Source organism: Azospirillum oryzae, from assembly GCF_008364795.1.
GTDB lineage: Bacteria > Pseudomonadota > Alphaproteobacteria > Azospirillales > Azospirillaceae > Azospirillum > Azospirillum oryzae.
Map to the genome: position 1 here is coordinate 501,841 of NZ_VTTM01000002.1, position 53,627 is coordinate 555,467.

Below are 53,627 nucleotides of genomic sequence, written 5' to 3' on the forward strand. Positions count from 1 at the left end.
GTTGTAGAGCAGGATCTGGTGGCGGGTGTTGCAGACCAGAACGCCTTCATGCAGGTCGCGCAGCACGGCGGCGAGCTGGGTCTTCTGCTCCTCCACCTTGGCGGTATGGTCGGCGACGGTGCGGGCGATGTCGCGGCGGACCTGGGCCAGCTTGTCCGACAGCTCGTTCACCGCGCGTGCGATGGGCAGGAGATCGCCATAGCGGGAGAGCGGCACCCGGCCGCCGACGGCCCCCTCCGCATTGCCATGGGCGATCAGTCCCGCCTCGCGGCTCAAGGTCTCGGCGGCACGCAGCAGGTAACGGTCGACCGCCAGCCAAAGCCCCCACACCGCCGCGGCGCAGGCCGCCGTCATCACCACGGCATAGGTCAGCAGCGGATCCGATGCGTCCGACCCGCGCACCGCCGCCGCCAGCCCGACCGCCAGCGCCACCAGACCGAGGCCGGCGGCGCGGAAGGCCAGCGGGATCATGCGGCGGGGCAGGGGAGGAGCCGCGGAGGCGGCGGTTGTCGGCGCGGCCGGTGAAGCCGGGGCGGTCATGGCGCCGGCTCCCCGCCGCCGGCCGCGGCGGTCAGGCCCAGATGGCGGCGGACGGTGGTCAGCAGATCGCGGGTGGAGAAGGGCTTGGTGATGTAGTCGGTGGCGCCCAGCGCGAGACCCTTCTGCCGTTCGACGTCGCGGCTGCGCGCCGTCAGCATGATGATGGGCAGCGATTTCCAGGCCGGATTGGTCCGCAGGGTCTGGCAGACATCGAAGCCGTCGCGCTTCGGCATCATCGCGTCGAGCAGGATCAGGTCGGGGGTGAAATTCTCCACCGAGCGCAGCGCCTCGTCCCCGTCGCGGGCGATGCGCACGTCGAACCCGGCGCGCTGCATGAGAACCTGGAGCGACAGGACGATGCTGGGCTCGTCGTCGACAACCAGGATGGTCGGCTTCATGGCGGGGCGTCCTCCGGTACGCCGGTCTTTTGCCGGCTTCCCAATTTGTGGCCTGGGCAATGCATTCGTGCCCTGGAATGTCCATGGTACGAGCAAAGAGAAGCGGGGATCAAGCGGCACTCCCGGCTCCCCCGACCAAAGAACGGGGGTGCTAAGCCCAAGAAAAAGCCCGGCCGCGACCAAATGTCGCCGCCGGGCTTTCGTTTGGATGACACAGTGTCGCAGGGGCAAGAACCGGCTGCGAATCGCCTCCGGTCCGGACCGGGATCAGCGCGTGGTCACGACGACCGGGTTGAGCCCCATCTTCGATTTCAACTGCTCCGCTTCGCGCTTGGCCGCGGCCGGATCGGGGAAGCCGCCGACGCGCACGGCGCGCCAGGACCGGTTGGAGCCGTCGGTCCAGTCCACCGTATAGGCTTGGAAGCCGCCGCCCTGCAGCCGTTGCGCCAGCGAATCGGCGTTGGCCGTTACCGAGAAGGTGCCGACCTGCACGGTATAACGCCCGGCCGGCGGCGCGGCGGAGGGGGCTGCCGAGGGGGCTGCCGACGGGGCGGTTGACGGGGCTGGGGCCTTGGCGGTCGGCTTCGACTCGCCATTGCCGGCCGATGCGGCGGGCGGACGCTTCGCGGCATCCTTGGGCGGTGCCAGCATCGCCTGCAGCGAACCGGAATCGTTCGGCGCGGCGGCAGGCTGTTCCGGCTTGGCCGCGTCGGGCTTCGGCGGCTCCGGCTTTTGTGCGGCGGGCGCGGTCTCGGTCGGCGCGGCGGCCCGCGGTTTCGGCGAGGTGGCAGGAGCGGTGGCCGGCACGGCCGGCGGCTCCGGCACCTTCAGGACCGGCGGCGGGCTGGCGGGCAGGGCGGCAACCGGAGGCGGCGGCGCGGCGGACGGCGCGGTTTGGGCCGGTGCCGACTGGACCGGTGCCGCCTGGGTGGGAGCCGGCAGGCTTTCGGTCGCCGGGGTCGCAGCGGTCGGTGCGGGGGCCGGGGCGGAGGGCGCGCGGGTGATGGCGGGCGCCGGCACCATCGGAGCCGAGCTGTTGGTGGCCGTCGTCACCGGTGCCGGATCGCCCGAGCCGAAATAGACCACGCCGACGGCGATTCCGCCGGCCGCCAGCAGGGCGAGGGCGATCTTGCCCAACGGCAGGCTGCGGCCCGCGGGCTCCTCCTCCTCATACTCCACATCCTCGTCCTGCGGGTCGGCCCGCAGATCCTCGTTCAAGGCGCGAAGCAGCTTGGCGATGTCCTCGTTCTCCGGCGGCGGAGTCTCGGAAGGTTTGCCGTTGGCCTTCATCTCGTCCTTGGAAGTCGGTGTCGTCAGGGTGGGAGCCCGCCGGGGCGGTGGCTGGAGCATCACGATCGACCTGCGCTTGCCCGTCATGCGGGCCGGCTGAATGCACGAAAAGGGGCCTTCCGGTTGCCGGGGCCGCGGTGACACGGCCCGGCTGCGGAAAGCCCCTTCTCTTTATCGTATTTTGCCGCTCCATCAAACCGCCATGCGGTCGCGCCCGGCGGATGGGCGGCACGAAAGAAGGGACGTCAGCCCTGGTGCGGCCTGTTCGGGTCGGCGGGCTGAGTGGAGGCCGGTTGGGTGGGGGCCGGCTGGGGTGCGGCAGGCTGAGCGGCCGCGGACTGGGCCGGCTGGGCGGGGGCTGGGTTGATCGCGGCGGGAGGAGCCTGGGTGGTGGTCGCCGCGGGCGGATTGGCCTCGTCCTCGTCCTTCAGGCCGGCCTTGAAGGCCTTCACGCCCTTGGCGATGTCGCCCATCACGTTGGGCAGCTTGCCGGCGCCGAACAGGAGAAGCACGATGACCAGAACGATCAACCAGTGCCAGATGCTGAAACTGCCCATCGATCAATACCTCTGAAATTCGGTCGGAGCGGACGTCGTCGCGGTCGTCACCAATGTGAGTGCCCCTTCCGCGCCGCACAAGAGGCGGCCGTGGGGAGCGCCGTGATAAAGGACGCCCCTCAGGCCGCCGGGCCGCTTTCCGCCGGCTCCTCCGGCAGTTGGTGGCGCATGATCAGCGGCGCCTGGAAGGCGCTGAACAGCAAGGTCAGCGGCATGATGCCGAACACCTTGAAGTTGACCCACATGTCGGTGGTGAAGTTCCGCCACACCACCTCGTTCAGCACCGCCAGCAGCAGGAAGAACCAGGCCCAGCGGATGCCCAGCGTGCGCCAGCCGTCGTCCGACAGGCTCAGCACCGTGCCCAGCAGGCGCTTCATCACGTTGCGTCGCATCGCATGGGCGACGAACAGGACGATGGCGAACAGCAGATTGACCAGGGTCGGCTTGATCTTGATGAACAGATCGTCCTGCAGCCACAGCGTCAGGCCGCCGAACAGCAGCACGAATCCGGCGCCGACCACCGGCATGATCGGGATGCGGCGTTCCAGCCGCCAGGACACCGCCACCGCGATGGTGATGGCGACCATGAAGACTGCGGTGCCGGTCATGATGCCGGCCTGCGAATTGGCAACGAAGAAGGCGGCGAGCGGGCCGGCCTCGATCGCCAGGCGTGCGAACTGGTTCATGCCCCCTGACATAGCCCGAACCGGCCGCCCATGAAAGGGGCGAATGTTGGCGTGCGGGACATTCGGGTGCGCTACCACGGCAGGCCGACGGCGTGTGTGCGACGGTGACATCGCGCGGATCGGCCCACAAGGACGCAAGCGGGGCTTTTCTCGCGACACGTGCTTCGCTACCTCTTTCGTCATCCGCCGATCGGCGGGCCTCCGACGAAGGGCAGCGGGACGATGGAAGCAGCCGAAGTGAAGGACCTGATCGACGAAGCGCATGAGCGGGAGCAGGCCCAGCGCCGTTCCGCCGGACGGCACCATTCGGAAGACGGGGAAGAGGGCGGGCATGGGGTGAAGACCTCCACCGCCATCTACATCTCGGTCCTGGCCGCGGTGCTCGCCATCGTCAGCGTCGCTGGTTCCAACGCGGGCAAGGAGCTGATGGCCAGCGCCATCGAGGCGTCCGACAGCTTCGCCTATTATCAGGCCAAGACCCAGCGCCAGATCAGTCTGCGGCTTGCCGCCGACGAGATCGAGCTGCTGTCCGCCGGCATGCCGGCCGATGCGCAGGCCAAGGCGCTGCAGCGTTCCGCCGAATACCGCCAGTCGGCCGAACGGATGGAGGCGGACGAGGGCAAGAACAGCCGCAAGGACCTGCTGGGCAAGGCGAAGGCGGCGGAATTTCGCCGCGACCATGCCGCGGCCCAGGACCCCTATTTCGACTTCGCCGAAGGCATGCTGCAGCTCGCCATCGTGCTGGCGTCGGTCTTCGCCATCACCAACAAGGGCTTTATCCTGTGGACCAGCCGCGCGCTGGCTGTGACCGGGGTGCTGATGGCCGCCGACGGCTTCACCCTGATCCTGCCGCTGCCTTTCCTCTGACCGCTCAGAACTGGACCGACAGACGCAGGGAGCCGTAGTTGGTCAGCGATTTCTGGCCTCGGAATTCCGGCGTCTGCAGGGTCTGGGCATAGGTCACGCCATAGCGGCCGTAACGCAGGGTCAGGCCGGCCTGCATGCTGCCGACGAAGGGATGCTTGGCGACCGACCGGCTTTCGCGGAACGTGTTGCCGTCCAGAAAGATGTTGCGCGCCACCGCTCGCCCTTCGGCGCTGGCATAGACATACCAGGAAAAGCGCCCCGGCCGCTCCCAATAGGGATTGTCCTGATAGGGAATGCTGGAGGTCGGGCGTGTCACCAGTGCACCCACCGGCGGCGGCATGTTGCCGCCCAGCCGGACGGTGGCCCCGGCCGCGGCGAAGGTCAGGACATTGCCCAGGCTGCCGGCGACATGGGGGCTGAGGTCCCACTCCACCGGGCCGAGGCTGTTGGGCTTCTCGTCGCGCCAGACATGCTCATAGCTCAGCACCACGCCCGGCTCGTCATGCAGCTGATAGTTCCAGCCCTCCGGGTAGGTGGCGCCGTCGACGATCTTGTGGACCGTCTTCTGCGTCTGTTCCGCCAACGAGGCCGGACCGACCATGCCGAGGTCGAGATCGATGCGGTCCACCGCCGTCGGCGTCTCGTTCAGCACCGACAGCCGGCCATAGAGCCAGCCGGCATAGGGCCGGTCCCGCGGGTCGGGATCGCGGGCGGTCAGGTTGCCGGGGGTGTAGATGTTCTGGCCGAAGGCGAAGCCATAGCGCCGCACCCCTCCCGGCTCGATCCAGGGCACCAGATTGGCCAGCCAATCGATGCTGCCGTAGATCGGCCGCGCGCCGGAGAAGTAATAGAACTGGAATCCATTCGTGTAATAGCGATCGGTCCCGCCGCCGAACAGGTCGTTGTCGATCCAGAATCCGATGGCCGGGCCGGAGGTCGCCGGTTCATCGCCGGGGGGAGGGGTGGTTTCCTGCGCGGTGGCCGCCGATGCGGTCAGCAGCAGGGTCGCAAATGCTGCGGCCAAAGCGTGGCCGCTGTTCGTCGCCATTCCGGCACGCTCCATCCGTTTCGCACTGTAACGGACGGAGGGGGCGTGTGTTGCGCTGCGGCGCGGCTTCTTTGGGGGTAGGGGCAGCCGAAGCCGCCCCCCAACAATCCCCTCACATCTTTGCCCGCAGCCTCTCCACCGCCTCGTCCAACGTCATGTCGATCCGCTTGATCCCGTGCAGCGCCAGGAACCGCGCCTCGTTCTTCGACAGTTCGCCGGGGATCACCGCCCAATGGCTGTCGGAGGAACGCTTGGCGATCTGGCGGGCGAAGGTGCGCTGGATCTCGTGGTCGAAGCGGCAGCCCAGGAACAGGAAATGGCGGCCGGCGCGGCGGTCCTTCACCACGGCGGGGATCGGGGTCTGGATGTCGATCTCCGTCAGGATCTCGACATAGTCGCTGTCGGAGATCAGGTAGTTGCCGGCCGGCGTTACCGCGCCCGACGGCTTGTAGAGCACGGTGTCCCAGCCGGATGCCGCCTCCGCCGTCGCTTCGGCACCGTCGGGGGCGTAATAGCGCACCCATTCGCCGGTGGATTGCGGGTGCGACACCCCCTGAATCTGCCCCCAGGTCCGGTCGGCCGCCGCACTCAGCAGGCTGTCCAGCACATTGTCGTACCAGACGTCGACCAGCAGCGGCGGAGCCGGGATCGCCGCCAGCAGGCCGTGGACCGGGGTCGACGGCACGGTCTGGCGGAAGATTTCGTTGAGGATGGTCTCCAGCGTCTTGCGGTGCTTGCGCGTCTCGATGAACTGGGCGACCGCGGTCAGGTTGGAGCGGATGCGGCCGGGGGCGGCGACCTTGGCGTTCAGGCGTTGCACCAGCTCCGCCGAATTGCGCGGAATCGGGCATTGGTCGGGCGGCAGCAGGGCGAAGGCGCCGGGGCCGAGATAGGGCACCACCTGCCTCGCCGCCAGCGCCGCGGCGATGTCGGCCAGCGCCGCCGCGGCGTCCGGGACCGTGACGGTGTCGGAATCGGTTGCAAGGGTGGTGACGGTCATGGGTGCCTCTTCCCTTCGGGTCTTCACAGATAGATCGCGGCGCCGGCGCCGGTGTTGACGCTGGCGTCCTTCAGCGTTTCCACGATGAAGGCGACCTGATCGCGGGTGATCTTGCGGTGCAGCGGCAGGGCCAGCACGCGGTCGGCGGTCTTGGTGCAGACCGGGCAGGCCCCGCGGCCGGCCCGCTGCTCGCCGAGCGCTTCGATGTAGTATTGCTGGGTATGCAGCGGCTGGCCGAAGTCGCTGGCGTCGATGTCGTGGGTGTCCAAATCCTCGATGATCGACCGGCGGCCCGACGCGGTGAATCGGGTTCCGAGATGGACGCAATAGACCATCGGGTTGACCACCTCCGCCCCCGGCCCGCGATAGGGCGGCTTGATCCCCTCGAAGCTCGCCATCGCCGCGTCGTAATAGGCGATGACCAGATTGCGGCGGGTCAGGATCTCCGGCAGGCGCTTCAACTGCACCAGGGCGAGCGCCGCGTTCAGGTCGCTCATCTTCGCCTGCCAGGGCAGGGTGCGGGTGATGACCACCGTGTTGCGGTGCTCCGTCTCGCGCCGGCGCATGTAGCGCAGCCGGTGGGCAAGGTCGCGGTCGTCGGTGACGATCATGCCGCCCTCGCCGGCCAGCAGGATGCCGGGTTCGGAAAAGTCGAAGACCGCCGCGTCGCCGAAGGTGCCGACCATCTGCCCCTTGTAGGTCGAACCGATGGCCTCGGTCGAATCCTCCAGCAGGATCAGGCTCCTGGCATCGGCCAGCGCGCGCAGCTCGTCCCAATGGGCGGGGTGGCCGTTGACGTTGGCGGCCAGGATCGCCCTGGTCTTCGGCGTTATCAGAGCCGCCGCCTTTTCCGGGTTGATGGTGTGCTGCCAATAGTCGATGTCGACCAGCACCGGCGTGGCGCCGGACAGCGCCACCGCATGCTGGACCTGATGCCAGCCGAAGGGGCTGCACAGCACCTCGTCCCCCTCGCCGATGCCATAGCCCTTCAGCATCAGCAGCGTGGCCATGGTGCCGCTGGACACCGCCACCGCATGGTCGCGGCCGACATAGGCGGCGAAGGCATCCTCGAACGCCCGCACCATTCGCCCGTCGCTCAAGGCCCCGGAGGACAGCAGGCGGCCGAGCATCTCGACCTCCGCACCGGAGATGTCCGGGTCGGTCAGCGGGATATAGTCGTCCACCCCGTCATCGTCGGAGGCTTCGGGGTCCCATGCTGCGGCGGCATCGCTCATTCACTCGTCCTCGTCCCGTTGGGCGATCACGACGCCGGTGGCAAACTCCGGCTTGTCGGTGATGAGCCAGCAGTGGTTGTTGCCGTCCACCAGATGCAGGTCGAATCCCGCCTCTTCCCGAAAGGGATCCTCGGCCATCACCGCGGCCATGGCGCCGGTGACCGTCTTCAGGTCCGGGTTGGCCTCGCGCACGCCGCGGACCACGGCGTCGAGCTTGCCGCCCCCGGCGAACAGCCGGCCGGCCAGCGTTGCGATGCTGTCGATGCGCTCGGGAGACAGGGCCATCGGCGTCACTCCGTTCCGCGTTTCTTGGCTTCGACGGTGATCGGCAGGCGGGTGTCGTCCGGCATCTCCGGCAGGTCGAGCGTCCAGCCGTTGGCGACCTTGATCCAGCCGCCCCACAGGCCCGGCTTTTCCATCTCGACGATGGGTTCCTCCAGGTCCTTCTTGGCGACGTAGATCGTGTATTGCTCGGATGCCTTGCGGATCATCACCTTCATCGCGGACACTCCATCCTTTTGTTCTGATTGTCTTTTGTCTCAGGCGGCGATCAGCCGGGCGTGCAGCGCCGGCAGTTCCGACAGGACGGCGTCCACCTCCGCCGCAGTGGTGTAGCGGCTGAGCGAAAAGCGCAGGCTGGCGGCGGCCTGGGCGCCGTTCAGCCCCATTGCGGTCAGCACATGGCTCGGCTCGTTGCCGCCGGAGGAGCAGGCGGCGCCCATCGACACCGCGATGCCGGCGCGGTCGAGCCGCATCAGCAGTTCCTCCGCATCCACGGGATGGCCGCGGCCGTCGGCGAAGCGGATGTTGCTGGTGTTGGGCAGCCGGGCGGCGCCGGCCCCGTTCACGACGGCACCGGGCCAGCGCGCGAGGATGCCCTGTTCCAACCGGTCGCGCAGGAAGGCGATCAGGTCCGCTTCATCCAACCAAAGCGACGCCAGCGAGGCGGCGGCGCCGAAGCCGACGATGCCCGGCACGTTCTCCGTCCCGCCGCGGCGGCGGCGTTCCTGATGGCCGTGGATCAGCGCATGGAAGGGCGCGCCCTTGCGGACATAGAGAGCGCCGACGCCCTTCGGTCCGTGCATCTTGTGGGCGGACAGCGTCAGGTAATCGGCGATGCCGCAATCGACCGGCACCCGGCCGGCCGCCTGCACCGCGTCGCTGTGGAACAGCGCGCCATGGGCGTGGGCGATGGCCGACGCCCCCTCCACCGGCATCAGCACGCCGGTCTCGTTGTTGGCCCACATCATGGAGACCAGCGCCGTCGCCTCCGTCACCACGGCGGCGAGATCGACCAGCGAGGGAAGGCCATCGCGGTTCACCGGCAGGATGGTGACGCGCCAGCCGCGCTGGCGCAGATCGTCGAACAGGGCCAGCGTCGCCGGATGCTCCACCGCGGTGGTGACGATGTGGTCGCGGCGGTGGTCGGTCTCCTCGATGACGCGGAGCGCGCCCAGGATGGCGGCATGCGTCGCCTCGGTGGCGCTGCCGGTCATCACCAGATCGGCCGGCTTCGCGCCGATCAGTGCCGCGACCTGCGCCTTGGCCTCGCTGACCGCGCGGCGGGCGGCCATGCCGGCGGAGTGGGGACTGGACGGGTTGGCGAATTCGCCGAACAGGTGCGGCATCATGGCGTCGCGCACTTCCGCAGCCAGGGCGGTGGTGGCGTTGTTGTCGAGGTAGATCGTCATCACATCACCCCCCATCACATCACTCCCATCACATCACTCCGGGCACGCCGCGCCGCGACCCGTCGGCCGGGACGATCTCCTCCTCCAGGCAGCCGACGACGGTGCCGCCGGGGAACTCCACCAGATAGACCGGCAGGCTGCCTTCCTCGGTGCGGCCGACGCGGACGATCACGCCCGGCGTGCCCTTCGGCGCCAGCAGCGCACCGTCCGGCACCTGCGGATGGCTGCCGTCGTTGAACAGGTCCTCCTGCACCGTGACCCGCAGGCCCCAGTCGTACAGCGGTTCGCGCGGCGGGATGAAACCGGGCTTGGCGGCGGCTTCGACGTCGGACATCGCGAGGCTCCTTATCAGGTGGGGACCGGGGTCTTGGACCGGGTTATTGGGGGTCGTTGCAATGGGCGTCGATCACTTCCAGCTCGCGCGCACGCATGCCGACGACGACTCGTTTTTCATAAAAATCAACGGCATAGATGTAATACATCTGCAGATAGGTCCCGATGGAGATGACGTAGCCGACATCGCCCTCGCGGATCAGGAAGTCGCCGACCGGACGGCCGGGATAGGTGCCGTCATTGCGCACGTCGCGCAGGGCCTTGACCTTGAAGCCCTGTTCCAGCACCGGCGGGCCGACCAATTCGTTGGCGTCGTCGGCATTGCGGGCGCGTTCGCGGCGGTATGGGGCGGTGGCGGTATCGGCTTCGGTCATGGCGCTGGCGCTCCGTCGGTCGAGGGGCCGCTACAGCGGCGGAAGGTCGTTGGCGATGGTGAGCCCGGCGGCGAGGCCGGCGGCGCGCTGGCGGGCGATGGCACGCACCTCCTCCTCCGGGTCGTCGAGCAGGGGGCCGAGCTGTCCGGCGTCGATCCGCCCGGCCACGGCAAGGCGGACCATCCAGTCGGCGTCAGGCAGCAGCACATGCAGCTTCGACGCCGGCAGCCGCTGGGCCACCACCAGCCGCACCCGGGGGCTGTCGTCCCAGGCGAGGCTGGGCAGCCAGTCCATGGAAAGGCGGCGGGCGACCTCCACCCGCACCTCCGGATCCTCGTCATGCATCATCGCCGGCAGCATGCCGTCGGGGATCCGCCGCACCACGCGCAGCCGCACCGAACAGTCGGGGTCGCGCATCAGCGGCGCGAGGTCGGCATCCTCCAGCCGGCTGGCGACGGCGATACGCACCTCGCGGTCGGGGTCGTCGCGCAGTTTCAGCAGCAGCCGGCGCGGCAGCCGGCGGGCCAGGACGGAGCGCACCGTCTCGTCCGGATCGTTCATCAGGCGGGGAAGCTGGAAGATCGGGGCGAAACGCGCCGCGTTCGCCCGCACTTCGAAGTAGGAATGGTCGAGATGGCCGGCGGCGAGGTCCGGGTTCCATTCGAAGAAGCGCTGGATGCGCTTGGCGTAGCGGTCCTGCACGCAGGCCTTCAGCGGCAGGCAATGGCCGGTCAGCTTGCCGCCTGCGGGGAGCGCGGTGGTCTCGGGGTCGAGGCGGCGGTCGCGGTGGGTGCAGGCGGTGCAGTCCACCGGTTCGCCGCGCCAATCCAGGGATTCGAGGATGTCGTCGCTCATGCGCCGGCCTCCTCAAGTTCATGCCGGTCGGCAACCGCGATCAGGCGGGCGGCGCCGAAGCGGTCGTCGGGGTCGAGGTCGCAGACTTTGGTCAGCGCCTCCCGTCCGGCGTCGAGCCGGCCGGTGCGCAGCAGCAGGTAACCGATGGCGACCAGGGCGAACAGGAACAGGCGGGGCGCCGGCTCCAGCCCGCGGAAATCGGCGGTGGCCGGGGTGACGGCGCGCCAGTCGGTGTGGTTGACGCCGAGCGCGGCCATGGCGTGGCCGATCATGCGCTCGCCATAGACCAATGCCTGATCGAGATTGGCCTTGTAGAAGTGGAACTTGTAATGGCCGAGATCGACGAGGCGGTGGCCGGGAGCGACCTCCGCCGCGCGGGCGAGATGGGCGAGCGCCGCCCCGCTGTCGGCATAGCTGGCGGCGGCCAGATGCAGGCAGCGTTCCGCCTCGGGCGGGAGATCCCCACCATAGTAGCGGCGGGCGAGCCAGTCCTCATCCACCTCGTCCAGCATGGCGCGGTGCTCCTGGGGTTCTCCCTCTCCCCTCGGGGGAGAGGGGACTTCACATCACGCCGGAACGCAGCAGTCGGCCGGGCAGACGGCGGCGCATTGCGGGCTGTCGAACTGGCCCTGGCACTCGGTGCACTTGGCCGGGTCGATGACGTAGGTGCCTTTCTTCAGGCTGATCGCGACGTTCGGGCACTCGGCCTCGCAGGCGCCGCAGACGGTGCATTCGGCGGACTTGATCTTGTAGGCCATGGCTCTCTCCTTCGGTGATGGGATGGCTGTGGAAGGGGGAAAAGGGAGGTGAGGTGTCAGGCGCGGCGCGCGGTCAGCGCCCCGGTGCGGATCACCGCGTCCTGGCCGGCGCGGGACTGGACGGCGCCCTGGCCGAGCCGCTCGGCGTAGTCTTTGAAGTAGGCCAGCGCCGATTCCTCGATGTAGTCGAAGGCGAAGCGGTCGACCGGCTCGATCCCGGCATCGGCCAGCGACTTGGACGGGCAGCCGCCGATCTTTGCGACGAACACCGCGGTGCAGTCGTTGATGGCCGCCAGCACGCCGTCCAGCGTGTCCACGTCGCCGGAACCGCCCTCGCAATACTGGTCGACGCGGCGGTGGCCGACGAACTTGGCGCCGCCCGGACCCACCTCGTAGATTTGGAATTCCTTGGCGTGGCCGAAATGCTCGTTGATGCGCTCGCCGCCCTTGGTGGCGACGGCGATCAGGATGGGGTCGACCGTGAAGCCGATGCTCTCGCGGACATCGGCCTGGGCGGCCGCCTTGGAGGCATGACGGCCGGCGCGTTCGGCCTCGACATGGTCGCGGTAGCTGCGGCGGGCCTCATCGTCATAGTCGATGGCGCCCATCGCCTCGATCTTGTCGGCGGTGAACTCCTCGCCACGGTCCTCGCCCAGCAGCCCGACCGCATCGGCGCGGCACTGGCGGCAATGGCGCATCAGCTTGGCGCCGCCCTCGCAGGCGTCCTGCACCACCTTCAGCTCCTGCGCGGTGGGTCCGCGCTGGCCGTTCAGGCCGAACCAGGTGCCGTGGGCGGCGTCGGAGATCAGCGGCATGATGTTGTGCAGGAAGGCGCCGCGGCTCTTCACCGCCTTGTTCACCTCCAGCAGGTGTTCGTCGTTGATCCCCGGGATCATGACGGAATTCACCTTCACCAGGATGCCGCGCGAGGTCAGCATCTCCAGCCCCAGCATCTGCTGTTCGTGCAGGATCTTGGCGGCGTCCAGCCCCGTCCAGCGCTTGTGCTTGTGGAAGATCCACGGGTAGATCCGCGCGCCGACCTCCGGATCGACCATGTTGATGGTGATGGTGACGTGGTCGATGTTGTACTGCGCGATGGTGTCCACATGGTCGGGCAGGGCCAGACCGTTGGTGGACAGGCACAGCTTCAGGTCCGGCGCCTTCTTCTGCAGCATTTCGAAGGTGGCGAAGGTGTTCCTGCCGTTCGCCGCCAGACTGTCGCCGGGGCCGGCGATGCCGATCACCGACAGTTGCGGGATTTCCTGGGCAACGGCGAGGATCTTCTTGATCGCCTGATCGGGGGTCAGCTTTTCGGAGACCACGCCTGGCCGGCTCTCGTTCGAGCAATCGTATTTGCGGTTGCAGTAGTTGCACTGGATGTTGCAGGCCGGGGCGACCGCGACATGCATGCGGGCGAAATAGTGATGCGCCTCTTCCGAATAGCAGGGGTGGTTCTTCACCTTCTCCCACACCGCCGGGTCCATGTCGGCCGGACCATCGGACGATCCGCAGGACGACGACGAACAGCCGGACGCCGCCTCGGGCGCTGCCGGCATCGTCGCGGGCGGGGCCAGTTCCCCGAGCCCGAAGATGCTGTCGAGCGAAACCACGTTGCTCATCATCCACTCCTTCCCTGCCGTGCCGGACGACACCGTTGGACGAATGGAGGAAAAGCAAGTTCGGGGCCAGAGCGGAGAATTAAGTAGTTACAATGGCTTGCCGGGATTTGTCGGCGTCGCGGACGCTGTCGTCATTGCGACAATGGCGGGTGTGGCAGGGAGCTTTGTCGGGGTGCCGACAAACCGGTCAGGCCAATTCGCCGCGGAAGGCGACGACATGGTCCTGGCTCTCGTCCAGTGCCTCCGCGCCGAAGCCGATCAGGCCGCTGCCGACCAGCTTGGTCGAATCGCGGCGCAGCACCACCGGCGGCGACCCGCCGCTGCGGATGTAGGTGCCGTTGGTGGAATGGTCGGTCAGCAGGAAGCTTTCGCGGGTGAAATCGATCACCGCATGCTGGCGCGAGGTCTGGCGGGAGGCGATGCGCAGTCCGCTGCTGTCCTCCCGGCCGATGGTGACGCGCGGCAGCCCCCGGCTCATCGTGATGTCCTGCCCACGGTAGGAGAGGTGCAGGGTCACCATGCTGCGGCCGGCCTCCGGCACCAGGGAGAAGCCCAGCGTCGTGCTTTCGATGGCGTCGTCGGCCTCGTCGGCGGAGCGGATCTGGTGGACGCGGATCGGTGCGGCCTTGCCCTTCATCGCGACGTTGCTCAGCGGCTTGGTCCGGCTCCGCTGGTCCGGCGACAGGCCGTCGACCAGCGCCTGGGTCGCCAGGATTTCGCCCGGCCGGGCGATCTGCTGCACCCTTGCGGCCACGTTGCAGGCGTCGCCGTACAGGTCGCCCACCCCTTCGATCACCGCGCCGAAATGGATGCCGATGCGCAGCCGCATCCCGTGCAGGTCCTGGATGCCGATCATCGCGCAGGCGGCGCGGGCGCTGTCGTCGCATACCGGAAAGGCGGCGAGCAGCCCGTCGCCCAGGCTCTTGATGACGCCGCCGCGTTGCTCCTCCACCAGCCGGCGCAGATGGGCCAGCACCCGCTGCGTCAGCGCCGCGGCGGTGGCGTTGCCGATTCGCTCGTACAACATCGTGCTGTCGGCGATGTCGACGAACAGCAGGGCAAGGGGCTTCTCAAGCGAAGGCAAGACGGAAATCCGTTGGGACGGGGAATGCGCCATCGAACCGAAGGCCCGTCAGGGTAGCACGAAATCGCAGCGAAGTGTGACGGAGAGGGAGCTTCGCCCGATTCCTAGAACCGCTTGATCTCGATGTTGTACTTGCGCAGCGCGTAGCTCACCTGCCGCGTCGTCATGCCCAGCAGGCGGGCGGCCTTGGCCTGGACCCAACCCGTCCGTTCCATCGCCCAGACCAGGCGGTCGCGCAGCGGACCCGACTCGGGCTCGTCCAACGGCAGGTCGGGGCCGGCTGCCGCCGGCTGCGGAGCCGGCGCGGAGGGGATGGCGGGGGTGGATGCCGCCGGTTGCGGAGCGGGCAGGGGCACGATGGCCGAGGGCGGCAGCGGCTTGGAGGCGCCGCAGACCGGCATCGGCCCGGCCCCGCAGCCGGACGCGCAGGCCGGCCACTGTGCGCCGCCGGGGGCGCCGTTCAGCGCTCCGTTGGCGGGGGCCGGCACGGCCGGCGGCATGGCGGCGCCGTTCATGGGGGCCGGCTGAGCCCGCCCTTGCGCCGGATTGCCCACCCCCGGATTGCCGGCCGCCGGGTTGGTGGGGGTCCCGCTCATCGACGGCGCCAGCCCACCGACGGCGGCGCCCATGGTGCGGTACTGGAACAGCACCGACGAGTTGCAGAGATTCATGCTGCAGGACAGGTCGGGCACGCGGATGGTGCCGTTGCGGCACTGGGTCGCCGCGCGCTCGATGCAGTTCTCCAGCTCGCGCACGTTGCCGGGCCAGGTGCAGCGGTTCAGCACCTCCAGCGCCTCGGCGGCGATGTCGAGGTTCAGGCCGTTGTCGCGGCCGAACTTGGCGACGAAGTGCTTGGCCAGCGTGGCGATGTCGCCGCGCCGTTCGCGCAGCGGCGGCAGGTGGATCGTCACCACGTTGATGCGGAAATAGAGATCGGCGCGGAACTTGCCGTGGCCGACCGCCTCCTCCAGGTTCAGGTTGGTGGCGCAGATCAGCCGCACGTCGGTCTTGATCGTCTTCGACCCGCCGACCCGCTCGAACTCCTGCTCCTGCAGAACGCGCAGCAGCTTGGCCTGGAAGTTGGAGGAGATGTCGCCGATCTCGTCCAGGAACAGGGTGCCGCCCGACGCCAGTTCGAACCGGCCCTTGTGGTCCTTCTGCGCGCCGGTGAAGGACCCCTTCTCGTGGCCGAACAGCTCCGACTCCAGAAGCGATTCGGGCAATGCTGCGCAGTTGACGCGGATGAAGGGGGCGTCCTTGCGCGGCGACAGGTTGTGGATGGCCCGCGCGATCAGCTCCTTGCCGGTGCCGCTCTCGCCGCGGATCAGCACGGTCGACTTGAAGGGCGCAACCCGGTGCACCTGGGCCAGCACGTCGACCATGTTGGGGCTGGTGCAGACCACGTCGTTGACGGGGGCCACCACCGGCCGCAGTTCCTTCTGCACGCGGAAGGTCTCGCGCATCATGAAGCGCCGCTCCTCCGCCACCGTCCGGTGCAGGCGCACGGTCTGGCCGATCAGGTTGGCGACCATGGTCAGGAAGCGGACATCGGAGCCGAAATGGCCGCTGGGGCCGTCGTCGGAAATGCGGTCGATGGTCAGCACCCCGATGACGGTGCCGGCGGCCTTGATCGGCACGCCGACCAGCGACGCCACCTGTTCGTCCAGATCGTCCCGCCCGCCGGAGCGGTTGTTGAACAGCGGCTCTTCCGCCAGGTTGGGAACGACGGCCGGCATGCCGGTCTTCAGGATGCGGCCGCTGATGCCTTCGCCCTGGTTGTAGTCGATTTCCTGTGCCGGCGAGTCCTTCGGCAGCCCTTGCGCGGCGACGAGCCGCAGAGCCCCGTCCTCGCCCTGGAGATAGACCCGGCCGCGGTGCATCTGCAACTGATAGGACAGCGCGCGCAGCACCTCGCGCAGGGTTTGTTCCAGATCGAGCGACGACCCGAGGATCTTGCTGACCTCGTAGATCGTCAGCAGCTCCAGGCTGGAGGATGACGCGGACTGGGCAGCACTCGGCATGATCGATCCCCTTGCTCGGCAGGAGGCCCGGGCATATGCCGGACAAGGTCGTCCAGGCATCGCAATGCATCGGGTCCCGGCGTCGGCGCCTTGATCCGTACCTCCCGATAACCGCGGCGACCGTTGGTCCGGCCACGCCGTTCATGCCCTGTTTTGGAGCCCGCCGTCCGGGCCGGGGACGGCCGCGACTCTGTTCGTACGCGGCCAGCCGGTGGAAAGTGTCCGTGACTACTCGCCGAAAGGCAAGACTTTTTGCATAGATTCCGCTGCGTCGCACAATGACCTTAGCCATTGGTGGAAGGGCCGAATCGTGTTAATTACTGACTGGTCAGTTATGAAAAGGGGCGAGCCATGCCCTCCCGCCAGTCCGGTCCCGTCTCCGATCCCGATTCCGGTCCGGTTTCTCCCGGCGACCCGCCGCGCTGGCGCCGCCGCAAGGAGGCCCGCCCGCAGGAGATCGTCGCCGCCGCGATGGATGTCTTCGCCGAACGCGGTTTCGCCGCCGCAAGGCTGGAGGAGGTGGCGGCCCGCGCCGGCGTCAGCAAGGGCACGCTCTATCTCTACTTTCCCAGCAAGGACGAGCTGTTCAAGGCGGTGATCCGCGCCGCCATCCTGCCCAACCTTCAGCAGGCCGAAGCGCTGGTCGCTGCGGCCGGCGGACCCTGCTTCCCGGTGCTGGAGCGGCTGCTGCGCATGGTGGCGCGGCTGATCGCGACGACCCGCATGGCGGTCATCCCGCGGCTGGTGATCGCCGAGGCCGGCAATTTCCCGGAGCTTGCCGCCTTCTACCACCGCGAGGTGATCCGGCGCGGCTTCGGCTTGCTGGCCGCCCTGTTGCGGCGGGGAATCGACAGCGGCGAGTTCCGCCCCGTGGCCGTCGATCCCACTGTGCGTCTGATCGTGGCGCCGCTGCTGATGAGCGCCGTGTGGCGGACTTCCTTCGACGGTGTCGACGGCGAGCCGCCGCTGGACGTGACGGCGTTGGTGGAAACCCACATCGACAATCTGCGCCGGGCGCTGCTGCGCAAGACAGAAGACCTGGCGGAGGAGGGCGCGCCATGAGCGGCTTTCTCGGGACCATACTGGACGGTCTGACCGCGCTGGCGCTGGCGGTCGGTCTGCCCATCGCGGCCGGCGGCCCGCCGCCGCTCGCCCATGGCTATGTGGAGGGCGAGTATCTGCGCATTGCCGCCCCCAGCGCCGGCATGCTGGAGAGCCTGTCGGTCACCCGCGGCACCCAGGTGGCGGCTGGAGCGCCGCTGTTCGCCATCGACCGCGCCACCGCAACGGCGGAACGCGACCGGCTGACCGCGGCGCTGGCCCAGGCGCGGGCGCAGCGCGCCGACCTCGCCACCGGCAAACGAGCGCAGGAGGTGGCGGTGCTGGCCGCGCAAAAGGCGCGGGCGGAGGCGGCTCTGCGCTATTCCACCGCCGAACTGGCTCGCCAGCGGGAACTGGTCGCCCACAAGGTCTCCTCTCCCGACAAGCTGGATCAGGCCCGTGCCGCCTATGACCGCGACCGCGGCCAACTGGCGGAGGCGGAGGCGCAACTGGCGGTCGCGGCGCTGCCCGCCCGTCCGGAACAGCTGCGGGCGGCCGACGAGGCGGTGACCCAGGCGGAGGCGGCGTTGGTCCAGGCGGAGCGCCGGCTCGCCGATCTGGCTCCCGTCGCCCCGGCGGCGGCGCTGGTGGACGATACGCTCTACAATCCCGGCGAATGGGTGCCGGCGGGCTCCCCGGTGGTCTCGCTCCTGCCGCCGGAGCGGGTGAAGCTGGTGCTGTTCATGCCGGAAACCGCCATGGCGGGAGTGGCGCCGGGAGGAACCCTGTCGGTGCGCTGCGACGGCTGCCCGCCCGGCCTGTCGGCGCGGGTGACGCGGATCGCCTCCCAGGCCGAATACACGCCGCCGGTGATCTACAGCGTCGGCAGCCGCGAGAAGCTGGTCTTCCGGGTGGAGGCGGTGCCGGATCGGCCGCTGAATCCGGGGCTCCCGGTCGATGTCTGGCCAGTCAATGCCCAGGCGGCGGGGACGACGCCATGAGAGAGGACGGCGCACCCGCCGCCGGCACCCCCGCCATCGACGTGCGCGGGCTGGTCAAGCGCTTCGGCAGCAAGACCGTGGTCGACGATGTGTCGATCCGGGTCGAGACCGGGGAGATCTATGGCTTCCTCGGTCCCAACGGGTCGGGCAAGACCACGACGATCCGCCTGCTGTGCGGCCTGCTGACCCCCGACGCGGGGGAGGGCACCTGCCTTGGCCTCGACATCCGGCGGCAGAGTGCGGCGATCAAGCGGCAGGTCGGGTACATGACCCAGAAGTTCAGTTTCTGGGAGGATCTGAGCATCGCCGAGAACCTGGACTTCGTCGCCCGCATGTACGGTCTGCCCGACCGCCGCCGCCGGGTGGCCGAGGCGCTGGACCGGCTGGGGCTGTCCAACCGCCGCACCCAATTGGCCGGGGAATTGTCGGGGGGCTGGAAACAGCGTCTGGCGCTGGCCGCCTGCATCCTGCACGAGCCGAAGCTACTGCTGCTGGACGAGCCGACGGCGGGTGTCGATCCCAAGGCGCGGCGGGAATTCTGGGACGAGATCCACCGGTTGGCCGGGGAAGGGCTGACCGTGCTGGTCAGCACCCATTACATGGACGAGGCGGAACGCTGCCACCGCATCGCCTACATCGCCTATGGGACGCTGATGACTCATGGAACGGTCGATCAGGTCGTCGCCGATTCGGGCCTGCACACCCGTCTGGTCGCCGGCAACGGCCTGCACCGCATCGCCGCGGCGCTGGAAGGACAGCCGGGGGTGGAGATGGTCGCGGTGTTCGGCAGCCGTCTGCATGTCAGCGGCAGCGACGCCGCGGCGCTGGACCGGGCGCTCGCTCCCTGGACTGAACAGCGGGGGACTGCACAGCCGGGTACCGGACAGCCGGCGCTGCGGATCACCGCGACGGAACCGACGCTGGAAGACGTCTTCATCCACCTGATGAACCGCAGCACCGACAATTTCCGCTGAGACGCTTACTCGGTCTGGGCAGAGGTGACGCCGGTGTTCTTGTTCCACTTGAGCGTCAGCTTGGCGATCTGGCAAAGGTTCAGGCCCTGCCACACCGCCGATTCACCATCGTCATAGACGACCTTCATGTCCCACTTGCAGGTCTTCTCGGCCTTCGCGAAGGAGACCTCGAAATATTCGCCGTCGTCCAGGACGTCGCGGCCGAGGATATCCTCGTCCCAGCTGTTGTTGTTGTTTTCGGAAACGTAGATGTGCTTCAGCGGATAGCCGGTCTTGTTGACGATCGTGAAGTCCTGTTGTCCGGCGAACGCCGCACCATTCAGCAGGAACAGAGAGGACGCGACCAGCAGGGCCTTGGCGGCGACGTTCTTCAAGATAAGCTCCGTGTGGGGAAATTACGTTTGTGTCTAAATTTGGGCACTGAAATCGAGATACGTCAACAGTCGAGTTAATCCGAATTTTTGTCATGACCCTGAAGCATTATTTCTTTCGTTGGAAAGAAAAAGCTGATGGCGGCCGCTCGACGGCACGACGCAGGGGAAGCGGCGATGTGAAGCCGTTCGCCGGTTGCAAGAGGCCAATGGTCGCAAGCGCTTGGCGCGTCGGGAACTTTGTCGCGGCGCACACAATGTGGTACATGATGGAAACCGGCATCCGAAGCCGGGCAAGATCATGACCAAGTTCTGGACCGCAGCCGGTCCCGCCGGGGCGGTCCCAATCCAGGGGAAGGAACAACGCATGTCGGGATTCAAGGACGCGCCGCCGGACGACCGTTCGGAGCTGACTCCGGAGCAGGAAAGCGCCATCCGCATCGTCGCCAACAACCTGCATCGCCTGAACGACGCCGTCGTCAAGGCGGTCGAGGCCGGCGTGACGGTGGAACTGATGCGCACCGCCCGCTATCACAACGAGGCCGGCAACTGGGGCGACCAGCTCACCCCGGTGATCCGCCCCGGCAAGTGATCGCTTCCGGCCGAACAGGCCGGTAGCTTGGCGAAAAGGCCCCATCCGTCCAGCGGATGGCGGCCTTTTTTCGTATGTCGACAAAATTCGATGGCTGACGGAAGAAAGGGTGGCCGGCAGCGGCAATGGCCACAAACTTGTTGGGCATTCCGCTGTCCATGCGAGGCCCAGCCATGCTGTCACGCGACCCTGAACGGCGCGCAGCCGCAAGCCGTGAACCGACCGATCGCCGCGCCGCCGGTCCAGATGCCGATGCCGATTCTTCCGGTCAGGCGCCGACGCCGGGGGAACTGAATGCGATGTGGAAGCTGAACCGTCTGGAGCAGCCGACCTTCGACGATCTGACCCGCGGCCTGTGCCTTGGTCTCGTCTGGTGCATGGCGATGTGGACGCCGATGTTCGTCAGCGCCCTTACGTGATCCCCTGTGGCGTGATCCCATCTGGCGTGATTCCCTCGGGCCGCGCCGATCCCGCCTGCACCAGCGATCGGATGCGGGCCGCAAGCTGGTCGGGGCTGAAGGGTTTCGCCAGGACGGACGCGGTGTCGGCGCCCATGGTGGCCAGCGACTCCGGGCTGTAGCCGGACGCCAGCAGCACGCGCAACTGTGGCCAGCGCTCGCGGATTTGGCGGGCGAGGTCGATGCCGGAAACACCGCCCGGCATGACGACGTCCGACACCACAAGATCGAAATTCCGGTCGGTCTCCAGCAGGGTCAAGGCCGACACCCCGTCTTCCGCGGTCTCTACCGTGAAGCCCTCCTGGGTCAGCCCCTCGACCGTCGCCATCAGCACCAGCGGATTGTCCTCCACCACCAGGATGCGCAGCTGGCGCAGGTCCGCCGCCGCAGCGGCCGGGGCTGGGGGCGGTTCGGGTGGCCGCAGGTCGGTCAGCGGCAAGTCGATGCGAACGCAGGTACCGTCGCCGGGCCGGCTGTCGATGGCGGCGATGCCGCCCGACTGTCGGGCGAAGCCGTAGACCATCGACAGCCCGAGCCCCGTCCCCTTGCCGACGCCCTTGGTGGTGAAGAAGGGATCGAAGGCGCGGGCCATCACCTCCGGCGGCATGCCGGCCCCGGTGTCGGAAACCGCGATGCGGGCGGTGCGCGGCTCCGGTCCGGGGGATGCTGCGATGCGGATGCGGCCGCCGCCGGGCATGGCGTCGCGGGCGTTCAGCACGAGGTTCAGGACCGCCATTTCCAACTGCACCGGATCGACGGCGACCGGCATCGGCACCGCGGCGATGTCCCAGCTTAGGGCGATGTCGGCACGGACCGACCGCTCCAGCAGGTCGGCCATCCGGCGCAGGCTGTCGCCCAGATCGACCACCGTCAGGTTGACGGCGTCCTGGCGCGAGAAGGACAGCAGTTGCCGGGTCAGCTTCTCCGCCCGATCCAGCGCGGTCCGCGTCCCGGCCAGGAAACGCTGGCCCTCGGCCGGCAGATGGCGGGCCATCAGATGCAGGTTGGCGAGCGCGGCGGTCAGCAGGTTGTTGAAATCGTGCGCCACGCCGCCGGTCAACTGGCCCAGCGCCTCCATCTTCTGGCTCTGGCGCAGCGCCTCCTCCAGCCGTTCGCGGTTGCGCACCTCGTCCGCCCAGCGCCGGACGGCGGCGCTTTCGGAGGCGGCGCGGCTGTAGGCCAGCCAGGCGATCAGCGCCAGCGCCAGTGTCGCCGGGGCGACGAAGGCGGCGTCCAGCGCCATGTTCCGCCACCAGGAGCGGGCGATCTGCGCCTGGTCCAGCCCATAGACGACATAGACCGGGAAATCGCCGACGCGCTTGTAGGCGAACACGCGCGACAGTCCTTGCACATGGCTGCGCCCGGTGCGGAAGATCCCCTCGCCCGGATGCCTGCCGATCTCGGCGCGCAGCCCGTGGTCGGCCGGCAGGGTTGGCAGTGCCGCCGTCGGCCGCGACGGGTCCAGGGTGGGGTAGCGCATCAGGATCGCGCCGTCCTCGCGGATCAGCGCGATGGATTCCCCCTCGTCGCCGATGACCTGCCGGTAGAAGCTGGCGAAGTAATCGGGATCGACGATGGCGGCGATCATCCCGTCGAAACTGCCGTCCGGGCCGCCGGGACCGCTGCGGCGCCGGCTGATGCCGAAGCTGGGTTTGCCGGTGGCGGGATCGGCGACCGGACCGGCGATGAGCAGACCGGAATCCTGTTCCCGCTGTTCCCGGAAATCCGCCCGATTGCCGACATAGGTCTTGTGCGACGGAAAGACGAGGCTGGAATTGCGCACGATCCCATCCGGATCGGTCAGCCCGATGGCGCCGATCTGGTCCAGTTCGCCTTTCAGCGTCCGCAGATATTGGTGCAGCGATTCCGACTCGGCGATCTCGCGCCAACTGCGTCCGTGGATGCGCTCGTCCACCCGGTCCAGCACCTGGGCCATGGTGTCGAACACCTTCAGCACATGCTCGTGCAGGATCAGTGCGTTCTTGCGGCTGTTCCGCTCGGCTTCTTCCTGGGCCTCCCACCGCTCGCGCCAGCCGATGCCGACGAACAGCACCAGCGGCAGGGCGACCGACACCGCCAGGAGGAGGCGCAGGAGGCGCAAGGACCCCCTGCGGTCGGTCCGACTGTCGAAGCTGCGAAAGGGCATCACCAACCATTGCCAAGGAAATGGACCGTGCCGACCCACGCCGGCAGAGCGAAGCCCGCCCCGGTCACCATGGCCCAAGCATTTAAGGCGGGGCAACTCCGACTTTACGGCAGGGCGCCGCCGGATGCGTCATGGGTCGCAGGTGCAGGCGCGGGGAAAGCGGCCTTCGGTCCAGCGGCGGCGGCGGCGGACATCGGTTCCATCCTCGGCCGGCCGCGGCAGTCCGCAGGCCTCGCCGAGCCGGTCGCGCAGATCGTCGAGCAGCGCATTGGTCAGAATGGCGATGCCGGCGAAGAAAGGCTCCCGGCAGCGGGTGGCGACCCGGCTGCAGAAGTCGGGAACCCAGCGCAGCGGATGACGGTCGAGAAAGCGCACGGCATCGATCATGCGGCCGCGATCGAGCAGCGCCGCCAGCAACGCCAGTTCCGCGGCGACATGGTCGTCCGGCAGCCGGTCGAGCGGCGACCGCCGCAACTCCGCCTCCAGGCCGCTTCGCCAGCAGGCCAGGGAAGCGGCGGCATCGGCCCGCAACTCCTCGTCCAGCCAAGAGCCTTCGGTCGGGCATGCGCGCAACTCGCCGCTCCGGTGGATGGCGGCGAAATCGGCAGCCAGCGGGGCGAGGCTGCGGCGGGTGATCCGGTCCGGCAGGTCGCTCACCACTTCGTCGACCAGGGCGGCGGCCTGCAGGGCGTCGTCGCGGTCGAGCGCCAGGGGGCCGCGGGCGACCGGGGCGTTGCGTAGCGCCTCCAGCAGGGCGGGAGTCGGCTCTTCGGCATGCAGATGGGCGAGAAGGCGCAGCCCCTCGGCGGTGGCGCCCGGATCCAGGCCGCCGGTCCCGGTGCGGTTCGTGACGGGGACCCCGCCCTGGCGGGGCGGTGACAGGGCTTCTAGAACCGTGCTCTCCACGCTGTTCCTCCCGGCAGTCGGGCCGGATCGGGCGAGAGTGCCGGGACCGGGCCGCATGGGAACGCTGCACGAATGGCTTTCGTGTCTTATGGAAGTCTTGCGGTGCCGCCGCTTGCGGCCGGATCATCGTCCGAACGTTTGCGCGATCTGTTGCAAGTCTCTACTACCAGGGGGGCAAGCATTGGTCAATGTGGCCGATGGATCGGGGAAAGCCCTAGGCCGGCGGTTGCCTTGCGACACGATGTCCGGCCTTATCGCAGGTCCCCCGTCCCACACAGGAGTTTCCGCCGCCATGCCGCTCCCCCTTATCGAACAGGCCGATGCCGCGCCGGAGGTCCGCGCCGTCTACGACGACATCAAGGCGACGCGCAACGTTCCCGACGTGAACAATTTCTGGAAGATGATCGCCCACCACCCGCCGACCTTGGCGCGGACCTGGGACAGCCTGAAGGAAGTGATGGCCCCCGGTGCGCTGGACCCGCTGGTGAAGGAGATGATCTTCGTCGCGGTCAGCGTCACCAACAACTGCCAGTACTGCATCCGCTCGCACGAGGCGGCGGCGCGCCGGCTGGGCATGACCGACGCGCAGTTCGGCGAGCTGATGGCGGTGGTGGGCATGGCGAACGAGACCAACCGCCTTGCCGTCGGCTATCAGGTGGAGTTGGACGAGCGGCTGAAGTGATCCGGGTCAGGCGGCGCGCGGCAGCGGCCGTGCCGCCGCCGCTTCCAAACGGCGTTGCGGCATGCCGTTGATCAGGTCGCTGCGGACGATGAAATGGGCGATGCTGCGGCCGTCGCCCACATCCTCGCTGGCGAGGCGTTCCACCCGCACCTCCACGTCCCAGCCGATGTTGGCCCAGGCGGTGCGGATGCGGCGGGCAAGTTCGCGGGCGCCGCGCTCGCTGAAGCTGTCGAGCAGGCCGGCCGACGGGCCAGGGTGGAAGCGGGGATAGGGCTGGGGCATGGCCAGGTCTCCTTGATCGGCTGCGGCACGCCGGACCGCCCGGCGATGCGATGACCAAGGAATAATCCAAAATGGATTTATTTGGCGACTGAAAGCCGATACCGAAGCGGTATAGACGTCAGGGCTCCTGCAGGCCGACCACGGTGTGCAGGGTTTCGAGGTCCTCCAGCGCCACGGCGAACTCGCGGTCGGCCGGGCGGTATTCACGCAGGATCACCGCATCGGTGACGCGGCGCACGAACTCCTTCACCAGCACCGCCTTGTTGCGTTTGACCACCACGACGCCGGCACCCGGCGCCGGCGGCTTGTGCGGATTGACATGCAGAAGCTGGGCCGGGCGGAAGCGCGGCATCATCGAGTCGCCGACCACATACATGGCATAGGGATCGCGGGCGTTCTTCAGGTAGTCGGGCCGGGCGATCCAGTCGATGGGGCCGTCATCCAGGAACATCTCCTGGTCCACCCCGCCACGCGCCGCCGCCCGCACCGGCATCGAAGCGGCAGCCTGCGCCGGCGGAACCGATGCCGTGCGGAGCAGCGGCGCGAGCGCCGGGCGGGCGGGGCGGGACGCCGCCGGGGGAACCGCCGGCACATCGAGGCCGAGCAGGAGCGCCGGCTCCACGCCCAACGGGTGGGCGAGCTTGACCGCCCAATCGACGGTCATCTTGCGCTGGCCGGTCTCCAGCTTGTTGATCTGGGGCTGGGAGGTGCCCGCCAGTTCGGCCAGCTTCTCCTGGCTCAGCCCGGCGGCCTGCCGCAGTTCACGCATTGTGGTCATGGGTCGTTCATACCAAATTGGCTTTGAAAAGTCCATAACTCCGGCATAAAGCCAGTTGCGCGTAGAACTCGGCTTGGTTTAAACCATAGCGGTATGACGCTCGACGACTGGCTCACCCGGACCGCAACCAAGGAAGAGGCCTTTGCCGCCCTGATCGGGACGAGCCAGGCCACGGTCAACCGCTACCGTCACGGCCGCCGCGTTCCCCGCCCCGCCGTGATGGCCCGCATCGCCGCGGCCACCGGCGGGCAGGTGACGGCGAACGATTTCCATGGGCTGGGGGAGGGGTGAGGGCCGATTGCGGCCAATAAAAAAGGCCCTTTCCCGATGGGAAAGGGCCTTTCCTGGTAACGCTGTCGCTCTTACGAGAACAGGCTCGACACCGACCGCTCCTCGCTGATGCGCATGATCGCTTCGGCGAGCAGGGGGGCGATGGTCAGCTGGCGGATGTTGCGCGACACGCGCACCGCTTCGGTCGCCTGGATGCTGTCGGTGGTGACCAACTGCTCCAGAGGCGACACGGCGACACGGGCAACCGCACCGCCGGACAGGACGCCATGGGTGCAGAAGGCGTGGACCGACTTGGCGCCGGCTTCCATCAGCGCGACCGCGGCGTTGCACAGCGTGCCGCCCGAGTCGACGATGTCGTCGATCAGGATGCAGCGGCGGCCATTGGCGTCGCCGATGATGTTCATCACCTCCGACACGCCGGCGCGCTCGCGCCGCTTGTCGATGATGGCGAGATCGGCGTCCAGGCGCTTGGCCAGCGCGCGGGCGCGCACCACGCCGCCGACGTCCGGCGACACGATGGTGACCTCGCCGATATTCTCGAAGGACTGGCGGATGTCCTTCTCGAAGACCGGGGCGGCCATCAGGTTGTCGGTGGGGATGTCGAAGAAGCCCTGGATCTGACCCGCATGCAGGTCCATCGTCAGAACGCGGTTGGCGCCGGCCTGGGTGATCAGGTTGGCGACCAGCTTGGCCGAGATCGGCGTGCGCGGGCCGGTCTTGCGATCCTGCCGGGCATAGCCGTAGTAGGGGATGACCGCCGTGATGCGCCGGGCCGACCCGCGCCGAAGCGCATCGATCGTCACCAGCAGTTCCATCAGGTTGTCGTTGGCCGGAGCCGAGGTCGACTGGACGACGAACACGTCCTCGCCGCGCACGTTCTCCAGGATCTCGACGAACACCTCCATGTCGGAGAAACGGCGTACGCTCGCTTTCGTCAGCGGCACGCCGAGACAGGTGGAGATCGCCTCGGCCAGCGGACGGTTGCTGTTGCCGGCAAGCACCTTCATCGGGGTCGGCTCTCTTTGCAGGGATACGGCTCAAGGCACGTTGGACGCTTGCGCGCCGCCGCCCCTTGAAAACGGGGCGGACCATAACAAAGGGCCGGGCCCATGTAAACGTTCCATGACGGTCGGGTCTTTCCCCATTGGGGAATGCCGCCCTGCGCGGGCGGCATGACCGTGGCCCTCGCCATTGCCCGTTCGGGCTGGTTCAGGTCTGCAGGACGATGGCCGAAAGGCCGCGGCCGTAATCCGATTCGCCCCGAAGGCAGGAGCGGCGATAGCTGAAGAAGCGGTCCTCCTCCGCCACCGTGTCGTTGGGGCAGCGCTGGATCACCGTGACGCCGGAGTCGCCCAGCCGGCGCGTGACGTAGGCGGCCAGGTCGAACAGGAAATGGCCGGGCTTGCGGGCAGGGGCGAAATAGTCGCGGTTGCGCGCGTCCTCCTCCTCGAACGGGGCGGGGAACTCCGGCCCCACCTCGTAGGAGCGCTGGGCGATGCAGGGACCGATGCAGGCGACGATCCGGTTCGGCTTGGCGCCCAGCTCCACCATGCGGGCGACGGTCGCCTCGATGACGCCGGCCCTGGCGCCCTTCCAGCCGGCATGGGCGGCCCCGATCACCCGCGCCTTGCTGTCGGCGAACAGCACGGGGGCGCAGTCGGCGGTCAGGATGCCAAGCGCGATCCCCGACTGGCGGGTGGCCATGGCGTCGGCCTTCGGCGCCGTCTCGGGTGTCCACGGCTCCTCCACCACCACGCAGGTCGGGCTGTGGACCTGATGGCAGGTGATCAGGTTTCCGGGCTCCACCTCCATACGCGCCGCGGCGCGGGCACGGTTCTCATGCACGGCCGCCGCGGAGTCGTTGGACCCCAGCCCGCAGTTCAGCGAGGCGTAGAGCCCGGTGGACACCCCGCCGGTGCGGGTGAAAAAGGCGTGGCGGATATGGGTAATGTCGTTCAGCGCGCCGAGTGTGATCACGAACGCCGTCCTTCCCTGTTCTGTGGCCTCCCGCATGCCCGGCAGGGCAGGGGGGGGCCGCTATGCACGGTCCGCCCGGATTGTCTTGGTGGCGGTTATGGTGCGGTGTCTCCAACCGGGGTCGGCACCCGCCGGGTCAGAAGCCGGCCGGCGGGTTGGCGTCGGCAAAGGCTCCGGGCGTGGCGAGCGCGACCAGCTTGAACAGCCTGCCCATTTGCGCCGGATCGATCAAGCGGTCCAGCGCGCCGCGGATATCCTGCGCCTGGGCCGGGCTGGCCTTGGCCGACAGGGCCGACGCCCGTTGGCGGATGCCCAGCCGGGTCAGCCATTCCCCCTGCTCCACCGGGCCGAAGGATTGGGCGCCACCCTCCCGCGCCGCGGCGGTGATCCCGGCGAAATCGACATGGGCCGTCAGGTCGGCCTCGCCCGGCGCTTCCAGCACGGGGGCGTAGGCATGGCGGCGCATCGCCTGCAGCGTGTCGCCGACCGCCGGACCCTGGGCATGGCCATAGTCGATCACCAGCGCGGCACCGGGGGCCGCGGCCAGCCGGGCGCCGATCAGCCGCGCCACCGCCTGCGACGCGGGGGAGACCTCGACCACGCTGCCGTCGGGCGCATCGCGGAGCGCGTCCGGCACCAGCCGGCCGCCGGAGCTGCCGAAGGCTTCCAGCACGAAGCGGAATCGCGGCTCGCCTTCCGTGCTGTCGGGGTCGATGTCGACCAGCCGCTCGAACCAGCCATGGTTGGTCTTCTGCACCTGACGGATCGGCAGGGCATCGAAGAACTCGTTGGCGATCAGGATGGTCGGGCCGTCCGGAACATCCTCCAGCCGGTCGTGCCACCGGACGGAGTCGCCCAGGAGCGGCTGCAGCGTCTGGCGCTGGCGGTCGCGCAGGTGCGGGCTGGTCTCCACCAGATGGACGATGGCGTTGTCGCGGAACAGCGGCAGCACCGCCGCCGCCCGCAGCACGTCGGCCATCAGCGTTCCGCGGCCGGGCCCCAGCTCCACCAGATGGAAGGGTCCGGGACCGCCCAGCCGCGCCCATGTGTCGACGCACCAGAGCCCGACCAACTCGCCGAACATCTGGCTGATTTCCGGCGCGGTGGTGAAATCGCCGCCGCTGCCGAACGGGTCGCGCCGCATGTAATAGCCGAAGCGCGGATGGCCCAGCGCCTCCGCCATGAAGGCGCCGACGCTGATCGGCCCGTCCATCAGGATCCGGCGGGCCAGCAGGCGCGCCAGAGTGTCCGGAGCGGCGCGCTCGTCCTCCAGCATGACGTCGGACCCGGCCATGGCGTCAGGCCGTGATGGCGTGGCGCCGGCCGCGGACGACCAGCCACAGTCCGATGGCCACCATCGGCAGCGACAGCAGCTGTCCCATCGTCGCGCCGGCGAACAGGAAGCCCAACTGCGGGTCGGGCTCGCGGAAGAATTCCACGATGATGCGCGACAGGCCGTAGCCGATCAGGAACAGCCCGCCGACCGTGCCCGGCCGATGGCGCAAAGCCGGCGTGCGGATGGCGATCGCCAGCAGGATAAACAGCACCACGCCCTCCAGCGCCGCCTCGTAAAGCTGGCTGGGATGGCGCGGCACCTGCAGCGGATCGCGCGGGAACACCATGGCATAGGCGAAATCGGGTGCCGGCCGGCCATACAGCTCGCCATTGATGAAGTTGGCGATGCGGCCGAAGAACAGCCCGATGGGCGCGCAGGCGGCGATGATGTCGCCGAAGACGAAGGGCGAGATGCCGCGGCGCCAGCAGAACAGCCCGATGGCCGTCAGCACGCCGACCATGCCGCCGTGGAACGACATGCCGCCATGCCAGACCTGAAGCGCGTCCAGCGGGTTTTCCATGTAGTAGGGCAGGTTGTAGAACAGCACATAGCCGATCCGCCCGCCCAGGATGGTGCCGATCACCGCCCAGGTCAGGAAGTCGTCGAACTCCTCGGGCTTGGGCCGCAGCTCCGGGTCGAGCCGCGCCAATCCCATGCAGTAGCGCCAGCCCAGCACGAACCCGGCCAGATAGGCCAGCGCGTACCAGCGGACGACGATCGGGCCGACGGCGACGGCGACCGGATCGATGGTGGGAAAGGCCACCATTGGCAAAGTGGCGGGCAGGATGGCGAACATAGGAACTCCGGTCAGCGGTACGGGTCGGGCTGCGACAGGAAATCCTGCACATAGCGCCGGACACCCTCTTCCAGCTCGGTGAAGGGCTGGTCGAACCCGGCGGCGCGCAGGCGATCCGTCGTCGCCTGCGTGAAATATTGGTATTTGCCGCGCAGATGCTCGGGCATGTCGAAGTACTCAATCCGGGGAGGCAGCCCCAGGGCGGCGAAGGTCGCCAGCGCGAGGTCCTTGAAGCTGCGCGCCTTGCCGGTGCCGACATTGAACAGTCCGCTGACCTCCGGATGGTCGTACAGCCACAGCATCACCGCGACGCAGTCGTCGACGTAAATGAAGTCGCGCAGCTGGCCGCCATCCTCGAAGCCGTCCTTGTGCGACTTGAACAAGCGTGCCGGATTGCCCGCCGTCAGCTGCGGATGCAGCTTGGCGACCACGCTCATCATGTCGCCCTTGTGGGCTTCGTTGGGGCCGTAGACATTGAAGAATTTCAGCCCGGCCCATTGCGGCGGCACGAGATCGCCACCGGCGACGGCGCGGGCGATGCGGCGGTCGACCAGATGCTTGGACCAGCCATAGGCGTTCAGCGGCCGCAGCCGCGCCAGTCCCTCGCAGGAGCCGTCATCGTCGAAACCGGCGGAGCCGTCGCCATAGGTGGCGGCGGAGGAGGCGTAGATCAGCCGGCAGCCGCGCCAGGAACACCAGCGCCACAGGTCCAGCGTCAGCGCCACATTGTTGGCGACGATCTTGTCGACGTCCCGCTCGGTGGTGGCGGAGATGGCGCCGAGATGGAAGACCGTGTCGATCTCCGCCGCATGCTGGTCGAGGAAGGCGAGCGTCTGCTCCGGCGGCACCAGCGCCGCGACCTCGCGCTTGGCAAGGTTCTGCCACTTCTCGCCGTCACGGAAGCGGTCGACGACCGCCACGTCGGTGATGCCGCGCGCAGCCAATGCCGCGACAAGGTTGGACCCGATGAAGCCGGCCCCGCCGGTGACCACGATCATAGCGCTGTCCGCTGTTGCTCGACGCGTTTCGTGGGGACTTATAGGCGGGTGGGGCGGGCGGGGCAAGGTTGGGGGCGTGCGGGCTGGCGATGCCCCCACCTAACCTCCCCCGCTGGGCGAGGGAGGTCAGGGTGGGGGTAACGAAGCCAGAACCTTACCGCGTCGCCCGGTTGGCCGCGCTCACCAGCGCCCGCAGCGAGGCGGTCACGATGTCGGCGTCGATGCCGACACCGAACAGCGTCCTGTCGCCGGTCTTCACCTCGACATAAGCGCAGGCCTGGGCATCCTCGCCGGAGCCGATGGCGTGCTCGCGGTAGTCGACGACGTGCAGGTCGGTGCCGCAGCCTTGGCGCAGGGCGTCCAGGAAGGCGTCGATGGGGCCGTTGCCCTTGCCCTTGGTGGTGATGATCTCGCCGTTGCGGCGCATCACCACGCTCATGGCGCGGGCACCGGAGTTCGGGCCGCGCGGCTCGGTTGAATGCTCGACCAGTTCCAGCGGGGTGTCGGCATCCAGATACTCCGCCTTGAAGGCGGCGTGGATGTCGGCGGGCGACAGTTCCTTGCCGGTCTCGTCGGCGACGCGCTGCACGACCTTGGAGAACTCGATCTGCAGGCGGCGCGGGATCTGCAGGCCGTAGTCCTTTTCCAGCACGTAGGCGATGCCGCCCTTGCCGGACTGGCTGTTGATGCGGATCACCGCCTCGTAGCTGCGGCCCAGGTCCTGCGGATCGATGGGCAGGTACGGGACCTCCCACTTGCCGGTGTTGGACTTGGTCAGCGCCTTCAGCCCCTTGTTGATCGCATCCTGGTGCGAGCCCGAGAAGGCGGTGAACACCAGCTCGCCGGCGTAGGGATGGCGCGGATGAACCGGCAGCTGCGTGCAGTATTCCGACACGCGGACGATCTCGTTGATGTCGTCGATGTTCAGTTCCGGATCGACGCCCTGCGTGAACATGTTCAGCGCCAGGGTGACGACGTCGACGTTGCCGGTGCGCTCGCCGTTGCCGAACAGGGTGCCTTCGACGCGGTCGGCACCGGCCAGCAGGCCCATCTCCGCCGCGGCGACGCCGGTGCCGCGGTCGTTGTGCGGGTGCAGCGAGATGATCGCCGATTCGCGGTTCTTCAGGGTGCGGCAGAACCATTCGATCTGGTCGGCATGCACGTTCGGCATCGACATCTCGACCGTGGCCGGCAGGTTCAGGATGACCTTGTTGGTGGGCGAAGCGCCCCAGGTCTCCATCACCGCCTCGCAGATCTCGACCGCGAAGTCCAGCTCGGTGCCGGTGAAGCTTTCCGGCGAGTACTGCAGGACGATCTCGGTCTCCGGCGTCTCGGCGGCCAGCTGCTTGATCAGCTTGGTGCCGGCGACGGCGATGTCGACGATGCCCTGGCGGTCCAGCCCGAACACCACGCGGCGCTGCAGTTCGGAGGTGGAGTTGTACAGGTGGACGATGGCGCGCTTGGCACCCTTGATGCCGTCGAAGGTGCGGCGGATCAGCTCCTCACGCGACTGGGTCAGCACCTGGATGGTGACGCCATCGGGGATCTTGCCCTGCTCGATGATCTCGCGGCAGAAGTCGAAATCGGTCTGCGAGGCGGCGGGGAAGCCGACCTCGATCTCCTTGAAGCCCATGCGCAGCAGCAGGTCGAACATCGCGCGCTTGCGGTCCGGGCCCATCGGCTCGATCAGCGCCTGGTTGCCGTCGCGCAGATCGACCGAGCACCACATCGGTGCCTTGTCCAGGGTGCGCGACGGCCACTGGCGGTCGGTCAGCTTCACCTGGGGGAAGGGGGCGTATTTGGACGGCGACTTCGGCAGGGTCGGGATGTTGGTGGCGGTGCTCATGACGTCGTTCGGCTCCACTGGCGGCCTCGGGCCCCGGTTTTCAGTGCGGGCAGGAGGCGGCGGATCGGAATTTGAAAGGCGGAGGGACCGGCGAGGGGTACGGCCGCAGAGCCGCCGGAAGTGGCTCAGCGACCGTCGGTAAGTCGCAGTCCCGGCCCCTGCCGGGCGACGCCGATGCCGGCGCCTTTGCAAACATCGCTCATGGAACAGACACTTCGACCGATGGAAACGGGATGAGAACGCGACAAACCCGGACGCTTAAAGCGCCGGGCCGAGAAGTCGAAGAAGGGCGTTCTTGCGGTCGATGGTGTTCATGGGGCGCACTGTGCGCAGGTGCGGCATGGCTGTCAAGCCCGGATTGGCGAAAATCGGACTGCGGGATGCACCAACCATTGCCGCCGTCAGCTCCAGATCAGCCCCAGATCAAATGGTACAGCGTCGGCAGCAGCAGCGCCGTCGCCAGCCCGTTCAGCCCCATGCCCAGCCCGGCGAAGGCACCGGCCACCTCGTTGACCTGCAGGGCGCGCGCGGTGCCGATGCCGTGCGCCGCCACCCCCATCCCGAATCCGCGGGCGCGCCAGTCCTTCACCCGGACAAGGTTCAGCACCCAGGTGCCGAGGCTGGCGGCGACGATGCCGGTGATGATGACGAACACCGCGGTCAGCGACGGCAGGCCGCCGATCTGCTCCGACACGCCCATGGCGATGGGGGAGGTGACGGATTTCGGCGCCATCGACAGGATGGTCACCTTTGTGCCGCCGCAGATCCAGACCAGCGCCACCGCGCTGAGCGCCGACGCCGTGGACCCCACCAGCAGCGCCACCACCAGCGCCAGGGCGGAGCGCCGCACCTCCTGGAACTGGTTGTAGAGCGGGATGGCCAGCGCCACCGTGGCCGGGCCGAGCAGGAAGTGGACGAACTGCGCGCCGTCGAAATAGGTGCGGTAATCGATGCCCGACAGACTCAGCGTGCCGGCGATCAGGATAACGGCGATCAGCACCGGGTTCAGCACCGGCCGCCGGCCCAGCTTCTCGAACACCCACAGGCCGATCTGGTAGGCGACCAGGGTGAGCGTCAGCCCGGCCAGCGGGCTGGCCGACAGATAGACCCAGATCTGGTGGAGATCGGCGCTCATGTCCGGTCTCCCTTCGCCGAACTCCCGGCCGGCTGCTCTTCCTCCAGCCGCGGATCGCCGCGGCTCAACAGGAAGGCCATCAGCTTGGCGGTCACCGCGATGCCGAACAGGGTGCTGCCGAACAGCGCGACGACGATCGGCAGCGCCTCCGTCTCCAGGCGGCTGACATGCACCATCACACCGACGCCGGCCGGCACGAACAGCAGGGACAGGTGACGCAGAAGCCCGCCTGCGGTGTCCTGGATGGCGGCCGGCACGCCGCCGCGCAGCAGCAGGCCGGCGAACAGCAGCAGCATGCCCAGCACCGGGCCGGGGACCGGCAGGTGCAGCAGGCGGGCGGCCAATTCGCCGGCCAGTTGGCAGAGCAGCAGGAGCGTCAGGGTTCCGAGCATCGCGGACTCCGATGGAAGGGGCGCTGTGCGTCCCTTCTACCGCAGTTGCGAAGGCGCCGGGCTGCATTCCGCGAATGCGAGCCTCGCGAATCGGCGATGAAGCTGACCGGAATGCGAAAGGGGTGTTATTGCAGCTTGGTGCGGGCGTGCAGGCCGCGGCGGACGACGGATTGGGCTTCCACCATCACTTCCTTCTTGCCGAACAGGCGCAGGAAGATGGCGTTGACGGTGGCGTGGGCGCTGACCGTCAGCGTGCCGGCCGCCGCGTCCTCGGCGATCGTCAGCGGCGACAGGTTCGAACCCAGGAAGCCGTTGGGAAAGGCCTTGTCGAAGAAACTGCGGATGTGGCCGTCGCGCTGCGAATCGAACATCACGCGGCCGCCGGCCAGGGCGGCGGCATCGACGGCCTGCGACAGCCGTGCTTCCACCGCATAGCTGCGGAGGGCGTCGACGGTGCACCCGGCGCCCAAAGCGGTCGGGATGGCGAGGATCAGCGCCACCACCAGAAGCAGGTGGCGGCCCGTCCGCCGGTCTTCGTGCCCGCCATAGGGCAGGGGACGATAGACCAAAGTCATTGCCGGCCTCCTAAGCAATTGCCTATGCGGAAAGGAGTGTTTTGGTTGGATGCATTACTCTTAGCATCATCCGACAAGCAGGCAAACCAGGAAATGCAGCAAAAGCACAGCAAAAATCGCGTCGCAAATTGCTATGTATTTTACGCAAAGGCGGTAACTCGAATTTGCGTTGGTGCATGCAAAGGGTAGAGTCATCCACAGCGGGTGGAAAGCGCAGCCTCGACTTTGAAAATGGTCCCGATTCGAAATAGAGCCGAGACAAAAGTGGGGCAACCGCCCTTCGATCGAGCGCCGTTAAGGGTTCCTTCGTCCTCTCCGCCGGTAGGCTGGCATCCTGACGCCTTGATCGATGCCGGAGCTGATAGCGATGCCGTTCTTCCAGATCCCGTTTCGCCACCGTTTAGAGGTGCGGCGGCCGGCCCGGCTGCTTGTGGATCATGCCCTGGCGGTTGCGCTGGTGGCGCTGCTGCTGCTCGGGCTGTCGGGGGAGGTTCGCGGCGCGTTGGCCGGCCTCATGGCGCAGGTAGAGGGTGCGCGGGCGGCGGTCGTGGCGCGCTGAACACGCGCGCGGCTTCTCCGTTTCCGTTCTGCCGGCTAGACTCGGCATGCAATGATGGGGAGACGGCCCGATGAAGGGCGGCGTTTGGCGCGTGGTGATGCTTGGTCTGGCGGTGGCGGCGGCCGCGCTGGTCTTTCTCGGCGTGGAAATCACGCAGCTGGCGGCCGACGACCGCACCGCCTTCACCCGCGGGCTGGCGATCTGTGGACTGGGCCTGCTGGCGGTCTGGTTCGTTTTCTCCCGCCTGTCGCGCCATTTCCGCGATCTCGGCCGGCTGTCGGACCGCCTGTCCGGCGCCCGCGGCCGGGTGGATCTGGAGCCGATCTCCGGCGGACCGGGCGGCGAGCTGGCGCGCCTGGCCGAAGCGGCGAGCCTGGCCCGTGGCGGCGAGCGCGGGCTTGGCGACGGACCTCTGGGAGCAGGACCGTTCGGGGGTGGACGCGCGGACCGGGCGTTGCGGGCGGTGCTGGCTTTGGCCAACGATCCCCTGCTGGTCCTCGACGAACTCGGGCGTGTGGAGCAGTTGAACCCTGCCGCCGCCCGGCTGCTGGCGGTGGAGGAGGGGGCCGACATCGGCAAGTCCCTGTTTCGCGACGATCTCGCCCGTGCGATGGAGCGGGCGCGCGGCGGTGGCGCCCCCGTCACCGCCGTGCTGCGCCGGATCGAAGACGGCGAGCTGTCGGCGCGGATCGCCGATCTGGGGCTGAGCGCCGGTGCGATTCTGTCCTTCCCTGCCCGCGGCATGGCCCATGCCGCCGGGCTCAGCGGCAAGCGCACGCTCAGCCTGCGGGCGGCCCAGGCCGCCGGCCCGCTCGGTGATGAAGAGCCGCTGGCGGCCCTGCCCTTCGTCGCGCTCTGGGTGGCCACGGCGGGGGTGGAGCCGGACAGCGGCCCGGTGATCGCAATCGGCACCGTGCGGCTGGTGGGTTCGCGCATCTTCCCCACCGTGTCGCTCGCCCTGCTGATCGACCCCATCGATCCCGTTCCGCCCGAGGCGACCGCCCGTCATGGCATCGGCACCGCCATGGTGGCGGGCGAGCGCCCGTTCGCAGCGGTGTGGCCGGCGATCCAGGACGCGCTGCACAACTGCATCGCCGTCGGCATCGGAATCGACTCAAGCGTCGCCGCCCTCGCGCGGTCGGCCGCTCAGGCCGGTATCGCCGATCCGGCGCTGCCGCCGTCGCTTGACCTCGGGGCATTGGCGGCGGCGCTGGATCCTGATTTGGCAGATGCGCCGCCCGACCGGCTGGCCGAGGCATTCGGCGTGCCCCGCCACCCGCGCAATGCCTCGCAAGAGGAGGGCCCGCAGAGGGAGGCGCTGTTCCAGGCCGAATTGGCCGTGGCGCTGCTGTCCCGCCTGACCGAGCGCGGAATCCTCACTCAGGGGCAGGCGCGGGCGCTGACCGCCGGCGCGGGCGCACAAGTCTCCCCGCAAGCCTCTCCTTAAGCGTCTTCCGCCAGCCGGAACCCGCTCACCGACAGCCGGATCTCCGGCCGCAGATAATGCCGCGTCCAGGGGCCGGCATGGTCGAAGGGCGTCAGACAACTGCCTCCGCGCAGGACCATGCGGTTGACGGCAAGCCGGCCGTTGACCGCCTCGTCCGGGACCGCCTTTTCCGCGCCGTGGGGCCGGCGGTAGCCGGGATAAGTCAGGAAAGCGTCGCCGGTCCATTCCCACACGTCGCCGCACATCTGCCAGGGGCCGGTGCCGTGGCAGGTCCCGGCGCGGGGGTGGCGGTGGCCGGTGCCCAGCAGATTGCCCATGCTGTCGCAGCCGGCGGCGACCGTCTCCCACTCCGCCTCCCGCGGCAGGCGCTTGCCGGCCCAGCGGGCATAGGCATCGGCCTCGTACCAGCTGACATGGCAAACCGGCTCATCCGGGCCGAGCGGCTGCATGCCGTACAGGGTGAAGACCTGCCAGCGGGCGCCGGACCCGAAGCCGCCGCGCTCCCAATAGAGCGGGGCGCTCCAACCCTCGGCGTGCGCGGTCTCCCAGCCGTCCGTAAGCCAGAGCGAGCGGTCGCTGTAACCGCCGGCGTCGATGAAGGCCAGGAATTCGCCGCAGGTGACCGGGCGGGCGGCCAGCCGGTAGGGTTCCAACCAGACGCGGTGACGCGGCCCCTCATGGTCGAAACCGGGCAGCGGCGCCGGCCTGCCGACCTCGACGAGGCCGCCGGGCTGCTCCAGCCAGCCATCGGGCGGGGCGCCGAGATGCGGGTGGTCCGGCGCCTGTTCATAGGCCGGGCGCAGCGGGTTGCACCACAGGGCATGCTTGATGTGCAGCAGCATCCGCTCCTGATGGCGCCGTTCATGGGCGATGGCCATCATCAGCGCCGATTCGGCGGCCTCCCACAGCGACTCGTCCAGCGCGTCGATCAAATGCAGCACCGCGCCGTTGATCTGGTCGCGGTGGCGCATGATCTCGGCCGCCGTCGGACGCGACAGAACGCGGGGAGGCGCGGGACCTCCGTCGGTGCGGGCGGCGAACAGGTCGAGGAAGGCCGGGTCGGCCGGCCGGTAGCCGGGACTGAAGGGAATCAGCACCGCGACCTCGAATAGCCAGCTCGTGTGGGCGAGATGCCATTTCGCCGGCGCGCCATCCGCTACCGTCTGCACCATCAGGTCTTCCGGCGACAGGGTGGCGACCAGTTCGGCGGTGCGGGCGCGCGCCTTCTGGAAACGGGTGGCGATGGTCTGCCGCCGCTCGGTAACGGTTTGGGTGGCGGCCGGGTCGGCGCTCAGGATGGGATGTGTGTCGGGCACGGGCGGTCCCTCCGAAATCCGAATCTTTCGGAGAGTGTCCACCTGGAGCGCCTCTTTTGGAATGCATGCATCCGTGGTGTGGCCGTCACCGCAAATAGCGGCTGCGACAGGACGCCGCATCGGCAATGCCATGGGAGATGCAGGGTGGCGCGTGCGCCGATGACCCAAAACGAAAAGGCCGCCCAAAAAGGCGGCCTTGTTCATTCGAAGCACAGCTCAGTGTCGGACAAGCCTTACTTGATCTTGGCTTCCTTGAACTCGACGTGCTTGCGCGCCACCGGGTCGTACTTGCGGAACGACAGCTTCTCGGTGGTCTTCTTCGGGTTCTTCTTCTTGACGTAGAAGAAACCGGTGTCTGCCGTGCTCACCAGCTTGATGAGGACGGTGTTCTGCTTGGCCATGATCTCGATCCCGACAAAAAATCCGTGCCCCGCCGGCCCGGCGGGGCGGCGTCGTAGCGGCGGAAAATACCGTCTGACGCCGCAATGTCAAGCGTTATGGGCGGTGAAATCGGCGTCCGACGGCAATTGCCACAGCGCCGCCGCCCTCCGGCCCGCTCAGCGCTCCGCCACGGTGTTGACCACCGCGGAGGCGACCGCCCGCTGGTACAGCGCCGGTTCCGCCAGCAGCCGCATGGCGACCTGCAGGTCCAGTTCCGGCTCATGCTCCTTCCACGGGCAGGCTTCGCGCAGGGCGTTCAGCGCATGCTCGTCGTCGGCCGCCTTGGACCGCCAACTGGCGATCTGGGCCGGGCGCAGCCGCCCTTCGCGCAGGTCGGACAGCAGCGCCTCCGGGTCGGTCTGGCCGGCCCGGCTGGTGCAGACGGTGGGCTGCACGCCCTGGCGATGCAGGGTGTAGCCGGCCGGCGTGTAGATGCGGCTCCAGGTCAGGAACAGCTCGCCGTCGTTCGGCAGGCGGTTGACCGTCTGGACGCTGCCCTTGCCGTAGCTGGACGCCCCCACCACCACCGCGCGGCCGGAGTCCTGCAGTGCGGACGCCACCACCTCGGCCGACGAGGCGGACCGGCCGTCGACCAGAACCACCAGCGGCAGCCCGTCGAGCAGGTCGTCCGGGTTGGCGTCGAAGCGCTGGCGGCTTTCGGGATTGCGTCCCTCGGTGGAGATGATCCGGCCGCGGCGGATGAACAGGTCGGCGACCGCCACCGCCTGGTCCAGCAGCCCGCCCGGATTGCCGCGCAGGTCCAGAACCATGCCCTGCAGCGTCGGGCCGGCCGCCTGCCGGATGGAGGTCACCGCCGACCGCAGGCTGGAGGCCGTGGTGGCGTTGAAGCGGTCGAGCTTGACGATGCCGACGTCGCCGGACAGCGAATAGGTGACGGTGTTCGGCACCACCCGTTCACGGCGCAGGGGCAGGCGTCGGGGAGCACCGCCGTCTCGGGCGACGGTGAGGGTGAGCAGGGTACCGGTGGGGCCGCGCAGACGCTCGCGCATGTCCGCCGCGGTCATTCGGGTCGTCAGGTCGCCGTCGATGGCCAGCAGCAGGTCGCCGCCGACGATGCCGGCGCGCTCGGCCGGGCTGTGCGGCATGACGTCGTGTACGGTGACGCGGCCGTTGGCGGCGCTGTCCAACGAAATTCCGACGCCGCCATAACCTTCGCGCTGGGCGCGCTCGTTGCTGGCGCGCTGGACGCCGGTATAGCGGGAATAGCCGTCGAGGTCGGCGGTGACGCCGTCGAAGACGACCTGATACAGCCGTTCCGGCGTCGCCTTCGCCAGGATCGGCGAATGGCTGCGGGCGCGGTCGATGATGCGGGTGGTCAGAACCGCCCAGCCGGCGGCATCGCGGTCCGCCGCGGCACCATATTCCGCCGCCAGCGCGCCCGACACGTACAGGCGTACGGTGTTGCCGGTCTGCTCCACCGTCACCGACGGATCGATGGTGCTCAGGCCCTTCAGCCCGTCCATTCCCAGCCGGTCGAAGGAAACCGGGTCCAGATAAACCTCGGCGATCTTGCCGAAGCCGACGGTGAAGACCTGCTCCGTCACCGGGGGCGGCGGCGCGGTGATCGCGACCTGCGGTTGCCCGGCGAAGGCGGTGGTGGCGAAAAGGGCTGCGGCGGGAAGCTGGAACGCAAGATGGCGGAGCGAACGGCTCAGGCGGCGCGCCATGTTCGACATCGCGGGGAACCGAAAAGGCGGCGAGTCAAAAGGCGGCACTTGGGACGGTGCATTCGGATCGCACACGCCGTGATCGCACAGGTTGTGATCGAACTGGGCCATGGGGCGAACCGCGGCCTCCCTTTCCTGCAGCCGGACCGGACGAGGATGTTGCCGATCCCGGATGGGTGATAGATACACCTTCGTTCAGGAGGCCGGGCGGGACAAAATTACGGGCCGCACCACAATGTCGCGGATTGTCCGATTCTGTGTCGCCAAGGTCACGCTGGTATGGTGGCGATGCGGCCAAAGCTTGGCCGGGCCACGATTCGGCCACATTGCTCAAGCGTTGCCATTGTGCAACGGTGTCGGCGGTTTCCGAGTCGTCAGCCTGAGTCGGCCAGCCGGAAAAGCGTGCTGCCGCTGACCGGATCGGCCTCCACCAGCACCACCTTGACCGGGCCGCTGAGGCGGTACGTCCGCCCCGTACGCTGCCCGACCAGCGCGTGTGCGGCCTCGTCATGATCGTACCTGTCATCGGGCAGGCTGCTGGCCGGGATCAGGCCGTCGGCACCGCTTTCGTCCAGGCGGACGAACAGCCCGAAGCGACTGACGCCGGAGATGCGGCCGCTGAAGCGTTCACCCACCCGGTCGGCCAGGAAGGCGGCCGTATAGCGGTCCACCGCGTCGCGCTCCGCCACCGCGGCACGGCGTTCGGTGCCGGACAGATGCTCGCCGATCTCCGCCAGTCGGGCCAACGTCTCGTCGTCCAACCCGCCGACGCCCAGCCCCAGCGTGCGGATCAGCGCCCGATGGACGATCAGGTCGGCATAGCGGCGGATCGGCGAGGTGAAATGGGCGTAGCGGTGCAGCGCCAGCCCGAAATGGCCGATGTTGTCCGGGCTGTAGGCGGCCTGGGCCTGGGCACGCAGGATCACCTCGCTGACCAGCGGCGCGTGCGACGTGCCTTCGACCTTGCGCAGGATGCGGGTGAAGTGGCTGGGCGTCAGGTCGATGCTCTTGACCAGCGGATGGCCGATTTCCGCCAGGAAGCCGCGCAGCGCCTCCATCTTGTCCATCGAGGGACGGTCGTGGATGCGGTAGAGGCCGGGCATGCTGCGCCGCTCCAGCACCTCCGCCGCGGCGACGTTGGCGGCGATCATGAACTCCTCGATCAGCCGGTGGCTGTCGTGGCGTTCGCGTCTGGTGATCTCGGCGACCCGGCCGCGCTCGTCGATCCTCACCCGGCGTTCGGGCAGGTCCAACTCCAGCGTGCCGCGCTTGGCGCGCGCGGCGGCGAGACGGGCGTACGCGCCGAACAGCGGGGCGATCGCACCCTCGGCCAGCGGCGCCGTCACCTCGTCCGGCCGGCCGTCGTGGCACTCCTGCACCTGTTCATAGGTCAGCCGCGCCGCCGACCGCATGAGTCCGCGGACCAGCCGATGCCGGATCAGCACACCGTTGCGGTCGATCCACAGGTGGAAGGCCAGACAGGCGCGATCCTCCCCCGGTCGGAGCGAGCACAGCCCGTTCGACAGCGCCTCCGGCAGCATCGGCACGACGCGGTCGGGGAAGTACACCGAGTTGCCGCGCTCGTACGCCGTCCGGTCGAGCGCCGATCCGGGGCGTACGTAATAGGACACGTCGGCGATGGCGACGATCAGGTGCCAGCCGTCCGGATTCTCCGGATCGCTGTCCGGTTCAGCCCACACCGCGTCGTCGAAGTCGCGGGCGTCGGCGCCGTCGATGGTCACCAGCGGGATGTCGCGCAGATCCTCCCGCTGCATCAGCGCCGGCACCGCCGCCAGTTCCGCCTCGCGCAATGCCGCATGCGGGAAGCCGGTGGGGATGCCGTGGGCGTGGATGGCGATCAGGCTGAAGGCGCGCGGTTCGTCGGTGGAGCCGAGACGCTCCACCACGCGGGCCTGCGGCTGGCCGGCGCGCCCTGCCGGCAGGATGTCGGCAAAGACGAGATCGCCCGGTTCGGCCTCGCCGCGATTGAGCGGCAGCACCAGGAACTCGGTCTTGTGGCGGCGGTCGGTCGGGTGGATGCGCCCGCCATCGGCGCTCGGCCGGTAGACGCCGAGGATGCGGCCCTCGCGCTCGCCGTCTATCCGGCGGATGACGCGGGCCTCGTACAGGCGGTCGTTGATGCGGGCGAGCTTCGCCAGCAGCGTGTCGCCGACCGCCAGCGGCTTGTCCTCGCCCCGCGATCTTTTTTCCGGCAGCAGGAAGATGCGCGGCGGGTCGCCTTCGCCGGTCCAGGTCAGCGGTCGGGCCGACAACTCGCCGTCCGCGTCGGCGCCGGTGACCAGCAGAACGGCGACGGCGGGCAGCGCCTGCGGCGGGGCCATGCGCTTGTTGCGGCCACGCTCCACCGCGCCGTCGGCCTCCAGTTCGCGCAGCAGATCCTTCAGCGTCTCGCGGTCGGCCGATCCGGACAGCTTGAAGGCGCGGGCGATCTCGCGCTTGCCGACCGGGGTGGTGCTCGACCGGATAAAGGCGAGGACGGCGTCCTTGCTGGGGAAATGGCTGTCGGTCACGGGGCGGGGAGTCCGTCGGTTCTTTTCATGGAGTTCGCAATATAGGGATCAGTCCCCGTCGGGGCTCGTCGCCCACGGCCTGCCCGCCATCGCCCGGATGGCGTCGCTGCGTTCCAGCGCCTCGCGGAAGCCGGCGAGGGGGAAACGAACCTCCGTCTTCTCGCCGGCCGGCGACTGGCCGACGATGGAGACTTCCGGCGCCGGCGCCATCTTCTCCACCATGCGGCGGTTGATGTCGGGATCAGTCACGGCGCAGGTGTTGGTCTCGAACCGGTAGGGCTTGCAGGGAGAGTCGGGCTTGAACACCGCCCGGTCGGCCCAGACCCGCACCAGCTTGTCGAGGTCCAGCGATTCGGCATTCACGCGGAAGCGCAGCCCCTCGCGCCATTTGTCGGTCGAGCGCAGCCAGACCAGCCGGGCGGTGCGGTCGTTGGTGCCGCGGGCGGTCAGCTCGCACTCCACCTGCCGCGTGCCGGTCCAGAGCTGACAGTAGAGCTTCCAGGACTTGAACGTCTCGTCGAATTCCCGGAAGGGCTTGTCGTCAGCCGCGCTCGCTGCGGCGGCAGAGGCGATGACCGCCAGCATCGCCAGGGCGAGGATCAGGCGCTGTCCATGGCGACGGGCGGGCATGGGGTGGTCACTCCCGCCGTTCCGCCCGGCGCCGCAGCAAATGGTCGGCCAGCACGCAGGCCATCATCGCCTCGCCCACGGGAACGGCGCGGATGCCGACGCAGGGGTCGTGGCGGCCCTTGGTCAGGATGTCGGTGTCGTTGCCGGCGGTGTCGACCGTCTGGCGCGGCGTCAGGATCGAGCTGGTCGGCTTCACCGCGAAGCGCAAGACGATGTCCTGCCCGGTGGAGATGCCGCCCAGGATGCCGCCGGCATTGTTGGACAGGAACTGCGGCTGGCCGTCGGGACCCATGCGCATCTCGTCGGCGTTCAACTCGCCGGTCAGTTCCGCGGCGGCGAAGCCGTTGCCGATCTCAACGCCCTTCACCGCGTTGATGGTCATCATCGCGCAGGCGAGGTCGCTGTCCAGCTTGTCATAGAGCGGGTCGCCCAGCCCCACCGGCACGCCGGACGCCACCAGTTCCACCACGGCGCCGACGGAAGAGCCGCTCTTGCGGATGCCGTCGAGATACTCGGCCCATTGGGTGGCGGCGACCGGGTCGGGGCAGAAGAAGGGGTTGTTGTCGATCTCCGCCCAATCCCAGCGGCTGCGGTCGATCTTGTGCGGGCCGATCTGCACCAGGGCGCCGCGCACCTGGATGGCGGAGCCCAACACCTTGCGCGCCACCGCACCCGCGGCGACCCGACAGGCGGTTTCCCGCGCCGAGGAGCGTCCGCCGCCGCGGTAATCGCGGATGCCGTATTTCTGCCAGTAGGTGTAGTCGGCATGGCCGGGGCGGAATTTGCCGGCGATGTCGCTGTAGTCCTTGGACCGCTGGTCTGTGTTCTCGATCAGCAGCGAGATCGGCGTGCCGGTGGTCTTGCCTTCGAACACGCCAGACAGGATCTTCACCTGATCGGGTTCCTGGCGCTGGGTGGTGTAGCGCGACTGGCCGGGACGGCGCTTGTCCATCCAGGGCTGGATGTCGGTTTCCGCAACGAGGTCGATCAGCGACGGGCAGCCGTCCACGACGACGCCGATGGCCGGGCCGTGGCTCTCGCCCCAGGTGGTGAAGCGGAAAAGCGTGCCGAAGCTGTTGCCGGCCATGGTGACATCCTCCCGAAACGAACCCGCGCCTGTGATTTCACGCACTGTGAAATCGTGTACCAACTGTTCACGCTGTGTGAACTCGCGCGCGTTTCTTGCGGCCTTTCGGCGGCAAGGTCAAGGAAGCGATGAACCGATTTTTAAGGGGAGTTTTTAAAAGAGGAGGATGGTGCTGCCAGAGAGGATTGAACTCTCGACCTCTCCCTTACCAAGGGAGTGCTCTACCACTGAGCTACGGCAGCGCCAGATGCAGGCGCCTGATGACAAGATCGGAGGAATGGTGCTGCCAGAGAGGATTGAACTCTCGACCTCTCCCTTACCAAGGGAGTGCTCTACCACTGAGCTACGGCAGCCCCGATAACCGATCATCGCCGGGGCGATGCGTCCGGGTGAGGCGTCCAGGCTTGGCCGCCCCCCGAAGTGGCGCGGGTTATGCCACAGGCCTTTGGGGGATGCAAGCGCTTAAAATCACCCCTCGGCCTACTTTTTTTCACGCCCCGAACACGCGCCTGAATCACGCCTGCGTCGCGGCGGACGGCAGCACCGCCTCTGCGCGGAAATCGGGCACGACGGTGCCCAGGATCGACAGAACCCGCTCGCCGTCTCCTGCGCGCGCCGCCGCCTCCAACTCACCCACCGCGCGGTTGATCAGCGCATAGTCGATCAATCGGGGGGAGGCGAGGAAGACGCCGTCGGCCTCGGTGCGGCTCGGCGCCTCCGCCGCGGTCAGGATTTCCTCGAACAGCTTCTCGCCGGGGCGCAGGCCGGTATAGGCGATCTCGATGTCGACGCCCGGCCGGTAACCGGCCAGCCGGATCATCTGGCGGGCGAGGTCGGCGATCTTCACCGGCTCGCCCATGTCCAGAACCAGGATCTTGCCGCGGTCCTCGGCGCGGGTGGCGCCGTGGGCGGAGGCCTGCAGAACCAGTTCCACCGCCTCGCGCACCGTCATGAAATAGCGGCGCATGTCGGGGTGGGTGACGGTCAGCGGACCGCCCTTCGCCAGCTGGCGGGTGAACAGCGGCACGACAGAGCCGGAGGAGCCCAGCACGTTGCCGAAGCGCACGGTCATGTAGCGGGTGGCCTGTTCCGTCCCGTCGCGCGGCGGCAGCACGTCCAGCGCCTGGCAATAGGTCTCGGCGAAGCGCTTGGCCGCGCCCATCACGCTGGTCGGGCGGATCGCCTTGTCGGTGGAGATCAGCACCATGGCGAGGCAGCCGGCGGCGCGCGCGGCGTCCGCCACGTTGCGGGTGCCGATGACGTTGGTCAGCGCGCCTTCGCACGGGTTGGCCTCCACCAGCGGCACATGCTTCAGCGCCGCGGCGTGGAAGACCAGGGCCGGGTGCTCGTTCTGGAACAGGCGCATGATGCGGTCGCGGTCGCGCACGTCTGCGATCACCGCGCGGGTGTCGAGACCGGGGAACTTCTCCCGCACCTCCATTTCGATGCTGTAGAGGTTGAACTCCCCGGCATCGAGCAGGATCAGCCGTTCCGGCCCCAGCGTGGCGATCTGGCGGACCAGTTCGCTGCCGATGGTGCCGCCGGCGCCGGTGACGATCACCCGCCGCCCGCCGATCAGTCCGGAGATGGCGCCGCGGTCCAGCACCGCCTGCGGTCGGCCCAGCAAATCCTCCAGCGCGATCGGCCGCACCTCGACGCCCTTGCCTTCGCCGAGCGCCGACTTGAACTCGGTCAGGCTCGGCAGGCGCGACAGGACCAGCCCCAGCGCCTCCGCCCGGTCGAGCAGGCTGCGCAGGGTCGATCCCTTCAACTCGGCATCGCCCTTGGTGACGATCAGCCGCTGCGGCCGCTCTCCCTTGCGGTCCAGCGCCTGGACCACCTGCTCCAGATCGTCCGGGCCGCCCAGGACCGGCACGCCGCGCACGGCATGACCGATGCGCCGGCCCTTGTCGTCCAGGATGCCGACGACGCGATAGGCCGACTGACCCGGCTGGTCGAGCGAGCGGATGAACAGCTCCGCCGCGTCGCCGACGCCCAGCAACAGGACGGGGATGCGCGGCACGCCCTCCACCGCCTCTGCCCAGCTGAAGCGGCGGTCCTTCATGAAGCGGTAGGCGAAACGCGGCCCGCCGAGCAGAAGCATCTGCACCAGCCACAGAATCGGCGGCAGGGAGCGCGGCAGCAGCTCCGCGCGCGTCAGCAGGAACATCGCCAGGACGAAGCACAGCACCGCCACCGTGACGGCGCGCACCACCTGCATCAGGTCGGGGATGGAGGCGTAGCGCCAGATGCCGCGGTACAGCCCGAACAGCACGAAGACGGCTGCCGAAATGCCGACCAACGTCGGCAGCGCGATGACCAGCGCATCGAAATACAAACCGAAGGCGGAACCGCCCACCCGCAGGTACAGGGCAACGACCAGGGCAACCCCGGTCATCACCAGATCGTGCAGGAAAACCAGGGATGCCCGTGCGGACGGGATACGCATGCCGCTAAACCTTGTTCTTTCGTTCGGCAGCTGGAGCCAGCGATGGCGGATCCAGCCCGGTAATCAGCCGCGGGAAGCTTTGAACCATTCCGCAGTGGCGCGCAACCCGGACGCAAGGTCATGGGGCGGGCGCCAGCCGAGCCTTTTACGGATGGGTCCGTCATCGACCGTCAGCGTGCCGGCCAGTCGGTCGAACACCGCGCGCGTGCCGGTCAGCGCCGCCGCCAGCGCCATCAGGCCGCGCGGCACCGGGACCAGCCGCGCCGGCCGGCCCAGCGCCGCGGCGATGGCGCGCACCAGATCGGCGGTCGAAACCGGTTCGCCATCCTGGACCAGGAAGGTCCCGCCGGCGGCGTGGGCATGCTCCAGCACCGTCACCACCGCGTCGGCGAGGTTGCCGACATAGATCAGGCTGCGCCGGTTGTGGATGCCGCCGAGCGGCAGCGGCAGGCCGGTCGCCACCAGCTTCACCAGCGCCCGCATGTTGCCGGCGGCGCCGGGTCCGTAGACCAGCGGCGGGCGGATCACCGCCACCTCCATGCCGGTGCGGGCGGAGATTTCGGCGAGCGCCTGCTCGGCCTCCAGCTTGGAGATGCCATAGGGGCTGTGCGGGTCGGGCGGCGCTTCGGCGTCCAGCGGGGTGGGGCGGCTTTCGTCCACCATCGCCTTGATGCTGCTGAGGAAGACGAAACGCTTGACTCCGGCCGCTGCCGCCTGCTCCGCCAGCCGGACGGTGCCGGCGGTGTTGACGCGGCGGAACTCCGCCAGCGGGTCGGCGGCCTTGTCGCGTATCACATGGACGCGGGCCGCCATGTGGATCACTGCATCGACGCCCTCCAGCGCCGCGGTCCAGTCGGTGTCGGGACCGATGTCGCCGACCGCCGCCGGTTCCCACGGCCCTTCCCTGGTGGTGCGCAGGGCGGCCCGCACCCGGTGTCCGCGGGCGGCCAGCAGCGGGACGGTGTGGCGGCCGACGAAGCCGGTGGCGCCGGTCAGGAGAACGCGCATGGGCAGGAATGTCCGTGCTGGTATCGTATCATGGACTGAACCATGCCTTAGTATCCGGTTTGGCCGGGTGACGCCACGGCGCAAAGTCCCAGAACCCTTTTCCGGCTTTCGGTTGGTGGTGGGAATGGCTATAAGCTGAATAGGGACGCGTGGATAAGGACGCTACCAAGACATGTCACACATTGTGGACGGTGCAAATGATCGGCACAGCCGGATCATCATCGTCAGCTTTAACTGCGCCGAGTTCGTCAATCGCGTCATTGGCTGTCTGCTCGACCAGACCGACCCTGCCTTCGAGGTGGTGATCGTCGACAATGCGTCGAAGGACGTCGACGGGATCGCCTTGCCCGCCGATCCGCGGTTCCGCATGGTCCGCCTGGACAGCAATGTCGGTTTCGCCAAGGCCAACAACATCGGCGCCGCCGGTGCCACCGTCCCCTGGATCGTCACGCTGAATCCCGACGCCTTCCCGCGCCGCGACTGGATGGAGCGGCTGCAGGCCGCCGCCCATGCGCAGCCCGACGTGGCGATGTTCGGCTCGACCCAGCTGTTTTCGCACGACCCCCGCATGATCGATGGCGAGGGCGACCAGTATTCCATTTTCGGCTTTGCCTGGCGGGTCAATTACCGCCGCATGCTGAAGCCGCCCTATTACAGCGGCGAAGTCTTCTCGCCCTGCGCCGCCGCCGCAATGTACCGTCGCGACTATTTCGAAGCGGTCGGCGGCTTTGACGAGGATTTCTTCTGCTATTGCGAGGATGTCGACCTCGGCTTCCGCATCCGCCTCGGCGGCGGCCCGGCGGTGCAGGTCGGCGACGCGGTGGTGGAACATGTCAGCAGCGGCGTGTCCAAGCAGTACGGCACTTTCGCCCAGTATCACGGCGTCCGCAATCTGGTGTGGACGATGGTGAAGAACATGCCGCTGCCGCTGCTGCCGCTGGCCTTCGCTGGCCATGCGCTGCTGGTGGTTTATCTGGTGTTCCGCAGCCTGGGCAGCGATCGCACCGGCGCCATCGGCCGCGGCATCCGCGACGCGCTGTGCGGGCTGCCGCGCATGATGGCCAAACGCCGCGTCATCCAGCGTGACCGCAAGGCGACGCTGGGGCAGGTCGCCCGCATGATCGCCTGGAACCCGCTGTTGCTGAAGACCCGCGGCCGGCCGGGGCTGCGGAAGTCGCACAGTTCAGACCAGCCGCCATCCGTGGGTATTGAAAAAGCGTAGGGCGGAACGGGCGAACATGCGGATATGCGCGCTGCCCTTGCGCGCCGCCTTGCCGCCGAAATGCACCATGCGCACGTCCGGCACGTAGGCGATCTCGCCCAGCGCCATCGCCCGGCGCGACAGGTCGAAATCTTCGAAATACAGGAAGTACCCGTCGTCGAAGCCGCCCAGCCGGGTCAGCGCGTCGCGCCGGAACAGCATGAAGGCGCCGCTGACCTGCTCCAGCCCGGTGACGACGGAGTCGCCGGTGACGTCGCGCATCTCGTAGCGGTTCAGCCGCTTTGCGAACAGCCGCTTGACGGAGGCCGGAGCGAAAGCGCGCAGACCCAAATCAAGCACGGTCGGCCGCCGCTTGCACAGGAACTCCTGCTCCCCCGACGGGCCGAACACCTTGGGCGTCAGCAGCACGGTGCGCGGGTGCGCCTCCATATAGCGCCAGCCGGCCAGCAGCGCGTCCGGCTCCAGCAGGATGTCGTAGTTCAGGATCAGGTGGTATGGCGCGTCGCCCCGGCGGATCGCCAGATTGTGCCCTGCGCCGTAGCCGACATTGCCATGTCCGGCAATCAGCGTCACCGGCGGCCGGCCGGCCTCGGCATAGCGGTCCAAAAGCGGCCGGAACGGGTTTGACGCCGCGTCGCTACCCTCCGGTGCGCCATTGTCGATGATCCACAGCCGGGTCTGCACCCCGGCTGCTTCCGCCAGCCGGTCGGCGGCGGCACCTATGGTGTCGAGCGAGCGGGTCAGCAACTCCGGATCGGGGTGGTAGAGGACGACGGAGAGGTCGAGGAAGGCTGTGGTCATCGGAATCAGGCTTTCGACATGCGCGTCAGCGTCGCCAGCAGCAGCGCGACGGTGACGGCGCCGGGCACGAGCGTCCAGGCGCCGAAGCTTCCGGCGGCCAGCGCCGCGACGACGAGGACGAGGCTGTAACCGATGATGGTCAGGACCACGCGGTCGTGCCGGCCCGCACCCTTGGCGGCTTTCTGATAGAAATGCTCGCGGTGGGCCTGCCAGATCTTCTCGCCGCGCAGCAGCCGGCGCAGCAGCGTGATGGTGGCGTCGGTCAGGTAATAGGCGGGCAGGATCAGCGCCGCCGCCCAGTCGCCGCGCGCCGCCAGCGAGGCCAGCAGGAAGGCCAGGATATGGCCGAGCGGGATGCTGCCGACGTCGCCCATGAACATGCGGGCCGGCCGCCAGTTGTGGGTCAGGAACCCCGCCGCCGCTCCGGCCAGCGCCGCCCCGGCGACTCCGGTCAGCCCGAAATCGCCCATCACCAGCGAAACCAGCGCCACGCCGCCGCCGATCAGGATGGTCTCGCTGCCGGCCAGCCCGTCGATCCCGTCCATGAAATTATAGAGGTTGACGAACCACAGCCACAGGAAGGCCGTCGCCGCCCGGTCCAGGCCCCAGGGCAGCCAGCCTTGCCACACCATCTGGTCGGACGGCAGCGCCAGCAGCCCGAAGGCCACCGCCAGCGCCTGCACCGCCAGCCGCAGCAGCGGCGACAGGGTGCGCCGGTCGTCCATCCACGACACCCCCATCAGCGCCAGCGTGCCCAGCAGCACCGCCCCGGTTTCCAGCGGCCGGCCGAAGGCGATCCCGGCGATGGCGAAGACCGGCACCACCGTCAGCATCACCGCCCAGCCGCCGCCGCGCGGGGTCGGCGCCTGATGGCTCGACCGCTCGTTCGGGATGTCCATGATGCTGCTGGCGAGCAGATAGCGCAGCACCCGCGTCGACAGGTACCAGCCGACGGCCAGACACAGCAGGAAGACGCCGATCAGCGCGGTCGAATAGGCGGTGGAGGTCATGGTGGCTCGGGTGGTGGAGGAGAAGGGGAAGGCTCAGAGCTTGTGATAGCCCTTGTACCACTCCACGAAGCGGGGCAGGCCGATCTCGATCGGGGTCTTCGGTTCGAAGCCCAGCACCTGGCGGCTCAGTTCGATGTCGGCGGCAGTCTCCTGCACGTCGCCTGCCTGCATCGGTTCCATCACCTTGACGGCCTCGCGGCCGAAAGCCTGCTCCAGCACGGTGATGAAGCGCATCAGCTCCTCGCACCGGTTGTTGCCGAGGTTGAACACGCGGTGCGGGGCGCCGGTCTCGGCATCCACCGGGGCAGGGCGCTCGAGGGCGGCCAGCACGCCGGCGACGATGTCGTCGATATAGGTGAAGTCGCGCTTCATCTTGCCGCCGTTGAAGACGCGGATCGGCCGGCCGGCGGTGATGGCGTCGGCGAACAGCCAGGTCGCCATGTCCGGGCGGCTCCACGGGCCATAGACCGTGAAGAAGCGCAGCCCCGTCATCGGAGTCTGGTAGAGATGGCTGTAGGTGAAGGCCAGCATCTCCGCCGCCTTCTTGGTGGCGGCATAGACCGACACCGGGCTGTCCACCCGGTCCTCCACCGAGAACGGCATCTTGCGGTTCGCGCCATAGACCGAGGAGGTCGAGGCATAGACGAAATGCTTGAGACCCGACATGCGCCGCGCCGCCTCAAGCAGCGTCACCTGACCGGTGACGTTGGCATCGACATAGGCGTAGGGGTTCTCGATAGAGTAGCGAACGCCCGGCTGCGCCGCCAGATGGACCACGCCCGTCACGTCGCCGAACTGCGGCCAGAGCCCCTCCACCGTCGCGCGGTCGGAGATGTCGGCCCTGATGAAGCGGAAGCCGGACCGGCCCGTCAGCCGGGCGAGCCGCGCCTCCTTCAGCGCCACCGCGTAATAGTCGTTCAGGTTGTCGAGGCCGAGCACGCTCTCCCCGCGGTCCAGCAGAGCCGCCGCGACATGCGATCCGATGAAGCCGGCGGCCCCTGTGACGAGGATGGTCATGGTCCGACACCTTGATATGACGATGGTCCGACGGTCTTATGCCCCAGCGGCGACCGGGGCGCCAGCCTGCATCCGCGACCATCCCGTGACCGGTTCGCATGCTTGACAGCCGATCCGCCCTGCCGGTCTACTGCGCGACCGCGACACACCAGGACCGATGAGACCATCGATGCCCCCGAAGAAGAATCCGCTGAACCTGAACCCGCTGCAGCTGCGCACCCTGACCCTTCTGCAGGAGATCGCCCGACTGGAGAACGCCCCGGCCGAGGATGAGGAGGGAGGCTTCCAGATCACTTCGCTGCCCCATGCCCACGGCAACCACTTCCACCTCGGTCATGCCGTGGTCGCCGCCAAGGACGCCACCGGCCTGCAGAACGACGCCGTCTGGACCATCCTGGAGCGCAAGGGCATCGTGAAGCGCACCCCCGGCGCGGCGATCCTGACCGCCACCGGCGTCGCTTACGAGACCGGCCTGCGCGACCAGATCCTGCATCATTCCGACCACTGACACCCGCCTGTGAGGCTGGTTGCGGAGCCGCGCCGATGGACGACACCGCCGAGACGATGGACACCCCGCCGGCACCGGTGAAGCCGAAGCCGGCGGTATCGGCCCGCGACGAACGCCTCGCCGCCCGCCTGCGCGAGAACCTGCGCAAGCGCAAGGAACAGGCGCGGCAGCGGGGGGAATAGCCCCTCTCCCGACCAGGGAGAGGGCACTCTCGTTCAGGCCAACTCCTTTCTGAACCAGATCTGCTTGTGCCCCGGCGGATAGCCCTCCATCTCCGCCCACACCTGATAACCCTGCTTCGGGTAGAAGCCCGGCGCCTGGAAGTCGTAGGTGTAGAGCCGCGACCAGCGGCAGCCGCGGGTCTTGGCCTCTGCCTCCGCCTCGGCCAGCAGGCGGCCGCCGAGACCGCTGCCGCGGGTGGAGTCGTCCACCCACAGCAGGTCGACATACAGCCAGTCCCAGTTGGTGTAGCCGACCAGCCCGCCCTTCAGCGTGCCGTCCGCGTCGCGGGCGACCGCCACAAGGTCGCGGCGGTCGTAGGGGCGGCCGAGCGACGCCTCGTTGTAGGCGCGCAGGCCGTCGAAGACGCCGGCCAGATCGGCCGGGGCGGGGGTGTCCGTCACGGACAGGATGAAGTTCTGTGTCATGCGGCGAAGCTTAGCCGCGACCGCGCGGAAGACCAGCGCCGTGATAAAGAACCGTCCATGCGCCACAAGCGGCCCGGCTTTTCTTGAGCCTCGCCGCGCGCTCGGCTACAAACCAGCCTCACCACCCCTCCACCCAATCGATACGCCAAGGAGTACCCCCGCGATGGGCATCATGCCGGACAGCTGGATCCGCGAGATGGCCGAGACCAAGGGCATGATCGAGCCCTTCGTCGAGACCCAGAAGCGCGAAGGCGTGATTTCCTACGGCGTGTCGTCCTACGGCTACGACGCCCGGGTCGCCGACGAGTTCAAGATCTTCACCAACGTCGACAA

At 68.4% G+C, this 53,627-nt stretch carries 59 protein-coding genes and 2 tRNA genes (2 of these 61 only partly in view); 14 read left to right on the forward strand and 47 right to left on the reverse strand.

What is annotated here, in order from left to right; genetic code table 11:
• From FZ938_RS08345 to FZ938_RS08365, 5 genes are all read right to left on the reverse strand, one after another.
• Positions 1-540 carry the beginning of a 3'-5' exonuclease gene (locus FZ938_RS08345; RefSeq protein ID WP_149198097.1) on the reverse strand. It extends 1,674 nt beyond the left edge of the window, so 540 of the gene's 2,214 nt are visible here — the first part of the coding sequence; the start codon lies at positions 538-540; the stop codon falls past the left edge of the window.
• Positions 537-938, reverse strand: coding sequence for a response regulator transcription factor (locus FZ938_RS08350; RefSeq protein WP_149198098.1), 402 nt, complete (start codon positions 936-938; stop codon positions 537-539). The genes FZ938_RS08345 and FZ938_RS08350 overlap by 4 nt, the downstream gene beginning before the upstream one ends.
• A gap of 267 nt (positions 939-1,205) precedes the next feature.
• A complete protein-coding gene (locus FZ938_RS08355; protein WP_246457732.1) occupies positions 1,206-2,288 on the reverse strand; it encodes an SPOR domain-containing protein in 1,083 nt (360 codons plus the stop codon).
• A gap of 185 nt (positions 2,289-2,473) precedes the next feature.
• Entirely contained in the window at positions 2,474-2,785 is a 312-nt protein-coding gene (locus tag FZ938_RS08360) for a twin-arginine translocase TatA/TatE family subunit (RefSeq protein ID WP_149198100.1), read from the reverse strand.
• A 119-nt stretch (positions 2,786-2,904) separates the two neighbouring features.
• Positions 2,905-3,471: a septation protein A gene (locus tag FZ938_RS08365; RefSeq protein ID WP_109154513.1), complete on the reverse strand. Its 567-nt coding sequence runs from the start codon at positions 3,469-3,471 to the stop codon at positions 2,905-2,907.
• 222 nt (positions 3,472-3,693) lie between these two features.
• Here FZ938_RS08365 and FZ938_RS08370 point away from each other — a divergent pair, with 222 nt between their 5' ends.
• Positions 3,694-4,338 (forward strand): DUF4337 domain-containing protein, encoded by a 645-nt coding sequence (locus tag FZ938_RS08370; protein WP_149198101.1) that lies wholly within the window; start codon positions 3,694-3,696, stop codon positions 4,336-4,338.
• A gap of 4 nt (positions 4,339-4,342) precedes the next feature.
• Here FZ938_RS08370 and FZ938_RS08375 read toward each other — a convergent pair whose 3' ends face one another.
• From FZ938_RS08375 to nifA, 14 genes are all read right to left on the reverse strand, one after another.
• The gene (locus FZ938_RS08375) at positions 4,343-5,386 is read right to left on the reverse strand and encodes a lipid A deacylase LpxR family protein (protein WP_149198102.1); all 1,044 of its coding nucleotides are present in this window, start codon (positions 5,384-5,386) and stop codon (positions 4,343-4,345) included.
• 112 nt (positions 5,387-5,498) lie between these two features.
• On the reverse strand, positions 5,499-6,386 hold the full coding sequence (locus FZ938_RS08380; RefSeq protein ID WP_149198103.1) for an SIR2 family NAD-dependent protein deacylase: 888 nt from the start codon (positions 6,384-6,386) through the stop codon (positions 5,499-5,501).
• A gap of 23 nt (positions 6,387-6,409) precedes the next feature.
• Complete coding sequence (locus tag FZ938_RS08385) at positions 6,410-7,621, reverse strand: DegT/DnrJ/EryC1/StrS family aminotransferase (RefSeq protein WP_174757232.1); 1,212 nt, start codon at positions 7,619-7,621, stop codon at positions 6,410-6,412.
• Positions 7,622-7,906: a hypothetical protein gene (locus FZ938_RS08390; RefSeq protein ID WP_149198104.1), complete on the reverse strand. Its 285-nt coding sequence runs from the start codon at positions 7,904-7,906 to the stop codon at positions 7,622-7,624. It lies immediately after the preceding gene.
• 5 nt (positions 7,907-7,911) lie between these two features.
• On the reverse strand, positions 7,912-8,121 hold the full coding sequence (nifT, locus tag FZ938_RS08395) for a putative nitrogen fixation protein NifT (RefSeq protein WP_109156501.1): 210 nt from the start codon (positions 8,119-8,121) through the stop codon (positions 7,912-7,914).
• Between the two features lie 39 nt (positions 8,122-8,160).
• Positions 8,161-9,312: a cysteine desulfurase family protein gene (locus tag FZ938_RS08400; RefSeq protein WP_246457734.1), complete on the reverse strand. Its 1,152-nt coding sequence runs from the start codon at positions 9,310-9,312 to the stop codon at positions 8,161-8,163.
• Between the two features lie 28 nt (positions 9,313-9,340).
• The gene (locus tag FZ938_RS08405; RefSeq protein WP_063635114.1) at positions 9,341-9,646 is read right to left on the reverse strand and encodes a nitrogen fixation protein NifZ; all 306 of its coding nucleotides are present in this window, start codon (positions 9,644-9,646) and stop codon (positions 9,341-9,343) included.
• 43 nt (positions 9,647-9,689) lie between these two features.
• Positions 9,690-10,019 (reverse strand): nitrogen fixation protein NifZ, encoded by a 330-nt coding sequence (locus FZ938_RS08410; protein WP_149198106.1) that lies wholly within the window; start codon positions 10,017-10,019, stop codon positions 9,690-9,692.
• A 30-nt stretch (positions 10,020-10,049) separates the two neighbouring features.
• Complete coding sequence (locus tag FZ938_RS08415) at positions 10,050-10,874, reverse strand: 4Fe4S-binding leucine-rich repeat protein (RefSeq protein WP_149198107.1); 825 nt, start codon at positions 10,872-10,874, stop codon at positions 10,050-10,052.
• Complete coding sequence (locus FZ938_RS08420; RefSeq protein WP_149198108.1) at positions 10,871-11,386, reverse strand: hypothetical protein; 516 nt, start codon at positions 11,384-11,386, stop codon at positions 10,871-10,873. The genes FZ938_RS08415 and FZ938_RS08420 overlap by 4 nt, the downstream gene beginning before the upstream one ends.
• 54 nt (positions 11,387-11,440) lie before the next feature.
• Positions 11,441-11,632 carry a 4Fe-4S dicluster domain-containing protein gene (locus FZ938_RS08425; protein WP_085090027.1) on the reverse strand — a complete coding sequence of 64 codons (192 nt, stop codon included), beginning with the start codon at positions 11,630-11,632 and terminating at the stop codon, positions 11,441-11,443.
• A 56-nt stretch (positions 11,633-11,688) separates the two neighbouring features.
• A complete protein-coding gene (gene nifB / locus FZ938_RS08430; protein ID WP_425492017.1) occupies positions 11,689-13,254 on the reverse strand; it encodes a nitrogenase cofactor biosynthesis protein NifB in 1,566 nt (521 codons plus the stop codon).
• Positions 13,255-13,438: 184 nt separating this feature from the next.
• Positions 13,439-14,335: an adenylate/guanylate cyclase domain-containing protein gene (locus FZ938_RS08435; protein WP_246457738.1), complete on the reverse strand. Its 897-nt coding sequence runs from the start codon at positions 14,333-14,335 to the stop codon at positions 13,439-13,441.
• A 104-nt stretch (positions 14,336-14,439) separates the two neighbouring features.
• A complete protein-coding gene (gene nifA / locus FZ938_RS08440; protein WP_149198109.1) occupies positions 14,440-16,356 on the reverse strand; it encodes a nif-specific transcriptional activator NifA in 1,917 nt (638 codons plus the stop codon).
• A 351-nt stretch (positions 16,357-16,707) separates the two neighbouring features.
• Here nifA and FZ938_RS08445 point away from each other — a divergent pair, with 351 nt between their 5' ends.
• From FZ938_RS08445 to FZ938_RS08455, 3 genes are read left to right on the forward strand one after another with little or no spacing between them, the layout of a single operon-like run.
• On the forward strand, positions 16,708-17,418 hold the full coding sequence (locus FZ938_RS08445; protein ID WP_149198110.1) for a TetR/AcrR family transcriptional regulator: 711 nt from the start codon (positions 16,708-16,710) through the stop codon (positions 17,416-17,418).
• Positions 17,415-18,398 carry an HlyD family secretion protein gene (locus FZ938_RS08450; protein WP_149198111.1) on the forward strand — a complete coding sequence of 328 codons (984 nt, stop codon included), beginning with the start codon at positions 17,415-17,417 and terminating at the stop codon, positions 18,396-18,398. The genes FZ938_RS08445 and FZ938_RS08450 overlap by 4 nt, the downstream gene beginning before the upstream one ends.
• Entirely contained in the window at positions 18,395-19,372 is a 978-nt protein-coding gene (locus FZ938_RS08455) for an ABC transporter ATP-binding protein (RefSeq protein WP_149198112.1), read from the forward strand. Before FZ938_RS08450 ends, FZ938_RS08455 begins: the two co-directional genes overlap by 4 nt.
• A gap of 5 nt (positions 19,373-19,377) precedes the next feature.
• Here the strand turns inward: FZ938_RS08455 and FZ938_RS08460 are convergent, their stop codons facing one another.
• Positions 19,378-19,746 (reverse strand): hypothetical protein, encoded by a 369-nt coding sequence (locus FZ938_RS08460; RefSeq protein WP_149198113.1) that lies wholly within the window; start codon positions 19,744-19,746, stop codon positions 19,378-19,380.
• 364 nt (positions 19,747-20,110) lie between these two features.
• On the opposite strand from FZ938_RS08460, the gene FZ938_RS08465 reads away from it, so the two are divergent.
• Positions 20,111-20,335: an SMc00767 family acetate metabolism repressor gene (locus FZ938_RS08465; RefSeq protein ID WP_085090721.1), complete on the forward strand. Its 225-nt coding sequence runs from the start codon at positions 20,111-20,113 to the stop codon at positions 20,333-20,335.
• A 173-nt stretch (positions 20,336-20,508) separates the two neighbouring features.
• Positions 20,509-20,754 (forward strand): hypothetical protein, encoded by a 246-nt coding sequence (locus FZ938_RS08470; RefSeq protein WP_149198114.1) that lies wholly within the window; start codon positions 20,509-20,511, stop codon positions 20,752-20,754.
• On the opposite strand, the gene FZ938_RS08475 is transcribed toward FZ938_RS08470, so the two are convergent.
• Positions 20,747-22,894 carry a hybrid sensor histidine kinase/response regulator gene (locus tag FZ938_RS08475; protein WP_246457741.1) on the reverse strand — a complete coding sequence of 716 codons (2,148 nt, stop codon included), beginning with the start codon at positions 22,892-22,894 and terminating at the stop codon, positions 20,747-20,749. The two genes, FZ938_RS08470 and FZ938_RS08475, sit on opposite strands and share 8 nt — an antisense overlap.
• A 174-nt stretch (positions 22,895-23,068) precedes the next feature.
• Complete coding sequence (locus FZ938_RS08480) at positions 23,069-23,845, reverse strand: TorD/DmsD family molecular chaperone (protein ID WP_246457744.1); 777 nt, start codon at positions 23,843-23,845, stop codon at positions 23,069-23,071.
• A gap of 292 nt (positions 23,846-24,137) precedes the next feature.
• Here FZ938_RS08480 and FZ938_RS08485 point away from each other — a divergent pair, with 292 nt between their 5' ends.
• On the forward strand, positions 24,138-24,527 hold the full coding sequence (locus tag FZ938_RS08485; RefSeq protein WP_109157692.1) for a carboxymuconolactone decarboxylase family protein: 390 nt from the start codon (positions 24,138-24,140) through the stop codon (positions 24,525-24,527).
• 6 nt (positions 24,528-24,533) lie between these two features.
• Here the strand turns inward: FZ938_RS08485 and FZ938_RS08490 are convergent, their stop codons facing one another.
• Positions 24,534-24,809: a hypothetical protein gene (locus FZ938_RS08490; RefSeq protein ID WP_149198117.1), complete on the reverse strand. Its 276-nt coding sequence runs from the start codon at positions 24,807-24,809 to the stop codon at positions 24,534-24,536.
• A gap of 118 nt (positions 24,810-24,927) precedes the next feature.
• Entirely contained in the window at positions 24,928-25,587 is a 660-nt protein-coding gene (locus FZ938_RS08495; RefSeq protein WP_149198118.1) for an XRE family transcriptional regulator, read from the reverse strand.
• Between the two features lie 93 nt (positions 25,588-25,680).
• Here FZ938_RS08495 and FZ938_RS08500 point away from each other — a divergent pair, with 93 nt between their 5' ends.
• Positions 25,681-25,878, forward strand: coding sequence for a helix-turn-helix domain-containing protein (locus FZ938_RS08500; protein WP_085090016.1), 198 nt, complete (start codon positions 25,681-25,683; stop codon positions 25,876-25,878).
• Between the two features lie 71 nt (positions 25,879-25,949).
• On the opposite strand, the gene FZ938_RS08505 is transcribed toward FZ938_RS08500, so the two are convergent.
• From FZ938_RS08505 to FZ938_RS08545, 9 genes are all read right to left on the reverse strand, one after another.
• The gene (locus FZ938_RS08505) at positions 25,950-26,885 is read right to left on the reverse strand and encodes a ribose-phosphate pyrophosphokinase (RefSeq protein WP_085090015.1); all 936 of its coding nucleotides are present in this window, start codon (positions 26,883-26,885) and stop codon (positions 25,950-25,952) included.
• Positions 26,886-27,087: 202 nt separating this feature from the next.
• A complete protein-coding gene (gene pgeF / locus FZ938_RS08510; RefSeq protein WP_149198119.1) occupies positions 27,088-27,855 on the reverse strand; it encodes a peptidoglycan editing factor PgeF in 768 nt (255 codons plus the stop codon).
• A gap of 136 nt (positions 27,856-27,991) precedes the next feature.
• Complete coding sequence (locus FZ938_RS08515) at positions 27,992-29,149, reverse strand: class I SAM-dependent methyltransferase (protein WP_246457746.1); 1,158 nt, start codon at positions 29,147-29,149, stop codon at positions 27,992-27,994.
• A gap of 4 nt (positions 29,150-29,153) precedes the next feature.
• The gene (gene lgt / locus FZ938_RS08520; RefSeq protein WP_246457749.1) at positions 29,154-29,987 is read right to left on the reverse strand and encodes a prolipoprotein diacylglyceryl transferase; all 834 of its coding nucleotides are present in this window, start codon (positions 29,985-29,987) and stop codon (positions 29,154-29,156) included.
• Between the two features lie 11 nt (positions 29,988-29,998).
• Complete coding sequence (gene rfaD / locus FZ938_RS08525; protein ID WP_149198120.1) at positions 29,999-30,985, reverse strand: ADP-glyceromanno-heptose 6-epimerase; 987 nt, start codon at positions 30,983-30,985, stop codon at positions 29,999-30,001.
• Positions 30,986-31,139: 154 nt separating this feature from the next.
• Positions 31,140-32,831, reverse strand: a complete 1,692-nt coding sequence (gene leuA / locus FZ938_RS08530; RefSeq protein ID WP_149198121.1) for a 2-isopropylmalate synthase — start codon at positions 32,829-32,831, stop codon at positions 31,140-31,142.
• 412 nt (positions 32,832-33,243) lie between these two features.
• Positions 33,244-33,966, reverse strand: coding sequence for an LrgB family protein (locus FZ938_RS08535; RefSeq protein WP_149198122.1), 723 nt, complete (start codon positions 33,964-33,966; stop codon positions 33,244-33,246).
• Positions 33,963-34,358, reverse strand: coding sequence for a CidA/LrgA family protein (locus tag FZ938_RS08540; RefSeq protein ID WP_149198123.1), 396 nt, complete (start codon positions 34,356-34,358; stop codon positions 33,963-33,965). Before FZ938_RS08540 ends, FZ938_RS08535 begins: the two co-directional genes overlap by 4 nt.
• Positions 34,359-34,483: 125 nt before the next feature.
• Positions 34,484-34,933 carry a pilus assembly protein TadG-related protein gene (locus tag FZ938_RS08545; RefSeq protein ID WP_149198124.1) on the reverse strand — a complete coding sequence of 150 codons (450 nt, stop codon included), beginning with the start codon at positions 34,931-34,933 and terminating at the stop codon, positions 34,484-34,486.
• A gap of 367 nt (positions 34,934-35,300) precedes the next feature.
• On the opposite strand from FZ938_RS08545, the gene FZ938_RS08550 reads away from it, so the two are divergent.
• On the forward strand, positions 35,301-35,492 hold the full coding sequence (locus tag FZ938_RS08550) for a hypothetical protein (protein ID WP_149198125.1): 192 nt from the start codon (positions 35,301-35,303) through the stop codon (positions 35,490-35,492).
• Between the two features lie 70 nt (positions 35,493-35,562).
• On the forward strand, positions 35,563-36,939 hold the full coding sequence (locus FZ938_RS08555) for a PAS domain-containing protein (protein WP_149198126.1): 1,377 nt from the start codon (positions 35,563-35,565) through the stop codon (positions 36,937-36,939).
• Here the strand turns inward: FZ938_RS08555 and egtB are convergent.
• From egtB to FZ938_RS08605, 10 genes are all read right to left on the reverse strand, one after another.
• The gene (gene egtB / locus FZ938_RS08560; RefSeq protein WP_246457752.1) at positions 36,936-38,255 is read right to left on the reverse strand and encodes an ergothioneine biosynthesis protein EgtB; all 1,320 of its coding nucleotides are present in this window, start codon (positions 38,253-38,255) and stop codon (positions 36,936-36,938) included. The two genes, FZ938_RS08555 and egtB, sit on opposite strands and share 4 nt — an antisense overlap.
• A gap of 233 nt (positions 38,256-38,488) precedes the next feature.
• Positions 38,489-38,656 (reverse strand): 50S ribosomal protein L33, encoded by a 168-nt coding sequence (gene rpmG, locus FZ938_RS08565; RefSeq protein ID WP_012974790.1) that lies wholly within the window; start codon positions 38,654-38,656, stop codon positions 38,489-38,491.
• A 156-nt stretch (positions 38,657-38,812) separates the two neighbouring features.
• Positions 38,813-40,384 (reverse strand): S41 family peptidase, encoded by a 1,572-nt coding sequence (locus FZ938_RS08570; protein WP_246457754.1) that lies wholly within the window; start codon positions 40,382-40,384, stop codon positions 38,813-38,815.
• Positions 40,385-40,758: 374 nt separating this feature from the next.
• Positions 40,759-42,915, reverse strand: a complete 2,157-nt coding sequence (gene rnr / locus FZ938_RS08575) for a ribonuclease R (RefSeq protein ID WP_149198129.1) — start codon at positions 42,913-42,915, stop codon at positions 40,759-40,761.
• Between the two features lie 48 nt (positions 42,916-42,963).
• A complete protein-coding gene (locus FZ938_RS08580) occupies positions 42,964-43,545 on the reverse strand; it encodes an invasion associated locus B family protein (RefSeq protein WP_149198130.1) in 582 nt (193 codons plus the stop codon).
• 7 nt (positions 43,546-43,552) lie between these two features.
• Positions 43,553-44,632 (reverse strand): chorismate synthase, encoded by a 1,080-nt coding sequence (gene aroC, locus FZ938_RS08585; protein WP_149198131.1) that lies wholly within the window; start codon positions 44,630-44,632, stop codon positions 43,553-43,555.
• A 167-nt stretch (positions 44,633-44,799) separates the two neighbouring features.
• Positions 44,800-44,874, reverse strand: a tRNA-Thr gene (locus tag FZ938_RS08590).
• Positions 44,875-44,910: 36 nt separating this feature from the next.
• Positions 44,911-44,985: transfer RNA gene (locus FZ938_RS08595), tRNA-Thr, on the reverse strand.
• A gap of 161 nt (positions 44,986-45,146) precedes the next feature.
• Positions 45,147-47,081: a polysaccharide biosynthesis protein gene (locus tag FZ938_RS08600; RefSeq protein WP_149198132.1), complete on the reverse strand. Its 1,935-nt coding sequence runs from the start codon at positions 47,079-47,081 to the stop codon at positions 45,147-45,149.
• A 63-nt stretch (positions 47,082-47,144) separates the two neighbouring features.
• Positions 47,145-48,089 carry a UDP-glucose 4-epimerase family protein gene (locus tag FZ938_RS08605; protein ID WP_149198133.1) on the reverse strand — a complete coding sequence of 315 codons (945 nt, stop codon included), beginning with the start codon at positions 48,087-48,089 and terminating at the stop codon, positions 47,145-47,147.
• Positions 48,090-48,261: 172 nt separating this feature from the next.
• Between FZ938_RS08605 and FZ938_RS08610 the strand changes: the two genes are divergently transcribed.
• Positions 48,262-49,311: a glycosyltransferase family 2 protein gene (locus FZ938_RS08610; RefSeq protein WP_149198134.1), complete on the forward strand. Its 1,050-nt coding sequence runs from the start codon at positions 48,262-48,264 to the stop codon at positions 49,309-49,311.
• Here the strand turns inward: FZ938_RS08610 and FZ938_RS08615 are convergent.
• The 3 genes from FZ938_RS08615 to FZ938_RS08625 are packed head-to-tail and all read right to left on the reverse strand — an operon-like array spanning position 49,273 to position 52,139.
• Complete coding sequence (locus FZ938_RS08615; protein ID WP_149198135.1) at positions 49,273-50,112, reverse strand: glycosyltransferase family 2 protein; 840 nt, start codon at positions 50,110-50,112, stop codon at positions 49,273-49,275. The genes FZ938_RS08610 and FZ938_RS08615 overlap by 39 nt on opposite strands.
• 5 nt (positions 50,113-50,117) lie before the next feature.
• Complete coding sequence (locus tag FZ938_RS08620; RefSeq protein ID WP_149198136.1) at positions 50,118-51,122, reverse strand: MraY family glycosyltransferase; 1,005 nt, start codon at positions 51,120-51,122, stop codon at positions 50,118-50,120.
• Between the two features lie 33 nt (positions 51,123-51,155).
• On the reverse strand, positions 51,156-52,139 hold the full coding sequence (locus tag FZ938_RS08625; RefSeq protein ID WP_149198137.1) for an SDR family NAD(P)-dependent oxidoreductase: 984 nt from the start codon (positions 52,137-52,139) through the stop codon (positions 51,156-51,158).
• Positions 52,140-52,308: 169 nt separating this feature from the next.
• Here FZ938_RS08625 and FZ938_RS08630 point away from each other — a divergent pair, with 169 nt between their 5' ends.
• A complete protein-coding gene (locus tag FZ938_RS08630) occupies positions 52,309-52,647 on the forward strand; it encodes a hypothetical protein (protein ID WP_149198138.1) in 339 nt (112 codons plus the stop codon).
• A gap of 35 nt (positions 52,648-52,682) precedes the next feature.
• A complete protein-coding gene (locus tag FZ938_RS30480; RefSeq protein ID WP_174757236.1) occupies positions 52,683-52,829 on the forward strand; it encodes a hypothetical protein in 147 nt (48 codons plus the stop codon).
• A 33-nt stretch (positions 52,830-52,862) separates the two neighbouring features.
• Here FZ938_RS30480 and FZ938_RS08635 read toward each other — a convergent pair whose 3' ends face one another.
• Positions 52,863-53,294: a GNAT family N-acetyltransferase gene (locus FZ938_RS08635; RefSeq protein WP_149198139.1), complete on the reverse strand. Its 432-nt coding sequence runs from the start codon at positions 53,292-53,294 to the stop codon at positions 52,863-52,865.
• A 163-nt stretch (positions 53,295-53,457) separates the two neighbouring features.
• Between FZ938_RS08635 and dcd the strand changes: the two genes are divergently transcribed.
• A protein-coding gene (dcd, locus tag FZ938_RS08640; RefSeq protein WP_014248468.1) for a dCTP deaminase crosses the window boundary here: on the forward strand, positions 53,458-53,627 show its 5' portion. 385 nt of this gene lie beyond the right edge of the window; 170 of the gene's 555 nt are visible here — the first part of the coding sequence; it begins with the start codon at positions 53,458-53,460; its stop codon lies off the right edge, out of view.

What these genes read in the sequence shown, in the direction of transcription:
- FZ938_RS08580 (WP_149198130.1), bottom strand. Translation starts at nt 43,545, where the DNA reads ATGCCCGCCCGTCGCCATGGACAGCGCCTGATCCTCGCCCTGGCGATG.
- FZ938_RS08545 (WP_149198124.1), bottom strand. Translation starts at nt 34,933, where the DNA reads ATGACTTTGGTCTATCGTCCCCTGCCCTATGGCGGGCACGAAGACCGG.
- FZ938_RS08610 (WP_149198134.1), top strand. Translation starts at nt 48,262, where the DNA reads ATGTCACACATTGTGGACGGTGCAAATGATCGGCACAGCCGGATCATC.
- FZ938_RS08555 (WP_149198126.1), top strand. Translation starts at nt 35,563, where the DNA reads ATGAAGGGCGGCGTTTGGCGCGTGGTGATGCTTGGTCTGGCGGTGGCG.
- FZ938_RS30480 (WP_174757236.1), top strand. Translation starts at nt 52,683, where the DNA reads ATGGACGACACCGCCGAGACGATGGACACCCCGCCGGCACCGGTGAAG.
- FZ938_RS08370 (WP_149198101.1), top strand. Translation starts at nt 3,694, where the DNA reads ATGGAAGCAGCCGAAGTGAAGGACCTGATCGACGAAGCGCATGAGCGG.
- FZ938_RS08360 (WP_149198100.1), bottom strand. Translation starts at nt 2,785, where the DNA reads ATGGGCAGTTTCAGCATCTGGCACTGGTTGATCGTTCTGGTCATCGTG.
- lgt (WP_246457749.1), bottom strand. Translation starts at nt 29,987, where the DNA reads ATGTTCGCCATCCTGCCCGCCACTTTGCCAATGGTGGCCTTTCCCACC.
- FZ938_RS08415 (WP_149198107.1), bottom strand. Translation starts at nt 10,874, where the DNA reads ATGAGCGACGACATCCTCGAATCCCTGGATTGGCGCGGCGAACCGGTG.
- FZ938_RS08630 (WP_149198138.1), top strand. Translation starts at nt 52,309, where the DNA reads ATGCCCCCGAAGAAGAATCCGCTGAACCTGAACCCGCTGCAGCTGCGC.
- FZ938_RS08600 (WP_149198132.1), bottom strand. Translation starts at nt 47,081, where the DNA reads ATGCGTATCCCGTCCGCACGGGCATCCCTGGTTTTCCTGCACGATCTG.
- FZ938_RS08470 (WP_149198114.1), top strand. Translation starts at nt 20,509, where the DNA reads ATGCTGTCACGCGACCCTGAACGGCGCGCAGCCGCAAGCCGTGAACCG.
- nifB (WP_425492017.1), bottom strand. Translation starts at nt 13,254, where the DNA reads ATGATGAGCAACGTGGTTTCGCTCGACAGCATCTTCGGGCTCGGGGAA.
- FZ938_RS08465 (WP_085090721.1), top strand. Translation starts at nt 20,111, where the DNA reads ATGTCGGGATTCAAGGACGCGCCGCCGGACGACCGTTCGGAGCTGACT.
- FZ938_RS08505 (WP_085090015.1), bottom strand. Translation starts at nt 26,885, where the DNA reads ATGAAGGTGCTTGCCGGCAACAGCAACCGTCCGCTGGCCGAGGCGATC.
- FZ938_RS08550 (WP_149198125.1), top strand. Translation starts at nt 35,301, where the DNA reads ATGCCGTTCTTCCAGATCCCGTTTCGCCACCGTTTAGAGGTGCGGCGG.
- rpmG (WP_012974790.1), bottom strand. Translation starts at nt 38,656, where the DNA reads ATGGCCAAGCAGAACACCGTCCTCATCAAGCTGGTGAGCACGGCAGAC.
- FZ938_RS08425 (WP_085090027.1), bottom strand. Translation starts at nt 11,632, where the DNA reads ATGGCCTACAAGATCAAGTCCGCCGAATGCACCGTCTGCGGCGCCTGC.
- FZ938_RS08615 (WP_149198135.1), bottom strand. Translation starts at nt 50,112, where the DNA reads ATGACCACAGCCTTCCTCGACCTCTCCGTCGTCCTCTACCACCCCGAT.
- FZ938_RS08365 (WP_109154513.1), bottom strand. Translation starts at nt 3,471, where the DNA reads ATGAACCAGTTCGCACGCCTGGCGATCGAGGCCGGCCCGCTCGCCGCC.
- FZ938_RS08405 (WP_063635114.1), bottom strand. Translation starts at nt 9,646, where the DNA reads ATGTCCGACGTCGAAGCCGCCGCCAAGCCCGGTTTCATCCCGCCGCGC.
- nifA (WP_149198109.1), bottom strand. Translation starts at nt 16,356, where the DNA reads ATGCCGAGTGCTGCCCAGTCCGCGTCATCCTCCAGCCTGGAGCTGCTG.
- FZ938_RS08485 (WP_109157692.1), top strand. Translation starts at nt 24,138, where the DNA reads ATGCCGCTCCCCCTTATCGAACAGGCCGATGCCGCGCCGGAGGTCCGC.
- aroC (WP_149198131.1), bottom strand. Translation starts at nt 44,632, where the DNA reads ATGGCCGGCAACAGCTTCGGCACGCTTTTCCGCTTCACCACCTGGGGC.
- FZ938_RS08535 (WP_149198122.1), bottom strand. Translation starts at nt 33,966, where the DNA reads ATGAGCGCCGATCTCCACCAGATCTGGGTCTATCTGTCGGCCAGCCCG.
- FZ938_RS08540 (WP_149198123.1), bottom strand. Translation starts at nt 34,358, where the DNA reads ATGCTCGGAACCCTGACGCTCCTGCTGCTCTGCCAACTGGCCGGCGAA.
- FZ938_RS08450 (WP_149198111.1), top strand. Translation starts at nt 17,415, where the DNA reads ATGAGCGGCTTTCTCGGGACCATACTGGACGGTCTGACCGCGCTGGCG.
- FZ938_RS08350 (WP_149198098.1), bottom strand. Translation starts at nt 938, where the DNA reads ATGAAGCCGACCATCCTGGTTGTCGACGACGAGCCCAGCATCGTCCTG.
- FZ938_RS08490 (WP_149198117.1), bottom strand. Translation starts at nt 24,809, where the DNA reads ATGCCCCAGCCCTATCCCCGCTTCCACCCTGGCCCGTCGGCCGGCCTG.
- FZ938_RS08455 (WP_149198112.1), top strand. Translation starts at nt 18,395, where the DNA reads ATGAGAGAGGACGGCGCACCCGCCGCCGGCACCCCCGCCATCGACGTG.
- FZ938_RS08375 (WP_149198102.1), bottom strand. Translation starts at nt 5,386, where the DNA reads ATGGCGACGAACAGCGGCCACGCTTTGGCCGCAGCATTTGCGACCCTG.
- FZ938_RS08620 (WP_149198136.1), bottom strand. Translation starts at nt 51,122, where the DNA reads ATGACCTCCACCGCCTATTCGACCGCGCTGATCGGCGTCTTCCTGCTG.
- FZ938_RS08495 (WP_149198118.1), bottom strand. Translation starts at nt 25,587, where the DNA reads ATGACCACAATGCGTGAACTGCGGCAGGCCGCCGGGCTGAGCCAGGAG.
- FZ938_RS08500 (WP_085090016.1), top strand. Translation starts at nt 25,681, where the DNA reads ATGACGCTCGACGACTGGCTCACCCGGACCGCAACCAAGGAAGAGGCC.
- FZ938_RS08385 (WP_174757232.1), bottom strand. Translation starts at nt 7,621, where the DNA reads ATGAGCGATGCCGCCGCAGCATGGGACCCCGAAGCCTCCGACGATGAC.
- FZ938_RS08400 (WP_246457734.1), bottom strand. Translation starts at nt 9,312, where the DNA reads ATGACGATCTACCTCGACAACAACGCCACCACCGCCCTGGCTGCGGAA.
- nifT (WP_109156501.1), bottom strand. Translation starts at nt 8,121, where the DNA reads ATGAAGGTGATGATCCGCAAGGCATCCGAGCAATACACGATCTACGTC.
- leuA (WP_149198121.1), bottom strand. Translation starts at nt 32,831, where the DNA reads ATGAGCACCGCCACCAACATCCCGACCCTGCCGAAGTCGCCGTCCAAA.
- FZ938_RS08445 (WP_149198110.1), top strand. Translation starts at nt 16,708, where the DNA reads ATGCCCTCCCGCCAGTCCGGTCCCGTCTCCGATCCCGATTCCGGTCCG.
- FZ938_RS08420 (WP_149198108.1), bottom strand. Translation starts at nt 11,386, where the DNA reads ATGCTGGACGAGGTGGATGAGGACTGGCTCGCCCGCCGCTACTATGGT.
- rfaD (WP_149198120.1), bottom strand. Translation starts at nt 30,985, where the DNA reads ATGATCGTGGTCACCGGCGGGGCCGGCTTCATCGGGTCCAACCTTGTC.
- FZ938_RS08515 (WP_246457746.1), bottom strand. Translation starts at nt 29,149, where the DNA reads ATGGCCGGGTCCGACGTCATGCTGGAGGACGAGCGCGCCGCTCCGGAC.
- FZ938_RS08635 (WP_149198139.1), bottom strand. Translation starts at nt 53,294, where the DNA reads ATGACACAGAACTTCATCCTGTCCGTGACGGACACCCCCGCCCCGGCC.
- FZ938_RS08625 (WP_149198137.1), bottom strand. Translation starts at nt 52,139, where the DNA reads ATGACCATCCTCGTCACAGGGGCCGCCGGCTTCATCGGATCGCATGTC.
- FZ938_RS08570 (WP_246457754.1), bottom strand. Translation starts at nt 40,384, where the DNA reads ATGGCGCGCCGCCTGAGCCGTTCGCTCCGCCATCTTGCGTTCCAGCTT.
- FZ938_RS08355 (WP_246457732.1), bottom strand. Translation starts at nt 2,288, where the DNA reads ATGCTCCAGCCACCGCCCCGGCGGGCTCCCACCCTGACGACACCGACT.
- FZ938_RS08410 (WP_149198106.1), bottom strand. Translation starts at nt 10,019, where the DNA reads ATGACCGAAGCCGATACCGCCACCGCCCCATACCGCCGCGAACGCGCC.
- FZ938_RS08380 (WP_149198103.1), bottom strand. Translation starts at nt 6,386, where the DNA reads ATGACCGTCACCACCCTTGCAACCGATTCCGACACCGTCACGGTCCCG.
- FZ938_RS08605 (WP_149198133.1), bottom strand. Translation starts at nt 48,089, where the DNA reads ATGCGCGTTCTCCTGACCGGCGCCACCGGCTTCGTCGGCCGCCACACC.
- FZ938_RS08390 (WP_149198104.1), bottom strand. Translation starts at nt 7,906, where the DNA reads ATGGCCCTGTCTCCCGAGCGCATCGACAGCATCGCAACGCTGGCCGGC.